The organism is Paenibacillus woosongensis, from assembly GCF_030122845.1.
GTDB classification, from domain to species: Bacteria; Bacillota; Bacilli; order Paenibacillales; family Paenibacillaceae; genus Fontibacillus; species Fontibacillus woosongensis_A.
Genome location: NZ_CP126084.1, coordinates 403,699 through 461,369, shown reverse-complemented (window position 1 = coordinate 461,369; position 57,671 = coordinate 403,699). Strand labels below are relative to the sequence as shown.

The 57,671-nt window shown below is 50.7% G+C and carries 48 protein-coding genes (2 of these 48 only partly in view); 12 read left to right on the top strand and 36 right to left on the bottom strand.

Annotated features, from left to right (window positions below; translation table 11 throughout):
• Positions 1-125: the end of a glycoside hydrolase family 43 protein gene (locus QNH46_RS02130; RefSeq protein ID WP_283926718.1), read on the top strand. The gene continues 1,483 nt to the left of window position 1, outside the view; only the last 125 of its 1,608 coding nucleotides appear in the window; its start codon lies off the left edge, out of view; the stop codon is at positions 123-125.
• Positions 126-663: 538 nt separating this feature from the next.
• On the opposite strand, the gene QNH46_RS02125 is transcribed toward QNH46_RS02130, so the two are convergent.
• The 8 genes from QNH46_RS02125 to QNH46_RS02090 all read right to left on the bottom strand — a co-directional run bounded on the left by QNH46_RS02125 (position 664) and on the right by QNH46_RS02090 (position 9,511).
• Entirely contained in the window at positions 664-1,548 is an 885-nt protein-coding gene (locus QNH46_RS02125; RefSeq protein WP_283926717.1) for a carbohydrate ABC transporter permease, read from the bottom strand.
• A gap of 13 nt (positions 1,549-1,561) precedes the next feature.
• On the bottom strand, positions 1,562-2,443 hold the full coding sequence (locus QNH46_RS02120; protein ID WP_283926716.1) for a carbohydrate ABC transporter permease: 882 nt from the start codon (positions 2,441-2,443) through the stop codon (positions 1,562-1,564).
• Positions 2,444-2,561: 118 nt separating this feature from the next.
• Entirely contained in the window at positions 2,562-3,887 is a 1,326-nt protein-coding gene (locus tag QNH46_RS02115) for an extracellular solute-binding protein (RefSeq protein WP_283926715.1), read from the bottom strand.
• Between the two features lie 109 nt (positions 3,888-3,996).
• A complete protein-coding gene (locus QNH46_RS02110; protein ID WP_283926714.1) occupies positions 3,997-4,785 on the bottom strand; it encodes a response regulator transcription factor in 789 nt (262 codons plus the stop codon).
• Positions 4,760-6,532 carry a cache domain-containing sensor histidine kinase gene (locus tag QNH46_RS02105; protein ID WP_283926713.1) on the bottom strand — a complete coding sequence of 591 codons (1,773 nt, stop codon included), beginning with the start codon at positions 6,530-6,532 and terminating at the stop codon, positions 4,760-4,762. Before QNH46_RS02105 ends, QNH46_RS02110 begins: the two co-directional genes overlap by 26 nt.
• 162 nt (positions 6,533-6,694) lie before the next feature.
• Positions 6,695-7,690 carry an RDD family protein gene (locus tag QNH46_RS02100; protein ID WP_283926712.1) on the bottom strand — a complete coding sequence of 332 codons (996 nt, stop codon included), beginning with the start codon at positions 7,688-7,690 and terminating at the stop codon, positions 6,695-6,697.
• A 147-nt stretch (positions 7,691-7,837) separates the two neighbouring features.
• Positions 7,838-8,050: an aspartyl-phosphate phosphatase Spo0E family protein gene (locus QNH46_RS02095; protein WP_283926711.1), complete on the bottom strand. Its 213-nt coding sequence runs from the start codon at positions 8,048-8,050 to the stop codon at positions 7,838-7,840.
• Between the two features lie 135 nt (positions 8,051-8,185).
• Positions 8,186-9,511, bottom strand: coding sequence for a helix-turn-helix domain-containing protein (locus QNH46_RS02090; protein ID WP_283926710.1), 1,326 nt, complete (start codon positions 9,509-9,511; stop codon positions 8,186-8,188).
• Positions 9,512-9,734: 223 nt separating this feature from the next.
• Between QNH46_RS02090 and QNH46_RS02085 the strand changes: the two genes are divergently transcribed.
• Positions 9,735-9,947 (top strand): helix-turn-helix transcriptional regulator, encoded by a 213-nt coding sequence (locus QNH46_RS02085; protein ID WP_155611605.1) that lies wholly within the window; start codon positions 9,735-9,737, stop codon positions 9,945-9,947.
• 57 nt (positions 9,948-10,004) lie between these two features.
• Here QNH46_RS02085 and QNH46_RS02080 read toward each other — a convergent pair whose 3' ends face one another.
• Entirely contained in the window at positions 10,005-10,454 is a 450-nt protein-coding gene (locus QNH46_RS02080) for an SRPBCC family protein (RefSeq protein WP_155611604.1), read from the bottom strand.
• Between the two features lie 148 nt (positions 10,455-10,602).
• Between QNH46_RS02080 and QNH46_RS02075 the strand changes: the two genes are divergently transcribed.
• Positions 10,603-11,379, top strand: coding sequence for a helix-turn-helix domain-containing protein (locus QNH46_RS02075; protein WP_283926709.1), 777 nt, complete (start codon positions 10,603-10,605; stop codon positions 11,377-11,379).
• Between the two features lie 14 nt (positions 11,380-11,393).
• Here QNH46_RS02075 and QNH46_RS02070 read toward each other — a convergent pair whose 3' ends face one another.
• From QNH46_RS02070 to QNH46_RS02060, 3 genes are all read right to left on the bottom strand, one after another.
• Positions 11,394-11,570 carry a hypothetical protein gene (locus QNH46_RS02070; RefSeq protein WP_283926708.1) on the bottom strand — a complete coding sequence of 59 codons (177 nt, stop codon included), beginning with the start codon at positions 11,568-11,570 and terminating at the stop codon, positions 11,394-11,396.
• A 149-nt stretch (positions 11,571-11,719) separates the two neighbouring features.
• Positions 11,720-12,838 carry an alanine dehydrogenase gene (gene ald, locus QNH46_RS02065; RefSeq protein ID WP_283926707.1) on the bottom strand — a complete coding sequence of 373 codons (1,119 nt, stop codon included), beginning with the start codon at positions 12,836-12,838 and terminating at the stop codon, positions 11,720-11,722.
• A gap of 159 nt (positions 12,839-12,997) precedes the next feature.
• Entirely contained in the window at positions 12,998-13,870 is an 873-nt protein-coding gene (locus QNH46_RS02060; RefSeq protein ID WP_283926706.1) for a LysR family transcriptional regulator, read from the bottom strand.
• Positions 13,871-14,027: 157 nt separating this feature from the next.
• On the opposite strand from QNH46_RS02060, the gene QNH46_RS02055 reads away from it, so the two are divergent.
• Positions 14,028-15,041: a DMT family transporter gene (locus QNH46_RS02055; RefSeq protein WP_283926705.1), complete on the top strand. Its 1,014-nt coding sequence runs from the start codon at positions 14,028-14,030 to the stop codon at positions 15,039-15,041.
• 80 nt (positions 15,042-15,121) lie between these two features.
• Here the strand turns inward: QNH46_RS02055 and QNH46_RS02050 are convergent, their stop codons facing one another.
• Positions 15,122-16,468, bottom strand: a complete 1,347-nt coding sequence (locus tag QNH46_RS02050; protein WP_283926704.1) for a sodium-dependent transporter — start codon at positions 16,466-16,468, stop codon at positions 15,122-15,124.
• 237 nt (positions 16,469-16,705) lie between these two features.
• Here QNH46_RS02050 and QNH46_RS02045 point away from each other — a divergent pair, with 237 nt between their 5' ends.
• The 4 genes from QNH46_RS02045 to QNH46_RS02030 all read left to right on the top strand — a co-directional run bounded on the left by QNH46_RS02045 (position 16,706) and on the right by QNH46_RS02030 (position 21,826).
• Positions 16,706-18,412 carry a molecular chaperone HscC gene (locus QNH46_RS02045; RefSeq protein ID WP_283926703.1) on the top strand — a complete coding sequence of 569 codons (1,707 nt, stop codon included), beginning with the start codon at positions 16,706-16,708 and terminating at the stop codon, positions 18,410-18,412.
• Complete coding sequence (locus tag QNH46_RS02040; protein ID WP_283926702.1) at positions 18,409-20,613, top strand: J domain-containing protein; 2,205 nt, start codon at positions 18,409-18,411, stop codon at positions 20,611-20,613. The genes QNH46_RS02045 and QNH46_RS02040 overlap by 4 nt, the downstream gene beginning before the upstream one ends.
• Before the next feature lie 21 nt (positions 20,614-20,634).
• Positions 20,635-21,276 carry a DUF1266 domain-containing protein gene (locus tag QNH46_RS02035; protein ID WP_283926701.1) on the top strand — a complete coding sequence of 214 codons (642 nt, stop codon included), beginning with the start codon at positions 20,635-20,637 and terminating at the stop codon, positions 21,274-21,276.
• Positions 21,277-21,412: 136 nt separating this feature from the next.
• Positions 21,413-21,826: an Hsp20/alpha crystallin family protein gene (locus QNH46_RS02030; RefSeq protein ID WP_283926700.1), complete on the top strand. Its 414-nt coding sequence runs from the start codon at positions 21,413-21,415 to the stop codon at positions 21,824-21,826.
• Between the two features lie 45 nt (positions 21,827-21,871).
• Here the strand turns inward: QNH46_RS02030 and QNH46_RS02025 are convergent, their stop codons facing one another.
• The 9 genes from QNH46_RS02025 to QNH46_RS01985 form a co-directional block, all read right to left on the bottom strand.
• Positions 21,872-22,852: a carbohydrate kinase family protein gene (locus QNH46_RS02025; RefSeq protein WP_283926699.1), complete on the bottom strand. Its 981-nt coding sequence runs from the start codon at positions 22,850-22,852 to the stop codon at positions 21,872-21,874.
• A gap of 27 nt (positions 22,853-22,879) precedes the next feature.
• Complete coding sequence (locus QNH46_RS02020) at positions 22,880-24,346, bottom strand: glycoside hydrolase family 32 protein (protein ID WP_283928320.1); 1,467 nt, start codon at positions 24,344-24,346, stop codon at positions 22,880-22,882.
• A 36-nt stretch (positions 24,347-24,382) separates the two neighbouring features.
• Complete coding sequence (locus QNH46_RS02015; RefSeq protein ID WP_283926698.1) at positions 24,383-25,216, bottom strand: carbohydrate ABC transporter permease; 834 nt, start codon at positions 25,214-25,216, stop codon at positions 24,383-24,385.
• Positions 25,216-26,100, bottom strand: coding sequence for a carbohydrate ABC transporter permease (locus QNH46_RS02010; protein WP_055106998.1), 885 nt, complete (start codon positions 26,098-26,100; stop codon positions 25,216-25,218). Before QNH46_RS02010 ends, QNH46_RS02015 begins: the two co-directional genes overlap by 1 nt.
• A gap of 100 nt (positions 26,101-26,200) precedes the next feature.
• Positions 26,201-27,535: an ABC transporter substrate-binding protein gene (locus QNH46_RS02005; protein ID WP_283926697.1), complete on the bottom strand. Its 1,335-nt coding sequence runs from the start codon at positions 27,533-27,535 to the stop codon at positions 26,201-26,203.
• Between the two features lie 266 nt (positions 27,536-27,801).
• On the bottom strand, positions 27,802-28,779 hold the full coding sequence (locus QNH46_RS02000) for a LacI family DNA-binding transcriptional regulator (RefSeq protein WP_283926696.1): 978 nt from the start codon (positions 28,777-28,779) through the stop codon (positions 27,802-27,804).
• A 161-nt stretch (positions 28,780-28,940) separates the two neighbouring features.
• On the bottom strand, positions 28,941-29,834 hold the full coding sequence (locus tag QNH46_RS01995) for a CPBP family intramembrane glutamic endopeptidase (protein ID WP_283926695.1): 894 nt from the start codon (positions 29,832-29,834) through the stop codon (positions 28,941-28,943).
• 86 nt (positions 29,835-29,920) lie between these two features.
• On the bottom strand, positions 29,921-30,712 hold the full coding sequence (locus tag QNH46_RS01990; protein WP_283926694.1) for an AraC family transcriptional regulator: 792 nt from the start codon (positions 30,710-30,712) through the stop codon (positions 29,921-29,923).
• 5 nt (positions 30,713-30,717) lie between these two features.
• Positions 30,718-31,314, bottom strand: a complete 597-nt coding sequence (locus tag QNH46_RS01985; protein ID WP_283926693.1) for a LysE family transporter — start codon at positions 31,312-31,314, stop codon at positions 30,718-30,720.
• Positions 31,315-31,495: 181 nt separating this feature from the next.
• Between QNH46_RS01985 and QNH46_RS01980 the strand changes: the two genes are divergently transcribed.
• On the top strand, positions 31,496-31,972 hold the full coding sequence (locus tag QNH46_RS01980) for a glutathione peroxidase (protein WP_283926692.1): 477 nt from the start codon (positions 31,496-31,498) through the stop codon (positions 31,970-31,972).
• Positions 31,973-32,009: 37 nt separating this feature from the next.
• Complete coding sequence (locus tag QNH46_RS01975) at positions 32,010-32,465, top strand: MarR family winged helix-turn-helix transcriptional regulator (RefSeq protein WP_283926691.1); 456 nt, start codon at positions 32,010-32,012, stop codon at positions 32,463-32,465.
• A 116-nt stretch (positions 32,466-32,581) separates the two neighbouring features.
• Here the strand turns inward: QNH46_RS01975 and QNH46_RS01970 are convergent, their stop codons facing one another.
• From QNH46_RS01970 to QNH46_RS01915, 12 genes are all read right to left on the bottom strand, one after another.
• Positions 32,582-34,858: a helix-turn-helix transcriptional regulator gene (locus tag QNH46_RS01970; RefSeq protein WP_283926690.1), complete on the bottom strand. Its 2,277-nt coding sequence runs from the start codon at positions 34,856-34,858 to the stop codon at positions 32,582-32,584.
• 12 nt (positions 34,859-34,870) lie between these two features.
• Entirely contained in the window at positions 34,871-35,881 is a 1,011-nt protein-coding gene (locus QNH46_RS01965; RefSeq protein ID WP_283926689.1) for a LacI family DNA-binding transcriptional regulator, read from the bottom strand.
• Positions 35,882-36,001: 120 nt separating this feature from the next.
• Positions 36,002-36,358, bottom strand: coding sequence for a hypothetical protein (locus QNH46_RS01960; RefSeq protein ID WP_283926688.1), 357 nt, complete (start codon positions 36,356-36,358; stop codon positions 36,002-36,004).
• 360 nt (positions 36,359-36,718) lie between these two features.
• Positions 36,719-42,406 (bottom strand): S-layer homology domain-containing protein, encoded by a 5,688-nt coding sequence (locus tag QNH46_RS01955; protein WP_283926687.1) that lies wholly within the window; start codon positions 42,404-42,406, stop codon positions 36,719-36,721.
• Positions 42,407-42,572: 166 nt separating this feature from the next.
• Positions 42,573-43,982 (bottom strand): glycoside hydrolase family 30 protein, encoded by a 1,410-nt coding sequence (locus QNH46_RS01950; RefSeq protein ID WP_283926686.1) that lies wholly within the window; start codon positions 43,980-43,982, stop codon positions 42,573-42,575.
• Positions 43,983-44,108: 126 nt separating this feature from the next.
• Complete coding sequence (locus QNH46_RS01945; RefSeq protein WP_283926685.1) at positions 44,109-45,671, bottom strand: extracellular solute-binding protein; 1,563 nt, start codon at positions 45,669-45,671, stop codon at positions 44,109-44,111.
• A gap of 73 nt (positions 45,672-45,744) precedes the next feature.
• Complete coding sequence (locus QNH46_RS01940; protein WP_373870966.1) at positions 45,745-46,683, bottom strand: carbohydrate ABC transporter permease; 939 nt, start codon at positions 46,681-46,683, stop codon at positions 45,745-45,747.
• Positions 46,684-46,698: 15 nt separating this feature from the next.
• Positions 46,699-47,619, bottom strand: a complete 921-nt coding sequence (locus tag QNH46_RS01935; protein ID WP_213590784.1) for an ABC transporter permease — start codon at positions 47,617-47,619, stop codon at positions 46,699-46,701.
• A 606-nt stretch (positions 47,620-48,225) separates the two neighbouring features.
• On the bottom strand, positions 48,226-49,746 hold the full coding sequence (locus QNH46_RS01930; RefSeq protein WP_283926684.1) for a glycoside hydrolase family 30 protein: 1,521 nt from the start codon (positions 49,744-49,746) through the stop codon (positions 48,226-48,228).
• 199 nt (positions 49,747-49,945) lie between these two features.
• A complete protein-coding gene (locus QNH46_RS01925) occupies positions 49,946-50,929 on the bottom strand; it encodes an aldo/keto reductase (protein WP_283926683.1) in 984 nt (327 codons plus the stop codon).
• Between the two features lie 125 nt (positions 50,930-51,054).
• Complete coding sequence (locus QNH46_RS01920; RefSeq protein ID WP_283926682.1) at positions 51,055-51,390, bottom strand: SunI/YnzG family protein; 336 nt, start codon at positions 51,388-51,390, stop codon at positions 51,055-51,057.
• A gap of 1,101 nt (positions 51,391-52,491) precedes the next feature.
• On the bottom strand, positions 52,492-53,691 hold the full coding sequence (locus tag QNH46_RS01915; RefSeq protein WP_283926681.1) for an ROK family transcriptional regulator: 1,200 nt from the start codon (positions 53,689-53,691) through the stop codon (positions 52,492-52,494).
• A 419-nt stretch (positions 53,692-54,110) separates the two neighbouring features.
• Between QNH46_RS01915 and QNH46_RS01910 the strand changes: the two genes are divergently transcribed.
• Complete coding sequence (locus tag QNH46_RS01910; protein WP_430691872.1) at positions 54,111-54,650, top strand: chromate transporter; 540 nt, start codon at positions 54,111-54,113, stop codon at positions 54,648-54,650.
• A gap of 49 nt (positions 54,651-54,699) precedes the next feature.
• Positions 54,700-55,206 carry a chromate transporter gene (locus QNH46_RS01905; protein ID WP_283926679.1) on the top strand — a complete coding sequence of 169 codons (507 nt, stop codon included), beginning with the start codon at positions 54,700-54,702 and terminating at the stop codon, positions 55,204-55,206.
• A gap of 29 nt (positions 55,207-55,235) precedes the next feature.
• Here QNH46_RS01905 and QNH46_RS01900 read toward each other — a convergent pair whose 3' ends face one another.
• Both QNH46_RS01900 and QNH46_RS01895 read right to left on the bottom strand, forming a co-directional pair.
• Entirely contained in the window at positions 55,236-56,492 is a 1,257-nt protein-coding gene (locus QNH46_RS01900) for an anaerobic sulfatase maturase (protein ID WP_283926678.1), read from the bottom strand.
• 109 nt (positions 56,493-56,601) lie between these two features.
• Positions 56,602-57,671, bottom strand: the 3' portion of a protein-coding gene (locus QNH46_RS01895) for a sulfatase (protein ID WP_283926677.1). The gene runs 409 nt beyond the window's last position; 1,070 of the gene's 1,479 nt are visible here — the last part of the coding sequence; its start codon lies off the right edge, out of view — the gene reads right to left on this strand; it ends in the stop codon at positions 56,602-56,604.

Here is a 57,671-nt window from a genome sequence, read left to right as displayed (position 1 = left end):
TGTCGGATGATTACATCCAAGGCGGAGGCTTCTTCACGGGAGCGTTCGTGGGCATGCAGTGCCAGGACACTTCCGGCCAGAACGCACCGGCCGACTTCGACTACTTTGTGTACAAGAACAATTAATGTATGAACAACAGGCCGTCCAAGGATATGCTTATCCTGGGACGGCCTGTTTTGCGGTTGATCGTTCCTCCTTCGCGGCTGGTCTGCGGTTTGCTCGTTGTCTGCGGTTTATCCGTGGTTACTCACAACTTTCAGTTGGCTGCCCGTTGTTACTCGTTGTCTATTTGTGGTTCGACTCCCCACTGAATCCTTACGGACACAAGAGACGCTATTCTCCCCAAAAAGATACTTTCCCAACCCTAACGGACACCAGGGACTCTATTTGCCTTTAATCGTCTTTTTTTACGTGACTTTTAGGCACAATAGGGGCTCCTGTGTCCGTTAGATCTGCAAATCCGCCAATTTTGGAGCTATAGCGGAACCAATGTCCTTTAGCACGCTGATCCTTGCCCCAAAAAGAATAAAGAACCCGGGATTCGCCCAGGTTCTTTATCACATACAGCTTAAGCTATAACATTATTTTGTTCACGGCTTCTTAACAGTCAGTTACTGCTATAACATTACTTTAATCACGGCTTCTTACTGTTTCGGTTTCAACTTAACCCTTAACCGAACCCGCGGCGATCCCTTCGACGATCTTGTCGCTAAGGAACAGGAAAGTGATCAGGATCGGCAGAATGCTGATCATCAGGGTAGCGCCGATCGCACCCCAGTCCGTCGTATATTGACCGATGAAGTTCTGTACACCGACCGTCAGGGTCTTGTAGATATCAGAGCTAATGAACGTATTTACGAAAATAAACTCGTTCCAGTTATAGATCATGTTGATGATCGCTGTTGTGGCCAGCACGGAGCTCGTCATAGGAAATACGATTTGCGCGAACATCCGGTTCACAGAGCAGCCGTCGATGACGGCGGCTTCCTCCACCTCGCGCGGCAGCGCGTAGTAGAAGCCCAGCAGAATCATAATCGTAATCGGCATATTGAACGCAACATAGGAGAATATGAGCGACAACGGATGATCCGTCAATCCGATTTTGTTATATACGCTAAACAAAGGAATGAGCGTCGAGTGGACAGGAATCATCATTGCGACCATAAACAGGCCAAGCACGAAGGAGCTTCCCTTCCACTTCATTCTCGTTACGGCATAGGTGACCAAGCTGCCCAGAATAACCGTCAGCGCGGTCGCCAATACGGTAACCCATACGCTGTTCAAGAAGTACACATTAATATTCCCCGCGTTCCATACCTTGCTATAGTTTGCCCATTTAGGGTCCATCGGGAGCGAGAACGGCGGAAGGTTGAACACTTCCTGATTGTTTTTAAGCGAGAAGAACAGCAGCCATACGAGCGGCAGCAATTGAAGAACAGCCACCAGAATCAGAATGATATACAACAGGCCATAGCCTATTTTGCGTCCAAGGGCTGCCCCCGAGCTAGCCGGTCCGCTCTGAAGCTGTCCTGCGGTTCCAGATATCATGAAGCGTCCCTCCTTAGGAATATTGAATGGTATCTTTCGTAGCGGTTAATTTGCGAATAACCCACGTAATGATGAGACAAATGACGAGCAGGAAGAATCCGATCGCGCTGCCGTAGCCGAAATCATAAGCCCGGAAAGCTACGCGATACATGTACGAGGCCATAACCTCACTGGCTCCGTTTGGTCCGCCGTCGGTCATAACGTAGATCAGGTCAAAATATTTCAGCGACCCGACAACGGCAAGAACGATCGTAACCTTGATCACTTCCATCGCAAGTGGAAGCTTGATTTTCCAAGCGATTTGCAGTGCGTTCGCACCGTCGATTTTCGCCGCTTCCTCCAGGGAAGCCGGAATATTCTTCAGAGCTGCGTAGTAGATCAGAATATAAAAACCCGCATATTGCCACAGAATCGGAATGAACAGTGCAGGCAGTACCAACGATGTGTCTGCAAGCCATGCAGGAGGATTAGCAATACCGATAGATTGCAAAAAGCTGTTTACGATCCCATTGGTCGGATGGTAAATTTTTAGCCACAATTGCGCAATCGCAACCGACGACAACAGCATCGGGATCAAATAGATTTTACGGAACAGGTTCGCTCCCTTGATGCGGGTAGCAAGAACCATAGCTACAGCCAAATAAATCACTAAGCTGAGCGTAGAGAACAAAGCCAGCAGAAGCGAGTGCCAGGCACTGCTCCAAAAAGCGCTATCCTTCGCTAGAGCCAGGTAGTTTTCAAAACCGATGTAACTCATGGCGCTGATGCCATTCCATTTATTCAAGCCGTAGTAGCCGGTAAGTATGATCGGAATGTACACGACGCCCAAAATGAGAAGCAGTGATGGCAGTACATAGAGTGCGATTATCTTTTTATTGGAGAGCACCTTATCCACGTTGTCCGACTCCTTTCCTCCATAGTCGTTTCTAAGTCGCTGCTAAGAAAAGTCTATCCGGCAATACTGCCGGATAGATTTCTTCATTCTGTTGCACAAGTGCCTTGAACCGTCAGCTTTATTGTCCTTTGGCGATTGCCGCGTCATGCTCTTCCGAGAATTTCTCCGGCGTTACCGCCTTGCCAAAGAGAGCCTGGATCATGTTAAGGTGCGTCTCTGCCGCATTCGCAGGCATTTGTACGTCTGCGAACAAAGTGACGCTGCTTGCTTGGTTCATTTCGTTGAACAGATCAATATACAGTTGAGGCAGCTCCAGGTTGGATGTATCTACCTTCGTAGCTGGAATAACGCCTGCGCCAGTTACGGATTGCTCGCCCCATTTCGTGACGAAGTACTCTACGAATTTCTTGGCTTCATCCTTCACTTTGGAGTTCTCACCCACGAACAAGCCTACGCCCGGACCGCCAACCCAGCTGTTGATGTCGCCTTCGCCGCCTTCCACCGTCGGGAATTTAAAGAAGCCAACGTTGTTGCGGAACTCCTGCGGAATTTCTTCATTCGTTGTAAAGTTCGGAAGATCCCAAGATCCCATCATGTACATCGCTGCTTTGTCGTTCAGGAACTCGGATTTCGCCTCTTCATTGGACAAGCCGTTGAAGCCTTTGACAAAAGCATTGCTGTCTACGAGCGCTTGAACTTCCGTTGCAGCCTTGATCAGCCCTTCTTCCTTGAAGGAAGCGGAGCCGCTGATCGCGTTAGCCAGCGTTTGCTGTCCCGCAATCCGGTCAGCCATGTACATGTACCATAGGGAACCGGTCCAGCGGTCTTTGTTGCCCAGTGCAATCGGTGCTACGCCGTTGTCGGACAGTGTTTTCACAACTTGCTTAAATTGCTCGTACGTTTGCGGAACCTCAAGATTGTATTTTGCAAAAATCGCTTTATTGTAATATACAGGCGCGATATTGAACTCTAGTGGAAGCGCATACGTTTTTCCGTCAATATTATATGCTTCGGTCGTGCCGGCAACGAATTTACCGTTCAGCTCGCCGTTCAGCAGATCGTCTACAGGAGCAAACAGATTGCCTTCAACATAAGGCTGCAGGAATCCCGCCGCCCAGGTTACACCTACATCCGGCAGTTCGTTGGATGCGGACAGTACTTTTAGTTTGTTTTTGTACTGCTCGTTATCCAATACCTCTTGTTTGATTTTAACGTTAGGGTTCTCGTTCTGATATTCGGTAATGATTTGGTTCACGATTTTGTTCTGTCCAGCAGATACGCCTTCAGGCCAGAGATGCATAAAGCTTACCGTGACTTGATTACCTGTGGCTTCGCCGCCGCCTTGAGATGCGCCGCCGTTATTGCCCTTCGAACCGCAGCCCCCCAAAACCAAAGCGAGACACAATGATGTCAATAGCAGCATCGTCCATTTTTTCTTGAACACGTTTACAACCCCTTTTCTACGAATGCTAGCGGTTTCATTCCGCTTAATTAAATTGTAACAATGGTACGATCATCCCGTAATGATAGAGGGATTGGGATTTATGCCACTATTATTGGATTGTGTCGTCCGGGTCCTTTACGTTGCTTCTATATTGCCCAGGGCTTACCTGCTCCATCTCGCGGAAGACTTTGACGAAATATCTGGCCGTCTGGTATCCGACCCTCTCCGCAATCTCGGCAATGGGAAGCGCTGTCGTCGTAAGCAGGACCTTCGCCCTCTGAATTCTCCGCTTAGTCAAATATTCGCTGAATGTAAGGCCCGTCTGTTCCTTGAACAGCACGCTGAAATAGCTGGCGTTCATATGAAGGTGATCCGCCAAGTCGCGCATGGATACCGATTCGTGCAAATGCTCGTCCAAATAACGGATCGCGTCGCGAACCGGGGTGCTGTATGCATTCTCATGCTCCATCGTCTCCATGAGCTTCGGATCGACCAACTTCTCCATCCGCTCGATCCGGTGCATTTTCTCCTCCCGCTGAAGAGCAAGCTCGACAGCCTGGATGAGTTTTAATTTATCCAGCGGCTTCAATAAATATTCGATTACGCCGAATTTTAACGCCTTTTGTGCATAGTCGAACTCCGGATGACCGGAAATGACGATGACAACGGGCGGATTCTTCATATTCTCCAACCGCTCAATAAGATCAAGGCCCCCGATTTCCGGCATTCGTATATCGGTCACGAGCAGATTGGCCTCGTGCTCCTGCAGCCACTCCAAAGCCGCCACGCCGCTGGATGCAATCTCGATCCGGTGTCGGCCGGAGGACCAGGCCTCCAATGTTTTGCGGATCCCTTCCCGTGTCCTTGGTTCATCATCCACGATAAGTATCGTCTTCATGACTCATGTCACTCCCATATTCATTCGGTATTTCAAAGGACACCGTTGTCCCCTGTCCCTTCTCGCTCTTAATTTCGAGCCCATCGGTGCTGGAGTCAAAGCTGAGCCGCAGCCTTCGCTCGACGTTAACCATGCCGATGCCATGTCCTTTTGTAGCGCTCACATGTCCTTTTCGCATGACGGCATACAAGGAACGAAGCTTCTCCTGATCCATTCCAGGGCCATCGTCCTGCACGGTCACCCGGGTAAATCCGGGGCGGCTGGCTTGCTCTACCCGCAAAATGACCGTGCCTGATCCAACCCGCTGCTCTACGCCGTGTAATATGGCGTTTTCGACGAGCGGCTGAATCAGCAGCTTTGGTACGGGTACCCGGCGGCAGTCCTCGTCCGCTTCAATCCGCCAAGACAGTCTGTCCATCATGCGCATGGCCATGATTTTCAAATATCTTTCCGCATGATCCAGCTCATCGCCAAGCGTTACCCATTCATCCTCATCCATTTTAGTAATGACGTAACGGAACAATCCGGACATCGCCACAACGATCTGGGCGAGTTCCTCTTCCCCTTTATCCTCCAGCTCCCAGTAGAACGCCTCAAGGGTGTTAAACAGAAAATGCGGATTAATCTGTGCCTGAAGCGCCTTCAGCTCCGTCCGGCTCTGGAGAATTTCCTTCTCATAGACGACTTCAATCAGCTCGTTCAGATCGACAACCATTTGATTGTAAGAGTTGTTGAGCTCATGAATTTCCATTGTCGTAGACGTAATCGGGCTAGTCTTCAGCGTCCCGAAGCGGGCGCCGCGCATCGCCTTGATCAGATTCAGGATAGGACGCGTGATCATCGTGGATAGAATAAGGGTAAAAATCAGAAAGAGCAAGCCGCCAACTACGCCCGATACAAGAATCGTAGTGCGAAGCACCGATATCCCCTCGGTGACGTAACCCATAGGAGTCAGAATCGCGAGCGTCCAGCCCGTGGCTTCGGACTGCTTCTGAATGGCGATATAGGATTTGCCGTCAATGGTAATGCTCTCCCCGACATGGCTGAGCAGCATCCTCGAATCCACCTCTTGGGGAAAATCAGAAAATATCGTTTTCCCGGATTGGTCGAACAGCCCCATCGATTCGCGCATTTCGCGCTCCGTCGCCTCGGCTAGCTCAAAATAGCTTTTCTCAATATGAACCATTAAATACCCGGCATGCGAGAACGACTGGTCGATCAACCGGATACTGCGGATGGCGATGACTCCGTCTGGATTCTGGGGATCGAGGCCGAACCACACCAGCCGACCCATTTGCTCATCGACCCGGTCAATCCACTCGCTGGACACCCGTTCAGTCAATCTGAAATCATCAAGCGGCAGCAGTCTTCGGTAATCGGCCGTGTACAACTCAAGCGAGCGTATGCCTGTCGCATAAGCCTCATATTGGCGCACCTCCTGCTGGAGCAGCTGGCGGTCTGTGAAGCTGATCGGCATCCCTGCCATCTCTTCGGAGAGAAGCCGCTGCGTCGTGGCGCTCATCGCCACTTGGGCGGTCAGCGTATTGATTTGCTGCAGGAGGGCATCCAGTTTGCCCGTGGCTTGAACCGCGGTTTGCTGAATATGCTTCTCCGCATTGTTGCTCAGCAGGACGGAGACTTGGCCAAACGTAAAAAAGCCGACAGAAGCCAGCACGATGATCATAACCAGCATGAAGCCGAGTAAAATTTGATTGCGCAGGGTATTAAACCGCAAAAACTTTGACAAGACTACACATCCTTCGTCATAGCGTTGTAGTATTTACTATACACAATTATCTAAAAGTGTAGATTCGAAAAGTCAAGTCAAGCTTACGAAAAACCAAAAAAATAGCTCCGTTCGTCCAACCTCAGGTTGAACGATGGAACTATGAAGCTTTGGGCGAGCTGCTTAAGTCGTGAAATTGTTAAAAGTACGAATTACGGAATGCAGCTCCTGCTGATATTCCTTATATTTAGCGGCATCCGTCCATACAGTAATCCAATGATAATACAGCTTCGTCTCGATTGTGGTCACAATATATGCGACCTTCACCCCGTTTACTTCCTGTTCAACGGCAAACTGATAAGCCGGATATCCGTTAATTACAGTAGCCCGCGGCTTATAAATTGGCGAATGGGCAAGGCCTGCGGCGAAGCTCTGCTCGGCGTATTCCTGATATTGCTCCAGCGTGCAGCCATCCTTGAAACGCTTCTTAGATTCGGAGAAAACGGCTAAATATTTATTCGAGAACCGATTGGAAATCGAGATATCCGCCTCATTGTCCAGATTGGGATCAAACAGCCAATCCGGGCTCGTCGTAATTTTGAACATGCCGTTATGGCTGATATGTATTTTCTCATCGGTATACGCTTCCTTAGACGCTCTCCCCTCCGGAAACGGATTGACCCGCACGATCATCGGGAGTATGGCTGCCAGTACAATGGGGGCAGCCGCAAAGGTTATGGCGATAACCTCCTTCCCGCGGTGCATCGTACAAGGAGGTGAATCGCACGCCTTCACCACAAAGGTGTGTGCAGCCGTATCCCCGAGCCGCTGTCCCCGAGCCGTCATGACTATGCCCAGAGCTGCCGGAAGACCTCCAAGCAACAGCGGATTGCAGTCGATCACGCGGAGTACGCTGCGAATGAGCGCCTTGTATAACCCTGGTGCCTCTCCATAGCGGTTGACCACGCGGATGCGCATAACACGCTTGCCGATCGTACAACCCGTCAAGCCTTCGAGCAGCACATAGTAAGACAATATCAGCAAAATAACCCCAAGTAGAACGAATAACATATGCGTATCCTGCATCATGAACAGCTGATCTATATTCATCGCCGAACGAACCAGTGCGGCGAACAGTATATAATCGATTAGGGTTGCCCCTGCGCGCCTCAGCAACATCGATACAGGCCGATAGGGCGGCACTGGCAATTCTTCAAGACCCTGCTTCAAGGATATCGACACTCCCTATTTCTTCTTCCGTATATTCCCATTTCAGAACATTCAAAGTATATGCCATCCCAACATTTTGTGCAAATTTGTTCGCTATCACGGAACGACCTGTATATCTTGTTCACAATTACTCGGCTTCACACTATCTCGGTATGTTATCCTGTTATATTTATTAATAAGTTCATCTAATAGTATGGATTGCTCTAGTACCTTAGGATGCTGCAATCCTCCGTACAGAAATTCTAATCGATGCAATTTTTGCCTTGCCTCTTCAATTCTTTTTTTAAGAATTATTACAGGTTGCGCCATAATCCACACCTCCTACTGTAATATTCTAGAATGTTATGTCGTATTTTACATATTGATCATCAACACATAGTTTATCGTTTTAGCATTTACTAGCGGAAAAAGATACAAACAACAAAGAAGGCAACCCTATTCTTTCTAGGAATTGCCTTCTAAACTACTTAACTTTTCATCGTTCTTTTGTAATAACCATTCTTTCAACAATTCCGTAATACATGCTAATGTATGACCTCTATTATTTATATTAAGAGACATTTCTAAACTACGTAGAATATTGTCAAGCCCCTCACTCTTTCCGCTATTTAACTGATAAAGGGCAAGCTGAAAATAAAAGTTTATATAGCGGTTAGTGTAATTTGCTTCATGGTAGTAACTATTCTTACATCCATCTATCAATCCAATTAGTTGGACTAGTATATCATCGATTCGAACACCATGCTTATTGGCGGCCATTAAAACAATAACCGAGCTTGGCAAAGCTTCATTGGGGTACCTCATTAAGAAAGTAACATAAGCAGGCAAACCCTCAAAGTTGCCCATTAGTAAGTTTATATTATGTAAATTAGCCTCAGCGAACAATTTAAACTTTTCAACTTCGTATAACCCCTCGTCATCTAACCCCTCAAACCAGCTAAGGTCAGCATAACCATCAATAAATTCTTTTGCTTCTTCGTAACGGCCCTGGTGTTCCAAAGCTGCGCTTTTAATTAAATAACCCTGACCATAGTAAACAACTAAATGCCGTTCAGATTTAAACGATGATTCTTCTTCTTTAAATTGCCTTCTAGAATACACAGAATAAGCAAGTAAACGGAGTTCGTCTCCAAGGTCCTCCATTTTCCTCCAATCCTGAACCGTATAGTATATATTAGCCAATTGTAATATTGCATCAAGCTTAAAATTCTCTGGAAGTCTATTTTTATACGGCTCGAACTGTATAGCTGCTCGAAGATTTATTGTTGTATCTGATCCTAGTGACAATTGAAACAACCTATACTGACTAATTGCCAATCGCTCTGCATGCTGATATTTTTCAGTCTCAACGACACAGGAGTAAAGAATCGCAGCGGCCTCTTTCCAGCCATTCTCATACATGATTTCCGCTGTAATAAATATATTAGGTATTTGCTTTAAGTCCTCCAATAAATGGGATAATATTTTTTGAATACAGCCATGCTTTTTTAGCTCTGCACAGCGAAGTAAAAATGGCCGCAACCGTCGCCAGTTCAGTGAATGGTGTACAAAGAATTCATCAACAAACAGATCATATAGGGTACCTTCTTCAAGACCCATACCTGATGTTAAGCGATCCAATTGTTCCATAGAAATCGGGCGGTTACCGTTTACAATACGGCTTAGTGTACCAACATTGATTCCCGATTGTTCAGAAAAATACTGTAACGTATAACCGTTTCTTTTCAGAAAATTATCCAATTCAATTTGAATTGTGGTTGCATCTTTCATATCAAACCCACCTATCAAATCATAAAAATACAAAATTAAGGAAATTTAACATCTTAAATGTAATAATAAGTATAAATTTTACAAAGGTCAATTGTTTATACGAATTTTAATTCGTGTAATATATTACGTCAATTATAATACGCGTTTTAAATTACGTGATATATTTTTCCTTTCTTAGGTATCATAAATTTTACAAAGCGATACTAATTAAGGAGCCACTGAATTGAAACTTAGAGATGCTAGAGAAGCAGCCGGTTATACTCAAGAATCATTGGTGCATAAAATCAATGAAAGCATGAGCTGTACGCTGCGGAATTATCAAAATATTGAATATGGCGTAGGTATTCCCTCCGTAACGTTGGCTTTGCTGATTTGCAGCATACTCCATATTGATGCTAGAGACGTAGATGAATGGAAATTGAAATCAAAAAACTAAGGGCGCCCCTCAAGGGACGCCCTTAGTTCATTAACGTTCTGCCGCTCCAGTCCAAACCTACCAGCCAAAATCAAGCGTGCTTCCTGTTTCCACATAGGTCTTAATGCCGCTGAGAATCATCCACCAGCTCTGTTCCGCCTTCTGCAGGCTAGGATGGTTCGGGGTAAAGCGGTCATTGACCAAAGTCAGCTTCGTGCATTGGCCCACAGCTTCGAGCGTAAAGGTAAACCGCGATTCCAGTTCAGCATGGTTATCGAAGTAGGCGGGGCCGGGATGCTCTATGCCGCTGAATACTTTATGCGGTTCGAAGGCTAGCACCTCTCCGTATAGATGGACGGTCTCATCCCCCTCAGCTCCAGGGCCTACGTAAGCAAAGGCAGCCCCCTCTTCGAAGGTAGAACGCAGAGTGCAGCCGAAAAAGGCCGCCTTGGTTCCTTCCGGCTGAATCAGCGCATCCCACACTTTCCCCGGCTCGGCGTTAATATAGAACTCATATTTCAATTCCAATGTAAATCACTCCTTTTTAGCTTGTAGCGCCATGGCTAACGTTATTATAATCATGGTATACAACCAGGTATTGTAAAAACGCGACACAGCACCCCAAAATGTCAGGAGTGATACGATGCGGCAGGCTTCCATACCGTCAAGACCAAGCATGGGGGTACTAAATCTGCCAGAAGGGGAGAAAAAGTTTCAGCTGACTCGCCATGCCCCGGCAGAAGCGCTCCGCTTCTTCGTGAAGCATTACTGGATCGTTGAATGGGATTTGAGCGGACAACCCTCCTACCAGCAGGACGTGCTCCCCAATCCATGCGTCAATATGGTGGTAGAGCAGCAGAAGACAGCGATTTTCGGCATCTCTACGGTAAAATACTCCCATCTGCTCGAAGGGAAGGGCAAGGTGTTCGGGGTTAAATTCAAACCGGGCGGTTTCTATCCCTTTATGAAAAGCCCTGTGTCCAAGCTAACCGGACAAGGCACCAGCACACTGGATATTCTCGGAGTGGCCCCGCAGCAATTGGAGGACAGCCTCCTGCAGCTTTCAGGCACCGCTGACATGATTGGCGTCATGGACGCTTTATTGCTGGAACGTCTACCGCAGCAGGATCCTTATGTTACACTGCTTAACGATCTGATTGATCACATTCACCGCCACCGCGAGCTTACAGCAGTGAAGCAGCTTTCCGAGTATGCGCAAATGAGCATCCGCACGCTGCAGCGGCTGTTCAACCAATACGTGGGCGTACATCCGAAATGGGTCATTCAGTTGTACCGTCTGCAGAATGCCGCCGAGCTGCTCGATTACGGCTATGCCTCGCCGCTCCCGGAGCTTGCTGCCGAGCTGGGTTATTTTGACCAATCGCATTTCATTCGGGGCTTCAAGGCGATCATCGGCATTACGCCTGAGGAATATATCCAAAGACGCAGCTAGAACCGGGAATCCCTCTAATTCGATTTGCGGGTCAGCAGGGCGCCGATCCCCATAACCAGGCCGAGACCCGTCGCAGACAGCAAGCTGATTAGCGAATCACCTGATTTTGTGGCCAAATAAATCATGCCGTTTACGAGAAATGAAACGATGCAAATATAAAAAATCCACTTCATGACCAAATGCTTCTTCATGGTATAAGTTCCTCCCCCATCACTTTTCCGCATTTATTGAGGCTGCCGCTTGCCGCATATACAGCAAACACCCCTCTTATGAACCATCATAAAGAGGGGTGTTCTCATTTTCCTTACGCATATCTTACATAAATCTTAAGTTGTGCGGCCTACGGATTCAGCAGGCTATATACGTCTGTATAAGACAGATTCTGCGCGTCGGCTACAGCTTTGTAGGTCACGTGGCCGCTTAGGACGTTAATGCCCTTCGCCAATGCAGGGTTGTCCAACGCTGCCTTGGCATAACCTTTATTGGCAATTTGCAGACCGTACGGCGTAGTCACGTTCGTCAATGCCAATGTCGAGGTGCGCGCTACCGCCCCGGGCATGTTCGCTACGGCATAATGGATGACCCCATGCTTGACGTAGGTCGGCTGATCATGGGTCGTAATCCGGTCGATCGTCTCAATGGAACCGCCCTGATCCACGGCCACATCGACAATGACAGAGCCCGGAGACATCGTCTTCACCATCTCTTCGCTAACGAGCCTTGGCGTACGCGCTCCCGGAATCAGAACGGCTCCGATCAGAAGGTCGGCCTGCTTGACGCTGTCGGCAATGCTGAACGGGTTGGAGACAAGCGTCTTGACCCGGCCCTGGAACTGATCATCCAACTGGCGCAGCCGGTCGAGATTCAAATCGATAATGCGAACGTCCGCACCGAGGCCAAGAGCAACCTTGGCCGCGTTAACGCCGACCATTCCCCCGCCGATAATCGTTACCTTGCCGGGTTCCACGCCAGGCACACCGCTGAGCAGAACACCTTTGCCGCCATTGGATTTCTCCAGGAAGTGAGAGCCGATCTGTATCGCCATCCGCCCCGCAACCTCACTCATCGGCGACAGGAGCGGCAATGCGCCCGTATCCAGCTGAATGGTCTCGTATGCAATAGCGGTAACACCGCGGTTGGTAAGCTCCTTGGTTAACGAAGGCTCAGGAGCCAGATGGAGGTAAGCGAACAAAATGAGGCCCTCGCGGAGGTACTGGAACTCCTCGGCTACCGGCTCCTTCACTTTGACGACCATCTCTGCCGACCAAGCGTCGGCGGCTGTGGGCACAATTTTGGCACCTGCTGCCTGATAATCCTCATCCGCGAACCCGACGCCAAGTCCGGCTCCGCTCTCGACCCATACCTCATGCCCAGCCTGAACATAGGACAATACCGAAGCAGGCGTCATGCCGACGCGATGCTCATTGTTCTTGATCTCTTTAGGCACCCCTACAATCATATATACACCATCCTTTATTTTCATATCAGCAAGCGCCGAATGTATAATTACTAAATTATAATGCATAATTACTGACTTTACCTAATTAAAGTTCACAAATGCGCTAAAAGTAGCAAATTCCATGTGTTTATTTGCAAAAAAACGCTGCCGAGTCCATGGCTATAAAGCCGTCGGCAGCGTGCTTCCCACCTTAATAATTTCATCGATAAAGGCCTGGATCGAGCTCGTAATATGGGAGTCCTTCCGGCGGATAAACACCGTAGTAACCTCCCGGTAGGGGTCCGGCACCCGATGGCAGTGGAGTGTTCCCTGTGCGGCCACGTATCCGACAGTGGATTGCGGCACGATCGTCAGCCCGATGCCAGCGGCCACGCTGCCGATAATCGTATCGAACGTGCCGAACTCCATGATTTTCTTTGGAACGATGCCCTCTTCCCTAAGCCAGCTCTCCAATCTCTCGCGATAACTGCAGCCTTTATTGTATAGCAGGAGTGGTTTGGCGGTAATTTCGTCGAGTGAAAACTCCGCTCCCTTGGAGACAATCACCAGCTCCTCCTGGAACACCTCGTACTGCTCAATCAGCGGATGCTGGATAGGCCCCGTCACAAACGCGCCGTCCAGCTTGAAGTCGATCACTTCCTGCAGCAGCTGCTCGGTGACGCCTGCCTTCAGGGACAGGTCGACGTTGGGATAATGCTGCAGGTAAGAGGATAACAGCTCCGGCAGCGCGATGACGGTCTCCACGATGCCGATCTCCAGGATGCCGGACGGCGTGGCCGAGCCCTGAAATACCTTCCTCATCTCATCGAACCTGGCCAGAATATCGTTCGCGTACTCTAACAACCGCTTCCCTTCCGTATTGAGAATCATGCCTCGCCTATGACGGTAAAATAGTTCAGTATGCAGCTCGCGCTCCAGCAGCTTGATTCTGGCCGTGACATTGGACTGCACATAGCTCAGCTCCTGCGCGGCCTTGCTGATGCTGCCATGCATGGCTACACACTGGAATATCCGCAAGTCATTCAAGTCCATTTCCGTTCTCCTCCATCTGACGCTTCCGTACTTATTCCGTCCTGATATCATTATAATTGATGGATAAATTGATTTACAATCATTTTACTGCTGTCTGTGATTAATTTATCATTTGATATGAAATATTCGTCCGGAAATTGTTAAGGAGAACGATGAAATGAATAAGAAGCAAGTCATCATGGGATCGGCCCTATGTCTTATCGCAAGTATGTCCTGGGGAGCGATGTTCCCCGTCGCGCATGTCGCTTTGCAGAAAATTGATCCGTTCTATTTCTCTTTTATCCGTTATGGCGTCGTTGCCGTTATTCTGTCAGCCCTCTTATGGATGAAGGAAGGGAAAGCAGCCTTTCGCCTGGAGGGAAAAGGAAAAGCTCTTCTTTTTTACGGCATAATGGCTTTTGTCGTCTATAATATGCTCGTGTTCACGGGGCAGCATCTCATGGGGGATTCGGGCACGATCACCGCCTCATTAATCGAAGTGCTCATGCCGATGATTTCGGTCCTGTTCGTCTGGATTACCGCGAAGGAGAAGCCGCCCGGGTATACCATCGTCAGTATGCTCCTATGTTTGGCAGGCGCCGTGCTCGTTATTACCAACGGCAAGCTTGCCTTCTTTGCGGAAGCTGGCAAATCACTGTTCCCGCTGCTGCTTATTCTGCTCGGGGTTACGGGCTGGGTACTGTATTCGATGGGAGGAAGCCGGTTCAAGGACTGGTCCGTTCTGCGGTATTCGACCTTAACCTGTATCTTAGGCAGCATGGCGTCGCTGGTTATCGTATTCCTGGCTACACTGCTTGGCCTGCTGCCCGCACCTTCTTTGCAGACACTGGAGGCCGTCAAATGGGAAATGTCCTTTATGATTCTTCTGCCGGGCATCGCGGCCCTCTTAAGCTGGAACGCAGGACTGAAAATGCTGACGCCGCTGAATGGGATTCTGTATATCAACTTTGTTCCAATTACCACCTTGGTCATTATGGCTTTCCAAGGCTACCAGGTCTCGATGTTTGAAATCTTTGGCACGCTGCTCGTCATTTTTGCCATCGTGCGCAACAATCTGGTTCAGCGCAAAATACAGAAGAAACACGGACAGGCCGCCGAGCTGAGGGCACCTGCCCGAGCTGTCGCGAGCCGGTCCGGCCGCCAGAAGGATTCAAACCTGAACGCTCTCTAACCTTTGTGAAACCTCGTTCTTGTCACAAAAAAAGCTCTCCCGAAACCATAAACGCATGGTTTGCAGGGAGAGCCTCTTTTTTATTTAAATTGGATAATACCCGAAGTATGCAGCAGCACCAGGAATACAAGAATCGGCGCGATGTAACGCAGCATGAACAGCCACACCCGGAACCAGCCAGCACGCAGGCCGGAAGCTTCCGCGGCTCCTTTCCAGAAGTACCCTGCGAAGATCGTAATCGCCAGCCCGCCGACCGGCAGCATGATGTTGGACGTGATGAAGTCCACCCAGTCAAAGAAGGCTTTTCCGCCAAACGTAAGCTCTGGAACCATGCCAAGGGATAACGAGGAAGGCACCCCCAGCAGGAAGAGCAGCAGGATGAGAATCCAGACGGACCGTTTGCGGCTCCAGCCGAAGCGCTCCATCGTATAGGATACAGGAACCTCCAGCAGGGATACCGCCGACGTCAAGGCAGCGATGGCCAGCAGGATGAAGAATAGTCCCCCGAAGAATGCTCCCCACGGCATAGCCGAGAACGCAGCCGGCAGCGCGATAAATACAAGCGACGGCCCCTGATCCGGAGCGATGCCAAACGAGAAGGTCGTCGGGAAAATGATCAGCCCTGCAATAAATGCGTAGATCAAATCGCCCGCGCCAATGGCCAGCGTCGCTGAGCCAAGGGACTGCTCCTTCCGCACATAGGAACCATACGTCAACAAAATACCCATCCCGAGCGACAGGGAGAAGAATGCATGTCCCAGCGCGACCAACGCCGACTCGGCGGTCAATTGGGAGAAATCCGGCTTAAGGAAGAAGGATACCCCGGCCTCCGCCCCCGGAAGGGTCACGGCCCGAATCATCAGGACGATCAACAGAACGACAAGACTCGGGATCAGAATTTTATTGAATTTCTCGATGCCGCCGGAAATCCCGAGAATGACCACGCCGCCTGTGATCAGCAGGGCAACGAATTGCCAGAAGATCGGCATATAGCCGGATACAAAATGGGAGAACTGCCCCGCAAAATCCGTATCGCTGAACAAATTCCCGCTAAAAGCCGTCACCGCATAATGCAGCGTCCAGCCTGCAACGATGATATAGAACGACAGAATCAAAAAGGGAGCAATAACCTGCAGAATGCCAAGCCCCTTCCAACCAGGCTTTCCGCCCACTCTTACGAATGCTGTTGCGGCGCTGCCCCGTCCGCTGCGGCCGATCGCCAGCTCAGCCAGAAGCACTGGCAGCCCTATAATCACTAGGCAGATAATAAAGAGCAGGAAAAATGCCGCCCCGCCGTTCTCACCGGTAATGTAAGGGAACTTCCACATATTCCCGAGGCCCACGGAGCTCCCGATCGCGGCCAATATAAACCCGGTAGAAGAAAATCGATCCTTCTTCTGTTCGTTAATATTTCTTTGAACACTCATCATATCGACTCCATCTATGCTTTAATTTCCAAATCATTATATATCATTCTTTCATTCAGGTCATATAATATATTTCTCCAATTTACATACTGAACCCGAATATTACCATATTTAGTGTGCCAGAAACATGATCCTAACGGCACAATTCTTTTATGGGCAATTTATGAAATTTAGGCTAAAATCTGTCGATATATACCTAAGTAGATTCAATACATATTCGAGAAAGAGGTTACCTGAATGACAATGATTGGGATCGATCTAGGGACCACCCATAGTCTGGTGGCTTATTGGACGGAGGAAGGTCCAAAACTAATACCGAACGTTCACGGAGAGCATCTGACTCCCTCTGTCGTCGGCGTAGACGACAACGGCGAGATCCTGATCGGACAAATCGCCAAGGAACGGCTTATGACCCACCCCGATCTGACCGCCTCGACTTTTAAACGCTATATGGGCACGGAGAAGCTGTACCGGCTGGGCAAATATACCTTTACTCCGGAAGAGCTCTCTTCGTTTGTCATCAAATCGCTCAAGGCCGATGCTGAAGCCTACTTTGGAGAAGAGGTGACCGAGGCCGTCATCAGCGTGCCGGCTTACTTCAACGATACCCAGCGGAAAGCGACGAAGCGCGCCGCTGAATTCGCTGGCTTGAAGGTGGAGCGGCTGATTAGCGAGCCAACGGCGGCGGCGATTGCTTACGGCTTGCATCAGGAAGAATCCGAGACCAAATTTCTGGTCTTCGACCTGGGGGGCGGCACCTTTGACGTGTCGATCCTTGAATTTTTTGAAGGCGTCATGGAGGTCAAATCGATTGCAGGAGACAACTATTTGGGCGGGGAAGATTTCACAGAGCTGCTCGTCTCTTATTTCGTGCAGAAGCATGGCCTCGACTATACCTCCCTGGATCTCAAGGCCCGTTCTGGGCTGTTCAAGCAGGCGGAGCTGTGCAAGCGGGCGCTTAGCCAAGATCCGACCGGAACCATGACTTTTACCATTGAGGACGCGACCTACGAAACTACAATCGATCGCAATGAATACGAGAAAATCGCCGCCCAGCTCATGCTGCGCCTGCGCCACCCTATCGAACGCGCGCTGCGGGACGCGGCGCTGTCTCCACGGGATATGGATGCGGTCATTCTGATCGGGGGCGCGACCCGGATGCCTGTCATCAAGTCGATCGTAACGAAAATGTTCGGGCGTCTCCCTTTTGCCGGCGTAAATCCCGACGAAACCGTAGCTCTTGGAGCGGCTATTCAAGTCGCGCTCAAGGAGCGGAACGAAAGCCTGAAGGAAGTCGTCCTGACGGACGTATGCCCTTATACGCTGGGAATCGAAACCTCAAAGCGAATGGGCGCGGGCAATCAATTCGAGCATGGTCATTTCTCGCCGATTATCGAGCGCAATACGCCGATCCCGGTTAGTAAAGTGGAATCCTACTATACCCTTTATGATCAGCAAAAAATCATTGCCGTAGATATCTATCAAGGAGAAAGCCGTCTAGTCTCCAACAACATCAAGCTGGGAGAGCTGGAAGTCGATATCCCGCCAGACAAGGCCGGAGAGCAATCGATCGATGTGCGGTTTACATACGACATTAACGGAATTTTGGAGGTCGAGGTAACAACGACGAGCACCGGGATGAAGAAGTCAATTATCATTGAGAAAAACCCGGGGCTCTTAACGCCAGAAGACATCGCCCGGCGATTGGATGAATTGAAGGATATTAAAATCCACCCGCGCGAGCGCAGCGAAAACCGGCTGCTGCTGGCCAGGGGCGAACGCCTGTATGAAGAAGCGCTTGGCGAGAAAAGAGAAGAAATCGCTTTTCTTCTTCTGGAGTTCGAGAGGGTGCTTACTTCCCAGAATGAACAAGAGGTGAAGAAGGCTGCTGCGAAGCTCCGAAAACAGCTTGATCATCTGGAGAAGTGGAGTGACTACTTTTGAGCATTTGGGAAATTCTCGGCGTTGAGCAAACCTATGACACTTCCGTCATTCGGCGAGCCTATGCCAAGCAGCTGAAAATTCATCATCCCGAAGATGATCCTCAAGGATACCAGAGGCTGAGGGAGGCCTATGATCGGGCCATGAAGCTGGCGAAGCAGCATCAGCAGGAACAGATCCTCTACGAAGAAAATGAAGATGAGGATGAGGAAAGAGCTGAGGAAGAAGTGGAGCAGGGTGCGGGTTTCTCCTCTTTGGAAAGACCGATTTTCAGCGAGATTCCCCATAACGCAGAGGACGAAGACACACCGGATGACTTAGAGTCCGAAGACGCTCCCGATGACTTGGAGGAAGAGATTCCTCCAGAAAGCATGGAAGAGCCCGATGCGGAGCCCCTCCGCATCCCACGCCTTCCGAAGTGGGATACCCTGAGCCGCAACGAGCAGCCTCAAGAGCATAACGAAGATAACGATCGGGATGACGGCGATGACGAGGATCCTGATGAGGATTTTGATGAGGATTTTGATGAGGACGATGATTATGATTTTGATGGATACGATGATTATGATTTTGATGACGAGTATGAAGAACCTGACCATCCGGTAGATGAATTCATGGCGCAGGTTCATGCATTATATTCGGATTTCGCTGCCCGAATGGACACCCGTCGCTGGCTGGAGCTCCTTGGTTCGGATACGCTGTGGAACATCGATTACCAGCGGGCGGTGGCCGAGAGAATGCTCGATTATTGCGAGCAAAATTACTTTTTGCCCAGAGACGTCTGGAGAATCCTTGAAGAGCACTTCCGCTGGCGCGAACGGAGCATGGAGGATGAGGATTTTGCCGAGGAATATCCCAAAATAGATACTTATGTCATCATGGGTATACCCGGATTACATATGGATTACTCGGCCATTCTGCAAGCGCAGGACATGACAGACGAGCGCCGCGAGGAGTTTCTTCGTTATCGCGAGGCCGTCGCCATCTCGCTTATCGAGGATGATAGGCGCACCGCCCATGTGAATCTCATTAAGGCGCTGGATATTTTTAAGGACGATAAGGATCTGCTCCGGCTGCAAACCGAGTTCTATCGCCGAACCGGAAATGGCGAGGAAGCTCTGGCTTCCTGCAACGATTATATCCGTCTATCCTCTGGGGATAGTGAAGCATTCCTGATGAGAGCTCATATGCTGCTGGGCATGAATAGATTCTCCGAGGCGTTAGAAGATGTGCAGCAGGTTCTGGCCCAAATTCCGGAGCATGCCGAGGCTCTCGCCTTGGCAGGACAATGTCAGATGAAGCTGGGGAACATGGATCAGGCCAAAGCGGACTTCAACCAGGCGCTGGCCATAGACGGGGAAGATATTGAGGCTGTTCTTGGACTGGCCGCAGTTCACCGCCATACCGAGAGTGCCCTTCCTTATTTGAAAGGTCCTGCCCGCAAGCAGGCGCGGCGGGAAATCAACATGGAGCTGGGTCGGCTGCCATTGCTTAGCCGGTTAAAAAGAGCCGTGGTTCTGCTTTTTTCCCGAAGATGGCCTGTCTTGACGATGATCGTTATTCTCCATCTCATCATTAACCAGTCCATCGTCAAGCATACCGGGCAATCGGCCTGGGCTTATGTGCAAACCTTGTTTGCCCCTCCGGAGATCATCACCGTTCATGATGCCGCTGCCATGGATCGTCTCCCACCGGGGACGCATGCCGTGCGAATAAAGCTAACAAATGCCTTATATACGGGGATTCTGGAAATCGAGGACAAGGATGCCAAAGGCTCCTCCACATATCGGTACCTGCACGCAGATAAAGCGAGGGAGCTCGGGCTAATGGACCGGATAAACGGGTATGTCTGCATCGGATATTCGGGTAATGCTTCCGTGATGATCATCAGCAATTACAAGCAGGCTATGGAAGTGTTCAATGACAAGACTGTGGAAATCTCGGGGGAAATGAGGTTATCTCCTCCGCAGGAGCTCCAGCAGGAGATGGACCAGTTAATACAGTTAAGAAGAATGTCGGACAATTATTTAAGCCATCACCCTCTGTCCGATTATTATATCGTCGCAGACGATACAATCAGGACAACCGTCCCGCCAGACAAGCTGCCGTCCACAGTCATGTACCTGACAGCCCTCCTGATCCTGTTTTACATTCCGTTCGTCCAGGAGGCACGCAGACAATGGAGATACATGCGCTACAACTGATTACAGGGGGGTTCAAAGCCAATGAACATAGATAAGCCGGAGGAACGCAAAGCCTGGATGCCTTACGTGAACGCCGTACTCTCCCTTTGCGCCATCGGCCAGGAGGTCGGCTACTTCGTTATGAACCCGAAGATGCAATATCGCATGTGGGGGCGCATGCGCGGCTTCCTGAAGCAGCAGGATATTCATGATAAAGAAAAGCTCGTCGCCACAATCGAGTGGTTCCTAGAGACGGGCCGCCGCAGCGAATATTATCGTGATTATTGCCAGCTCTCCACACTGTCCGCCGCCGAACGCAGCCGATATATCGAGGCTCTGACAGACGAACATAGGAAGCGCCAGTTCACAGTCGTCAACCGTTATTTATGGAGCCTCTCCACTGGAGGGATCGGAGCGTACGATTACTCATGGACGATGTTGAATTGCTTTGCCGGGAAAGAGGTAGGCTATTTATCGGAAAATGAAATGTGGACATATATCGGCCAAGTTATTTCTTTGATTAAAGCGGATTTCTCGGACTGGGAAACTTATGTTACCAGCTATGCCGTTGGCCAGCAGTATTTGCTGCAGAACAATCCCTTCAGCTTCGTCAGCAGAAACCGTAAAATTATCATGCAATTGATGAACAGCAACCAAAATCCAATGCTTCACCTTAAGCCGTAATTATTGCCATCGTATACCCTCGATCCATATTAAAGAGCGTCCCTACAACATAGGGACGCTCTCTTTATGTCTAACCAGCGTTAAGCGGATTATTGTGTAATTGTAAAATCAAGATTCCCCCTCCGCCGGCCGTCCAATGAGCCGATTCCGTCCGGAAGCCACGCCAAATATAAGTACAAGTACGGCTACCCCGATCAGGAAAAACATCGGCAGCCGGTTCGGTCCTCTGAATGTTGACGTCTACGAGACTGAGCGCGAGGTCGTCGCCACCTGCGACATCCCCGGCCTGGAGAAGAAGGAAGATGTGCATATCGACATCGACAACAACGTCCTGACGATTAGCGGGACGGTGAACAAGGTCCACGAGGTGAAGGAGGGGCAGATCCACCGTCAGGAGCGGTTCGCAGGCCGTTTTCAGCGCTCGATCGGCTTGCCGGCTGGCGTATCTACCGAAGGCGTTACTGCCACCTATAAGAACGGCGTCCTTGAACTTCGCATGCCGAAGTCATCCGGCGACGCAAGAAGGAAAATCGACGTGCATTTCCATTAAAAAAGATGAAGACCCTGCCGGATTGGCAGGGTCTTCATCGTCTAATTATCTCTTCGTGCTTGATCGAAACGTATCGACTTCCCGCAGCGATGGCAGCGCATCGATCGCTCCGGGACGGCTTGCCGTAAGGGCAGCGGCAGCGTTGGCGAACCTCAGCACTTCCCCGATGTGTTCACGGCTTAGCTGCCCCAACGCCTTCAGTGGGTGCGGTGCCGACTGCAATTGATACAGCACACCCCCGATGAAGGAATCGCCGGCTCCGGTCGTATCCGCGACTTCCACACGATTGCCGGGCTCGGACACCTCTAGGCCATTGCGCGAGAACCACGTTGCGCCAGCTGCACCACGCGTGTAGATGACATGCTGCACATCCCCGACGAACAGCGAGGTGATCGCCTCGTTCTCATCCTCATGCCCGGTGATGAAGGACAGCTCCTCGTCGCTGATCTTCACGATATGGCTTAACGGAAGAAACTCATGAATGGCCCGGCGGCATGATTCCGGATCAGGCCACAGGGGCAGCCTGACATTGGGGTCGAAGCTGATGACTGCACCCGCTTGCCTGGCCAGCTCAATCGCTTTTCGATGGGCATATTTCACCGGAGCCTCGATTAAATCGACGGAACAAAAGTGAAGGAGGTCTCCAGCCGTGAACCAGCCGCTGCCAATCTCGTTCTCATGCAGCAGCATATCGGCGCTTGGATTGCGATAGAAGGAGAAGTCCCGATCTCCGTCCTCCTTAAGGCTGACGAAGGCCAGCGCAGTATTTGCTTCGCTTGTACGCAGCACGCGCGATACATCCACACCGCTAGCGGCCAGCTTCTCGACGAGAAAGTCGCCGAAGGCGTCAGCTCCCAGCTTGCCGATAAACGCCGCATGGCCGCCAAGCTTAGCTACCGCGCACGCCACATTAGCCGGCGCTCCGCCCGCCGCCTTCGCGAAGCTCTCCACTTGCTTCAGCTCTACTCCCTTTCTGTCAGGAATGAAGTCGATTAAAGCTTCTCCAATCGTATACACTGTCGCCAATTCAAGCGCCCCCTTGTATGTCATACTCTAAACCGGATGAATATCCCATTTTCGCAGCATCGTTACTTTGCTGTCGCCAGTCGAGAACAGCTTAATGCCCCGGGAATCAGCACTTGGATAAATCCGTGCCGTCATCACCACTTCTCCATCCCCAGCGAATACCTCCACCGAGGATTTATCCACGAAAATTCGCAGCGACAGCTTACCCTCTTGAAGAGGCACAGCTGCTTTACGCTGGCCGCCCGGTCCGATGCCTGCCCGCTCCCGATCGAGCAGCAGCATTCCAACTTCCTGTTGATAAGCTATAACCGTCTCTTCTTGACCCGCTTCATCTGTTCGAAGCTTCAGGCCAAATTCCCCAGCGTTCCCGGCTTCGAACTCGACTTGCAGCTCGTAGCTGTCGCCGGAGATCGCTAATTCCCTCTCCCCGCTCAGTTCAATATTCGCCTGCTCATAAGCGTTGCTGCGCCTCGACTCAATCTCTTCCACGGGGCTGAACAAAATGCGGTCGCCATCCAGCTCCGCAACGCGCGGCAAGCTCATCGCGCCTGCCCAATGATGGCCTTGCTGGGTTGGCATGTCCTGCTCCCACATATCCATCCAGCCGATCACGATGCGTCTTCCCCGGTCATCAACCGTGGACTGAGGTGCATAGAAGTCGAAGCCATGATCGACCTGAGCGTAACGCTCGAACGCAAAGGCCCCGGCTTCGGAGTCGAATTCGCCCACCATATACATGTTGGAATGAAGATTGTTGTATTGCTCGCCCTGCGCCGGCATGCGCTGCGGCGACATCATCAGAATAGCCTTATCCCCCAGCAGGAACAAGTCCGGACATTCCCAGTTGTCGCCGAAGGTACCATCGCTTTTGGCCAATATGTTAACAAACGTCCAGTTCAGCAAGTCCTTGGAGCGGTACAGCAGTACAAGACCGTTGCCCTGTGCATCATTCGAGCCTAAAACCACATAGTACTGGTTATTGTACTCCATTACCTTAGGATCGCGGAAGTCCTTGCGGCTCACTCCTTCCGGGATTTGATCACGGCCGATGATCGGGTTGCCTTCGTATTTGCGGAAATTCACCCCATCCTCCGAGATCGCCAGTGCCTGAACCTGCTCATAGTCCTGATCCTGGTTCGGACCGGTCAGCACATGTCCCGTATACAGAAGAGCAAGCTTGCCCTCTTTGGCAATCGCGCTGCCGGAGAAACAACCGTCACGGTCGTATTCTTCATCCGGTGCTAACGCCACAGGGAGATACCTCCAGTTTACAAGATCCCGGCTGACGGCATGGCCCCAATGCATCGGTCCCCATACTGGTTTATAGGGATAGTGTTGATAGAACAGGTGGTATTCCCCATTATAATGAATAAATCCATTCGGATCATTCATCCAGCCGAACTCGGCCATCAGGTGGTAGTTCAACCGGTAATCGTTCTTCAGCAGATGCTTTGATTCCCTAATGAACTCGTTAGCATCATTCAGCGTATACATCCTCTGAGTAGTCATAGTTCCTCCCATACAAATCCTTTATTTAATAGAGCCCTGCATAACCCCTTGAATGATATATCTCTGAGCGAATAGATAGACGAGCATGACCGGTAGTATGGTAAGCACCAATCCGGCCATCAATGGCCCGTAATCCACGGAATACGTCCCATAGAAGCTGAACGTAGACAGCGGGAGCGTCCGATTATGCGGGGATACAAGAATAAGGGACGGCAGAAGAAAGTCATTCCAGATCCACAATACGTTCAGGATTGAAATGGTCGCGGTTGTCGGCGCCAGCACAGGGAACACGATCCGAAAAAATGTTTGCGTGCGCGTGCAGCCGTCGATCAAAGCCGCCTCCTCCAATTCGGCAGGTACGCCCTTTACGAATCCATGATAGATGAACACCGCCAGCGGGCTGCCAAATCCTAAATACATGTAGATGAGAGCCCACTTGTTGTCCAGCATGTTTAGCGTTCCATATATTTTGACCAGTGGAATCATAATCGCCTGGAAGGGAATAATCATCGCAGCAACCATCATCATAAAAGTATACTGATTAAATTTAGTCTGATTGCGCACGAAATAATGCGCCGTCATCGCGGCAAACAGCGAAATTAACGCTACGCCTAGAACCGTTACGGTCAACGAGTTTATGAACGAAGCGGTATAACTCATTTTCTCAAATGCGTTGCGATAGTTCGTCCAATCCAGGCTCGGCGGCAGGGATAGCGGATTTGAGGTAATCGCCGTATTGGCCTTGAACGAGTTAATTAGTAGAAAGATAAATGGAAAAATAAATAGTGCGAGCACTAGAGCTAGTCCAACCGTTTTCAACCATACCCCAGCGAATCCTTTACGAGCCGTGTCCATTAGGCCTCTACCTCCATCTTCTTCCCAAAATACACCTGAAGCAGCGTAATCACTGCGACCAGAAGGAAGAGCACTAGCGCCTCCGCTTGTCCTAGGCCGTAATCACGGGAGAGGAACGCTTTTTCATAGACATGCATCGACACCATTTCCGTGCTCTTGAAGGGGCCGCCCTTCGTCAGCGACAGGTTGACGTCATAGACCATAAAACCGCGCTGCAGCGTCAAAAATATACAAACGATAAACGAGGGAACCATCAGCGGCAAAGTCATCGTCCGCAGCTTCGTCCAGCCATTGGCGCCATCGATGCTCGCTGCCTCCAATATATCGTTAGGGACGCTCATGAGCCCAGCGATATAAATGACCATCATATACCCGGCGTACTGCCAAATGGTCACAATGATGAGAGCCCAGAAGGCTTTCTGCGGATCAGCCAGCCAGGATGTGCTGAATAGCGGAATTCCCGCCTTCTCTCCTATGAATACCAGAACATTTGAGAAAATAAACTGCCAGATCAGACCGAGCACGATGCCGCCGACCAGATTCGGTATGAAGAACCCGGCCCGGAATATATTCTGGCCTTTCAATCCTCTCGTTAGTCCAAAGGCTAATAGAAAGGCAACGGTGTTGACCAGGATGACGGTAAACAATACATATTTCAGCGTCAATCCGAAGGACTTCCAGAAGACCTCGTCTTGAAACACTTTTCCATAATTCTCGAACCCTACTAGCGTATGTGTCGTCGCGATACCGTCCCAATTCGTGAAGGTCAGATAAATACCATAAATAAATGGAACGATCATTACGGTAAGAAAAGCGAATAAGGTCGGGCCGGTAAACAGCAATCTCGTCCGAAGCCGTGGCCACCATTCCTTTTCTTTGATCATAACGATTCCTCTTTTCCTCTGTCATTGTGAAGAAAGCGATGGATAAGATACACGATGTGCTCTTACCCATCACTTCATCTTGTCATCTGATGTAAATAGATTACTTCACGCTTGTCCAATACTCTTCGATTTCTTTAATCAATGTAGCCCGATCGCCGGAATCGTTTAAATATTTCTGCATCGAAGCACCGACCTTGGCCCAGTGATCCGCGGGAAGAGTACTCATGGACTCTTGGGATTTGCCTCTGGCGATGTAGTCCTGAATGGACTGGCCGAGCGGATCAGCGGCCGGAATCGTGATATTCTTAAACGCCGGAATAATGCTTGCTTGGTTGACCAGGAAGTCCTGGCCTTTCTCCTCGTATACAATCCAATTCAGGAATTTCTTCGCCGCTTCCTGCTGTTCAGGCGTACTCTTCTCTTTATCTACAATGATCCGCTTGGAAACCGCTGATGAAATTTCCTGATTGCCGTAGTCTTCCGGGTTGTTGCTGATCGGTACTGGCAGGAAGCCGTAAGCTCCGTTTGCGGTGTCGAAATCTTGAATTTGCGGCCAGGCCCAGTTGCCTTGGAACCAAATGCCCACCTCGCCTTTGCCGAGCACTTCAGGGCCGCGCTCATATACACCCGCTAATGGAGACTTCTTGTCGATATTGTATTGTTTCATCATATCGAATGTATCCAACAGGCCATTCAGTACAGCATTACCCAATAAGTCTTCTGTGCCGGCCTTCAATGAATCCATGAATTTGTTCACTTCGGCCATGTCCTTGTTCTGTCCGGCATAAGCCAAGGGCAGGAAGTGGGCGCCTAGCGACCAATCCATTGGAGAGATGATCAGCGCCTTTTTGCCGGACGCTTCAATCTGCTTAAACAAATTTTCCAGATCATCTCTGGTCTTCACCGTAGACGGATCGAAGCTGCCGCCCGCCGCTTCATCAAGAACGGCTTTGTTGTAAATGAAGCCATAGCCTTCGATCGCTAGCGGGAAGCCATAATTCTTGCCATCGAATGTCGTCAGGTTCGTCGCATTCTCGACGGCATCCGCATTCCACTTCTCCTCGCTCAAATCAAGAATCCGATCCTTAAACTTCTCTACATCCCCTGTATCGAGCATCATCATCGTTGGCGGATTTCCCGAGGCATACAAAGTGGAAGCCCGCTCGAATGGAGAGGTGCCTGCCGGAGCAGCCATGATTTCCAGGGTGATATCCGGATTATCCTCGTGGAACGCCTTTGCTGCTTCTTCAAGCTGAGTCTGGATTTCACCTTTTGAGTTCAGTAGAGAGATTTTAACGGCTTTGCCCGACGCGTTAGCTCCGTTACTGCCCGTCTCACCACTGAGGGAATTGCCGCCGCTCCCTCCACAGGCCGACACAATCATTGCCAAAAGTACAAAAATTACTGTCACGCTCAACCCATTCAATCGTTTCATTGCTTTCCCCCCGTTAATTAAGTTACTGGAAACTAATGGTTCATGTTTGGTGTGGCAAGCGCTTGAATCACTTGCCGTAATGTAATCGCTTGCAGCATGCTTGCAATTAAGATTGTATGTCAAACCTTTAACATATGTCAATCGTTTGACATAAATTTTATAGAAATTGATCTGATTTTGTCGAATGTTTTATTCGTGATGATGATGCCACAAAAAAAACGCATCCATTTGATGGTGCCAAATGAACGCGTTTATTAAATCGAATATTATGCTGTTCCTCGCACAATTAATTCCACGGGCAGTGAATTGGCGATCTCCACTGGCTCTCCTTCTACCTGCCTGCTAAGAACTTCTACCGCCATCCTTCCGAACTCGTCAATCGGCTGACGGATGGTAGTCAGCTCCGGCGTGAACCAGCGTGCTGCGTTCACATCATCGTAGCCGATAATTTTGACATCCTCTGGCACCCGTTTGCCTGCAAATTCGCATTCTTTTATCGCGAATGCCCCGATAATGTCGCTTGTCGCGAAAATTCCATCAATCTCGGGATTGGCGGTTAACAGCTCCCGCAGCAGCTGCTCATATCTTGCTTGGTCAAATACGTTCATATCCGTCTGGATAATAAGATGCTCCACACCGTGCCGCTTAACAACATCCCTGAATGCATCCGTCCTGCGATTTGCCAGCAAATCGAGCTGTAAATTACCGCATATATGGGCAATCTTGCGGCAGCCCTGGCTGATGAGCCTTTCTGTCGCCAGCCTGCCTCCTTCATAGTTATCCGAGCTAATGTAAGGAATATCCTCCCCGATCTGGCGGTCAAACGTAACGATCGGCGAGCGGAGATTGCGGTATTCATCAACCTCCAGCGTATGGCTTCCCATAATGATTCCGTCCACCCGGTTGCGGCGCAGCATTTCAATATAGTCCCGTTCCTTGACGGGATCAAGCTGAGAATTGCACAGCAGCACTTTATAACCCTTCAGATAGGAGTAATACTCTATGCGATCCGCTAATTCGCTAAAGAACGGATGAGATACGCTGGGCACAATCAGGCCTAGAATATTCGACTGCTTGCGAAGCAAGGAGCGTGCGATCTCATTCGGCTGGTATCCCAGCTCGTCCATGGCTGCAAATACTTTGCTGCGGGTAGTTTCGCTAATATATCCCCTGTTATTCATTACGCGGGATACCGTCGTTACCGATACCCCCGCCCTTAGTGCTACATCATGAATCGTTGCCATGATCTTCCTCTTTCATCTAACCGTATTTGTCTATACTCCACTATAACCGAAGGGTTACGCGTGGACAAGAAATCCAGGCGTAAACCAGCCCTGTTTCTTAGAGAAACAGGGCTGGTTTACGATATGCCTTCTACACTTCCCTCCGCCAATATAAGCAGAACTTACTTCAATAACGAAGAAACGGAATCCGCGTCAAATTTCTTATTTTTGTTTCTATACATCATGTACACAGCTATGGTACCGAGAACCAATAGAACGATAGACAGCGCGCTCCCCTCTATGCCAAAGCCCCCTCCCGACAGCCAGGCCGGGCCTTGGTCAACCGTATGAAGCAAAGAGTAATCCCGCATCGTCCCCGAGACATTGAAGCCATATATATAGCCCTGAAAATAGTTCCAGGTCAAGTGCAGGCCGATCGGCCACCATAATCCTCCGGTGACCTCGCGAGCCACCGCCATAATGACGCCAGCCATAATCAAGTTGATGACCGGCAGCGGCGAGCTGAACATGCCCGGATTCAGGCTATGTAGAAGCGCAAACAGAATAGAGCTCACTACGATGGCAGTCGTGCTTCCGTAATGATGGCGCAGCAGTCCCTGAACATATCCGCGGGAGTATATTTCCTCGGATACCGCGACGCCCACGAACAGGAGAACTCCCTTAAGCATAGGAACCAGCATTTCCTGATCCCTTTCGGCCAATTGCCAGGAAACCCCGCCGAAAGCCCAAATCAAAACAGCAGAGGCTGAAATAAGAATGATGCCGGCCACGGCGCCATGCAGAGCATACACTGCTCCCCGCCGCTGCCTGAGCCCGATTGCCCATCCCTTCTTCCGTTCAAAGAACGCATACATCGCATAAGAGCTCGCTATAAACAAAATCAGTTGCAAATACTGGACCAGCAGGCTCTCCCCGATCGAAGCCTCCAGCTCAGCCAGGTTCATCCCTCTAGCCACGCCTATGGCTGCAAAAATAAAAGAGACGATAATCATAACAACCATGACCATAACGAAGCTTAATGCAATCTTGCCTGCTACAGAGGCATGAGTTTTCATAAGCACCTTCCTTAGCGCAGGCAATCCGGACGAATGCCTGCAAATTTTTTTTTCGTTATCACTATATCCTTGGATGCTTTATGCTGTCAATCCAAATTATGGGCAACCAAATGCGACATATACTCGAAGGCTGTCGTCCCGTAAATGTTCTTGAAGTGCCTGTTCAAATGGGCTAAATCCACAAATCCACACTCGCTTACCGCCAAGTAAATATCCTTGCTCTTCTCAATTAGCTGCTTGGCGCGCTCTACCTTGCAGTTCAAATAATACTGATACGGTGACGTTCCCGTATTCGCCTTGAATGCGCGGATGAACTGATATTTTGACATTCCAAACAACATGCTAACGTCATCCAGCTTCAATACCTGAGTCACATTGCCCTGAATCACTTCCTTAGCCTTTCGGGCAAACGCATGATCCTGACGGTCTGCCGTCCGCATCTCCACCTCGGAAAAATGACCTGCCAGCCCCAGCAGCAATTCATGGCAAAGCGCCTCCGGCCTGCCGCTAAAAATCGCGTTCGTCAAATTCAGAATGCTTTGGCGCAATCCGGCATGATAGACGATCGGTTTGTCGAACAGGACAAACTCCTTTTGTCCCAGCAAGTCCAGAAAAAGCTTGGGATGAATATAAACCATCACATAATCAATCCCCGATCTTTCCTGTGACCGCCCGTCATGATTCTGCTCCGGGTTGAACAGCATCACGCCGTTCCGGTGAGAGGATTGCAGGCTGCCGTCCAGATGGTATTCCTGAATGCCGCGCAAGGTGACGCCAAGGGCATACTCCTCATGGCTATGCTTCTTATATTGAAAATCGGCAATGCTGGCCGATAGTACGGTGATCCCCGCCGATTGCCTGTATATGAACCGTTCCACTTCCTTCACCCCTTTGCAAACTCAGCGATCCCGGACACCAGGAACGCGGAGTAAACTAGAAACAAAGCCGTTATAATGTTCGCTGTCTTCTGATATTTTTGCATAAATTTTCTGAAAAGAGTACCGAACATCGCCCAGGTCACATAAGCTGCTAAACCAATAAGCGATACGATCACGACAAATACGGACAACATCAGCCTCGACGTGTAATAAGGCATCACGTAAGCCGGAATCACGGTCAGCGTAAACAGGACGACCTTCGGGTTGGCGAACTGCATCCCGAAGCCGGAGGCAAATGTTATGGCCTGCCCGGCTGATTCCTTGGATACATCCATTCTATATATCTGGTAAGCGAGATAGAGCATAAATATGCTGCCGGCTACCCGCACCACGGACAAAAATGGTGGCAAGCTCGCTGCCAGCACATGGTTCAGTATAACAGACGCCACAACTAGCAGGAAAAAAGCGAGAGAGGCCCCGGCGATATATTTCATCGTTTTTCTCGTCCCATAGTGATTAACCGCAGCCAGGATAAGAATATTGGTTGGCCCGGGCGTAAACGTCACGATAACACAGTAAATCAGAAATGAGGTCATGTTCATTAAGCACTGCTCCTTAGCTCCTTCACAAGGGAAATTACCTTGCATTATAGAGCTGCATGTGACGTCAGGCATAGTATATTATTGCACCCCCGCTTCATGAATCACCGGGATATCCTGTTGCCAAACCGCGTTTAGTCGTGTACGATTGAATCGTGCACGACTAAATTAAGGAGGTTTCGCCGTGAATACCGTGTATGATTTCCAGGTTACAATGACGAATGGGGAGCAGAAATCGCTCCAAGATTATAAAGGACAGCCTTTAATCATCGTGAACACGGCCAGCAAATGCGGGTTTACCCCCCAATTCGGCGGACTCCAAGAGTTATATCGTAAATACAAGGACCAGGGATTGGTCATTCTGGGCTTCCCCAGCGATCAGTTCAACAACCAGGAGTACGATAACATTGAAGAAACCACGCAATTCTGCCAGATCAACTACGGTGTAACCTTTCCGATCTTTGCGAAGGTCGACGTCAACGGGAAGCATGAAGATGCGTTATTCACGTTTTTGAAGGAGCAGCAGAAGGGCCTGCTGTCCAGCAAGATCAAATGGAACTTCACCAAATTCCTCGTCGATCGCGAGGGGAATGTTGTGAAAAGATACGGCCCAACGACCCCGCCAAACAAAATCGAAGAGGATTTAATCCCTTTGCTGTAATTCATTTGAGACACTTCATGACCATACCAACCTACGGATGAACAAGGTGAACATTGTGGAAGATTTTTTGACGCTCAAGAAACAGCTCTGCTTCGCAGTATACGAGACCGCCAGTGAATTCAACAAGCTCTATGCCGGAGTGCTCCAGCCCTTCGGGCTGACCTACCCTCAGTATTTAGTGCTGCTCGCGCTATGGGAGAGGGACGGGATCACCGTCAAGGAGCTAGGGGAGAAGCTTGATCTGGGCACCGGCACATTAACTCCTATGCTTGCTCGAATGGAAGCCAACGGCTGGCTGCAGAAGCGGCGCTCCCAGGTGGATGAGAGGAAGGTATTTATCCATCTTCAGCCCAAAGCCTTCGAGGAGAAGGCGCATATTACACTGAGGATCAGTGAGGAAATTCGTGCCTGCCAAATCGGACGGGAGGAATATGAGCAGCTGCTGCAGCAGTTGAACGATCTGCACCAGAAGCTGCAAGAACGCAATTCATAAAATTGCGAGTGGAAATTGAAGAAGACGCCAACCCTGCGGTTAGCGTCTTTTTGCATACCATGAAAGTTCACAGGATTTACCCCGCTGCTATTACTAGCATTCGCAAATCACGGCCATTAAACGAGTTCCTGCTCCGCCTGCCAGCCGTTGATTCTGCGGTACTCAGCCGGTGTTACGCCGTTATGCTTCTTAAAGGCTTTATAAAAATACGGATTGTTGGAAAATCCGGCCTGTTCGGCAATTTCCCCGATTGGATCCTCGGTTTCGACGAGCAGCTCACGTACCTTGTTCATCCGAACCTCCTGAATATAGCCAAGGATCGTCTTCGATGTCGTCTGCTTGAAGATCCGGCCGATATAGTCGGCCGACAGCCCTAGCTCATCCGCAAGCATATCCAGTGACAGGCTCGAATCCATATACTTCTCGTCAATCAGCTTCATGATCCGTTCCGACACGTCCTCTTGCCTCGTTCTCCCCTTGTTCTCCTCCATGTGCTTCTCCAGACGGTCGAATAAATGCATATAGCGCCCCATGAACTCCTCCAGCGTCTCGTTCCATTCATGCTGATACAGCGGCATCGAAGGAATCGCCAGTTCACCCGCCACGGAGAGGCGACGTCCCATCGAACGAATGGCGTTCTGCAGCGCAAAGGACAAATGCGATACCGCAAGCTGGAACGACATGTAGGAGTAATTCTCCGTATCCCGGATAATTTCGCTGAACAGCTCCTTTACGGCCGGAATCCGTTCGAGATACAGCTCGTCAATCAGCTGCTTCTCCTTATCCAGGGGATATTCATATGGTTTTGCTTTCTTCAGCTCCACGGTCTCCGAGTCAATGATACTACCCGGGCCATGGAATACGCGGGAGAAGGAAGCCTCGATCGCCTGCAGGCACAGCCCGTGGACAGCCTGGATGTCCTCGCCGATCATGCTGGTTGAGACCGTGATCGACAGCTTTAAATATTGAGTCACCGCCGCTTGAATCCGACCGGCATGCTCAAGAATCGCTTCGCGCTCATACTCCGCTCCCTCGTCCCTGGCCTGCACGATTACAGCAATACGGTCATCGCCAAGCACGACGCCGGCAGCTGCAAACCCGGCCTCGTTCAGCATTTCCTGGGCGATGTTAAGCACCCCGAACCGCAGCAACTGCCGATCCTCCACCGTGTAAGCTTCGATAAAGGAGCGGTAATCATCCACCGTCATCAGCAGCACGCGTACCGGGGAGTAGGGGTCAAGCCCGACCCCATAACGGGCAAAGCCGGTCTGGACACGATCCGGGTTCCGGTCGGCATCCCCGTGCAGCAGCCTGCGCAAATATTCATATTTCATCGATTGCAGGCTGTTCCTCTGCTCCGCTTCCAAATTGCCCAGGCGGGACAGCTTCTTGCTGAGCCCGGAGAACAATCGCCGTGATACGAAATAGGATATGCCCAGCCCGGCCAGCAGAATGGAGACCGTGATGATAATCGTCTTCCCGCGCAGGATGTCGATCCGTTCAGAAATGACCGTGTACGGAAGAATCCGGACATACCGCCAGCCCAAGTAATCCGGCTCCGTGTAAGTAACCAAAGATTTCACGCCGTCCACTTCCTCCACGAAATAGCCCGAGGAGTCCGGGTCGGCCAAAATCCGGTTAATATACGAGGTCCCCTTCATATCGGTGAGCATAGGGTATTTCCAGCTGCTGGAGACGAGATAGCCGCCCTTATCCAGTAAAAAAGTGTTCGCTGGATCGCTCGTCAGGGAGCCGTCGATATGCTTATGTAATTGTGTTTCTTTAATGTTGACCACAATGGCGTTTCTGTTCGCCTTCGGCATCAGCGTATCGTACAACAGGAAGCTGTATACATCCCGCTGCTTCTCGGCAATATTTCCAGCGAGCCCTTCAATGCTGAGCTTGCGGGGGATTGGCATCAGGGAGTCATAGGCCTCCAAATTGCCAAGCATCTCCCGCATTTCATGATCGTAAAACTCCGACTCATCGAATACCGTAGCCACGCTCATATCCGTACTCACATAGAACGTATGCGCTTTGGCGTTATAGACATAAATCGAATCGATGAAAGGCGAAGTCTCCCGATAATTGGTCAGCTGCCGGACGGCTGTAGAAATCTCCATCGGATGGACATCGGCAAAGTTCAGCAGGTTGGCGATATGCTGGTCGCTATATATTTGTTTGGCGAATGTGGAAGCCGTGACCGCCATCACCGATGCCTCCTGAGTGGTCTGGGAGAGGCTGTTCATCGTCTGATCGTAGGACTGCTGAAGCGCAATTCGTTCAAAATTAATGTAGAGAATACCAGAAAGAACCGTGATGGTTAGTACGATCGACAGGGTCATCGCCAGAAAAATTTTCCCGTAATAGCGCGTATCTTTTCGACTAAGCAATCCTATCCCCCCTTATTCCGCTCCTTTGGAAGATTCCTTGACGACTAGCTTCGCATCGACTTTAAAACACCGCTTCTCCGCCCACACATTGTCGTTCATCTGATCGATCAGCTTCTCGGCCAGCACGGCCCCCATCGCATAAAGCGGCTGCTCTACCGAGCTGATTCTTGGCTTCACATAGTTAGTCAGCCTGATGTTATCCACCCCGGCGACCGCCAATTGATCGGGAATGGATATTCCCAGTTCATTGCAAGCCTTGTACACCCCAAGTGCCATCTCGTCGTTTGCGGCGAATACGGCCGTAAAGTCAGCCCCGCTGCTGCACAGTCGATGGAAGGCCTCGCAGCCTCCCTCCTCCGAGAAATCGCCGTTTTCGACCAGAGCGGGTTCAAATGGGATCCCGCATGTTTTAAGCGCTTTCACATAACCCTCAAATCGCTCAATACTGTCCGTCGCATCCGCATATCCGCTAAGAAATGCGATTTTTCGGTGCCCCTGCTCCGCAAGATGGAAGACCACCTCCTGGGCCAGCTTGATGTTATCCGTAAAAGAACAAGGAATGCGCGCGTGCTCAATTTTCCGTCCAATCAGGCCCACCATATAGCCGTTATCGGCATAGGCTGCAATCTCCTCATCCGATAAATTCGGCGTTACAAGGATTAGAGCGTCCACTGTCCGGTTCATGAGCAAGGAGAGGAACTCCCGTTCCTTCGCCTTCTCGTTCTGCGCATCGCAAATGAGGACGTTATAATGGAGCGAATTGGCCATGTTCTCGATGCCTTTGATGATTTCCGCATAATAAGATACGCGCACATCGGAGACGACGACCGCCAGATTCATCGTTTTGCGGGAACGAAGCTGCTTGCCCATATTATTAGGAATGTAATCCAGCTCCCGGATGGCCTGCAGCACCCTTTCCTCCGTCTTGGCATTTACGAGGTTGCTGCCGTTCAGCACGCGGGATACCGTAGCGGGCGACACATTGGCTCTCCTGGCAACATCGATGATTTTGCTCTCCTTCATAATCACGGACTACCACACTTTCAATCATTATTGCTTCTATTATAAAATTGAATGAAATCGATTTCAATTGTTTAATTGGCTTTTTTAATAAAGGCTATGTTAATCATTAATTGCTGATTACTATAAAATAGAAAACCGCTGAGCCTGTCGGTTTGGTTTTTTCATTTTCTTTTGCAATTTATCCTTTATACGGGCACATTTATTCAAATGTAAAAAATTATGTCTCGTTGCTGGCATTAGCACAAGTCCGGCAATTGTCTTCTTGCCCCAATAATTGGCAATGTCGCTTGCTTCTTGAAGAATGGCATTTTCATCAAACAACCTTTGGAGTCTACAATCTTGAACTTTATTTCTGAACTCGCCTGGTTGCAGTGACGAAACGATTTGCCGGGTTTGTTTTCCCACAGCTATTCTATATTCTAATAGTGAATCTATATTAATAACTGAACTTAGTTCTGCGATATCGTCATCACTCATGCTGTTTCCGCTATAGGTCCAGAACGAAATCCTCCAAAGTATGGATGCAGTCGTTACTCATTTTCGCTGAGTACAACAAAGCATGGTGATTGAGAAATAGCTCCATCGCTCGAGCATGTTCGTTTGGATTTAATATGACTTCAGTTAACTTCTTATGGTTTTCATTCCAAAGCCTTCTTTGCTCTAAATCCATTGAAACCAGCTCCAAAATTAAAGTACCAGACCTATTTTCTTATTCGACGCTGTGTTTTCATATTCCTTGCTGTAACAAAGCCTGATAAAAAAAGAAGCGGATGGATTTTCATCCACCCGCCCTTTTAGTGCAAATCATTCATTTCCAGACCGAACCTAGCTCCTGCCCTATTCGGTTATGAAGTTTAATCTCTGCAATACCTTGTGAAGCACCACAGCCGCTTCAGCCCGGGAAGCCTGCCGGTTGGGCTGCAGCAGTCCCTGGTTGTCCCCTGCAAGGATTCCCGTACCTGTCAGCCGGGACATGGCTTCTACAGCCCATGCAGAGACATCCTGCGCGTCCTTGAGGGTGGTCATGTTCAGCTGTGCTTGGCTGCCTGCAGCCTCATTTTGCGGCCCGTCTGCAAGCTCCATCGCTTTAAGCAGGGTAACGGCCATTTGCTCTCGGGTGACCGCCTCATTCGCCTTAAAGGTGCCGTCCGCGAAGCCTTGAATCAAGCCCGCCTCAACCGCGGTCTGAACGGAATCCTTGTACCATGCCGCCTCCGGTACATCGGTGAACGAATGCGTGCTTTGTGTTCCCCCTTGCGCCAGACCTAAAGCCCGAACAAGCATGGAAACCCATTCTGCGCGAGTCACCTGCTGCTGGGGATCAAATGTGCCGTTTGCCGTACCGTGAATAATGAATCTTGCCGAAAGCGCCTCAATACCAGTCTTCGCCCAATGCGCCTGAATGTCGGCAAAGGTCTTGGCCTGGACGGCAATGATGGCGATGATCCGGTCGTCCGCATTATTCGTCTTTAACACCGCATGCACCTGACCATCTTCCGTATGCAGCACGGTCAGCGGAACAAAACTCATTTGCCCCGTTGCAGGATCAATGGCGATCCCCGTGATTCCAGACGGATCGACCTTAGAGTCCAGCTTTAACGTCCGGGAGAGATAAGCCTTGCCAAAGCGGCTAATCTCGGTACTCATCCCGCCGGATTGCAGCTGGATATGAAACGCCGGGACAGCTGCGATCAGCGAGCTTCTGACGGCATCGCCCAGCAGATTGGCGATGTCTGCGGCTTCTCCGATTTCAATCCGCAGCACGGCCTGATCATCTGCCGGTTGAACGGCAGGCAGCATGGCGGACAAACTCGACTCGTATTCCGCATGTCTCGTCTGGAACGCCAGGGACAGATTGCTGGTTGCAGCGGCAATCTCATATAGTGCCTGCACCGGCAGCTCAATGACGAGCGGCTCGGATTCGGAAGCCTCGCTAAGATCCAACAGCAGTTTCGTTACCCCATCGCCAGAAGCCGCTTCCTTCAGCAGCTTTCCACTAACCTGGATCAATGCTGCCTGGCTAGGGAAATTGCCAATTACTCCAGTGCTGCCATTCCGTGTAACGGTCGGCTTGTTCTCCTTGTCCACAGACTGTTGAGCGGACTGGCCGGTGCTTCCCGAGCCGCTCCAGGACGACCCTGAACCCGGGCTTGGCGTCGGCTCAGGCTGAGGTGAAGTCGGTCCTGCAATCACCGTCACTCTTGCACTGGCCGAATAACCGCCATCCACCGTGGTCGCCGTCACTGTCGCCGCCCCGGGGCCTACCGCTGTGACTACCCCGCCGTTCACGACCGCGACCGACTCGTTATCGCTGCTCCACTCTACCTCCCGGTGGGTAGCGTTGTCCGGCGTGATGACGGCTGTTAAAGCCTGCGTCCGATGATTCGCAAGATTCAGCGTCAGCTCCGCAGGAACGAGAGAAATCCCGGTCACCGGGACGCTGTCCCCGTGATTGACCTGGATCAGCTGGAAGTCGTCGAACGCCGTCCAATTGCCGCCTTTGGCATCCGTGAACAAGCCGATTTCCACTTCCCCGCTCGTGATTTTAAATGGCTCACTGATGAACAGCGTCCAATCGGAAGAACTGGCTGAGCTTAAATCAATCTCCAGATCCGGGCCGCCGTATTTTTTGATTTCCATACGGAGGGCATTCAGATCAGCTCCGGTTCTCACCCAGATCGATGCTTGGTAGGTATCATCTGTCACGCTGGCCAAGCTGATCGTTCGATACGTATTCTGCATGTAGTCGGCTCCCGCCCAATGCGTGAGCTTATAATTCCCTGTACGCGGATTGTCGCTATCGACAAAATGGGCATCGCCGCCGGGGTTCCAGCTGCTCCAGCCCGTCGTGTCGCCATGCTCGAAGCCCGCGTTCTCCACCGGCACCGGGACGCGCGGTGTTACGGTGACGGACCGGGATGACAGCGACTCGTTCCCGTCCGTATCTACCGCCCGAACGGCGAAGGTGTAGAGCTGCTCGTTCGTCAGGCCCTCGATAACTACGGTAGGTGAAGTCACATTGCGCACCAGGCTTCCGTCCTGGTACACATTATAGGAAGCCATGTCGAATTCCGTGTTCCGCTGCCACTGCAGCGAGGCGCTTTGATCGCCGCCGATCGCTTTGATTCCTGTTGGCGCGGATGGCGCATAGCTGAACACTTGGAAATCGTCGATCGCGGCCCAATTGCCGGCTTTAGCGTCCGAATAGACGCCGATTTCCAGCTGGCCGTTCGTGACTTGGATGTTATCAAGGAAGAACGGCGTCCAGCTTCCGCCGTCGGCTTTACGCATATCTCTGGCCAGACTCTCTCCGCCGTAATTTTTAACCTCCAGCTGGAATTTGTTCTGGCCTCCGCCCGTCCGGGCCCACACTTGAACCTTGTATTTGCCGTTTGGCACCTCCAGCGTGCGGAACGTCGATTGAATATAATCCCCTGAGCCCCAATGCGTTAATTTGTATTGTCCTCTTGGGCTGTCGTTGTCGACGAACTGGGCGATTGGCTGCTGTTCCGGGTGCCACTCCGACCATCCGGCAAAAGTGCCGAGCTCGAAGTCCATATTCTCAAACGGAATCAAAGTGCCGGCAGACAACGGGATTACCGTAACCTCGGTAGACTTCGCCGACTCGTTGCCCGCCTGGTCAACCGCTGTTACCGCGAACCGGTATTCCGCGCCAGGCTGCAAGCCTTTTGCCACAAATCTCGATTCGGTGGCCGGCTCGACGGAAGCGATTCTGGCGTCATTTTGATATACATAATATCTCGCAAAATCACTGTCTAGGCTGTAATTCCACCTTAAAGCAGCCTGCTCTACTCCAGCTTCTGCCTTGAGGCCCGCAGGCACAGCAGGCGGAACGGTATCGGTACCCGAAGCTGTAGTGATGCTGACCTGCTGCGACACCCCGGATTCGCCATGGTCATTGAAAGCCGTCACCACATAATAATACGTTGTGTCTCCTCTTAAACCCTCATCCGTAAAAGTTAGGCTGGCTGCCCCTGTCATGCCGGCTTCCACGAAATCAACATACACGCCGTCGATGACCGTCGCGCCGGCAATATCCTTAACGGAACGGTAAATTTTATAGCCATTGACGTCGCTGCCTGCAGAATCCCACCGCAGCTCGGCATGGAATCCGCCCGTCACCGCGGCGCTAACCTGACCCGGTACCGCCGGAGCTCCGGCGCCCCCGCCCGCAGCAGGCGCATTCGTCGTCACAGGCGTCAATTCGAAGTCATCAAAGGTGGCCCATTCGCCCACCGTAGCTTTGGAATGGACGCCGATTTCCAACTGGCCGTTCGTGACCCGGATGTCGTCCAGCACATATTGCCTGTAGTCGCCGGTGAATCCTACATTCGCCGTCACGGAGCGGTCTGGTCCGCCGTAATTTTTGGCCTCCAGCTGAATTTCGATGTTGTCCCCTTTGCGAAGCCATACTGAGGCCTTATAAGTTCCATTCGGAACCTGTACCGTCCGGTAGGTTCTCTGCTCGTAGGCTTGACCCGCCCAGTGGGTCAGCTTGTATTCGCCGCTGCGGGCATCGCCCATTTCAGCCTTGTGCGCAGCTTCCTGACCGGCCGGCATCCATTCTTCCCAGTCCTCAAGCGTGCCTTCCTCAAAGCCGCCGTTGTAGGACAAGTAGTTCAGCGTATCGCGGTAGTGCTCGAACGAGAACTGGAACCAGTTCAAATGCACCTGTCCTTTGAGCACGACATACAGCGGATGCGTACCTGCCGCATGCTGGATCACAGTGCTCTTCGTCACCCACTGCTGCAATCCTCCGGTATTCGCCAGGCGCACTTCGCCCAGCAGCTGCCCTTGCGGCGAGCCTGTCCGGAATTCGATCGACGCGTCCTGCTCTGCGGCCGCCCGGACCTTCACGGTCGCCGTGCCGTCCACGAACTGCACGTTATCGAAGGCGATATATCCTTCATTGCCCGCAGGCGCTACGTAAGAGCCCCCTCCTGCATCGGCTGCCACTCCGGTCTGAATGCCGCTGGCATTCGCGTAGTCCTCGGCCTCAACCCGGCCGTAAGGATTCACGCCGGCATTTCCCGTCGGCGCTCCGTCCCAGGTAAAGGTAGCGACCGCCCCCGCAGGCAGAGTATATGTGAAGCTCTGGGCGCCCCACTGTACCTTAAACTCCCGCTGCGACTTGGCGGAATTGAGTACGATCAGCGCCTTGGAGCCGTCTTTGTTCTTGAAGGCCACATTCTCGATGCTTCCGCTGCCGAGCGTGTTCGATTTGATGCGAACCGCGCCTGGCCGCACAAATTTGCTGGCATGACCGAACGCATAATATTCTTCATTCAAGGAAGTAATCGATTTGGACGGCTTATCCGCCGTCACCACGCCGCGGCAGTCCGTACAGCCGCCCACCCGCGGGCCGTAATCCTCATCGAGAGCCAGGTTCCATTTCAGCACCGTCTTGGCCCAATTGCGGGTCGAACCGATGATCAGGTTCTGCACATCCCAAGCCAGGTTGTCGCCGAAGACGGGTGCAAAATCTCCGCCGGAGCTCTCCGTAAAATAAATGCCTTTATCGGGATGCAAATCATGCACCTGAGCCTGATTTTCTACTTTTCCCGCATATCCGTGAAAGGCCGAACCCGCAATGTACCGCTTCGCCTCCGGGTCGTTCAGCACCTCGATTGGATAATCCGGGTCGCTCCAGTTATGATCCCAAATTAATATTTTCGTATCGATATTCGCCGCCGCGAAGGCCGGGCCCAAATGATTCTTGATGAACTCGGCCTGCTCCGTCGCCTCCATGCGCATGCTGGCATAGTTGTCGGCTTCGTGATGCGGCTCGTTCTGAATCGTAACTGCGTCGATCTCAATGCCTTCCGCGGCATAAGCCTCGATGAACTTCACGAAGTACCGGGCGTAGGCATCGTAATACTCCGGCTTCAGCTTGCCTTTGGCCAGCGACTTGTTATCCTTCATCCAGGCGGGGGCGCTCCATGGAGAGCCCATGATCTTGATTTCGGGATTCATCGCCAGAGCCTGCTTCAACACGGGAATGATATACTGCCGGTCATGATCGATCGAAAACTGGCTTAACGAAAGATCCTCCGCATTTCCCGCCGTATCGTTGTACGTATAGTGCGAGCGGGCAAAGTCACTGGAGCCCATTGGCAACCGAATGTAGCTGAAGCCGATGCCCTGGTTGACATCGAACAACTGCTCCATCACTTCATCACGCGCTGCGTCGGTCAGCACTTCCCCCAGGAGCCAGGCTGATGAATCGGTCAACGCCGCTCCAAAGCCTTCGATTTCCTGATAAGTCGTATTCTCGTCCACATGAATCGTGTACGGGCTTGCCCCGCCCGCCGGACCAAACGCAATATCCGGCTCTTGGTGTAACAGCTTGGACTTATCCCCCGTCGTAACCCATACCTCAACCGGCTCGGATGCCGCGCCGACAGAACTGGCAAACAGTCCGGACAACATCGATAAGACGAGTGACGTGCTTAAAATGAGAGACAAGACGGACTTGCTCTGCTTCGTAATCCTCATGCCTTTCATGCGTATTCTCAGCTCCCCTCAAAATAATAACGCTTACATTTTTGGCAAGCCCTTGGCTGCCTTAGCTCATTATGGGACCCTGCCCAGCGCTTAGCTGCATTGCTAGCTCATGCGTCAGGTCCGGGGCAGCAGAAGCCGCCCCCTATCTCTCCACTCGCATTCTCGCTTAGCAATAAACTGTGCCCGCGCCGGCTCGCCAACGATAGGTTCCCACCGTCTTCGCTGGAAGCTTGGCCGTCCACTGCCGCCCTTCGCAGAGCACACAGAATTCCTGCTCCGATTCGCTCTGGTTAATCACGACGGCAATGAGTTCGCCGCCCGGATTGCGGAAAACGACGTTCGTCACGGTCTCCCTGGAGCCATAATCGCTGGCTACCCTGTACGCCCCCGGCTCCACGAACCGGGTGTACTGCCCCAGCAGGTAATATTCCGGGATGATCCAATAGTTGTCTGCATCCGCAGCATCCTGGATCATCATCGTAGGTCCCGGCGTTCCGAGCCATTGATGCGGGCTGATATTGCTGTCCAGCATCGTCACCCAGGCGTTGTAGCTGCAGGCGTAATTGCGGAAATACTGCGCCATCCGGTCTGCACCGGCCGTTCCCCACAAAGAACGCTCCGTCAAATAGATCGGCTTGTCCGGATAAGCGGCATGAATTTCGCTCATGACCTCTGGTGAGCCTTCGTAGTCATGCAGCGCAATCCCGTCAACGGCGCCGCATCCAGCTGCATCGTTCAGAATAGGCGTGACGTATGCCCAAGCATCGCTGAAATTATGATCAAAAATCCATATTTTCGTCTCCAGCCCATGCTGATCCAGCTCCTGCCGCAAGGCGACGGCCAGCTCTCTCTGCCTCTCAGGCGGCATATAGCAGCTCGGATAATCCGTCTCGAACAACGGCTCATTCTGCAGAGTCATCGCATAGATCGGAATCCCGTGCTCCTGGTAGGCCTGAATGGCTAGCCGGTAATATTTCGCCAAGGCCGCAGTGTACTCCGGCCCCTCCTTCAAGCTGCCCCGCTTCAGGCTGCCGCTCGTCTTCATCCAGGCTGGCGGACTCCAGGAGGAGGCAAATATCCTAACCTGCGGCGCCAGCGCGATCAGCTGCTGAATGGTTTCTACGATTCCGAGCCCAACATCCTTTTCTATCGAAAAATACCGCTGCTCAAAATCGGTTACCCCTTCGGGCATATCATTGTACGTATAAAAGGTCTGTCCGGTAAAATCCGAGGTTCCCAGTGTAATCCGGATTAGGTTCAGCCCGATGCCCGATTCCTCATCGACCAGAAGCCGTAGAACCTCCTCCCGGCGGGCGGGGCTCATCCTCGCCAGATTGCTGATCGTGGTCTCCTCCATCGAGGTGCCCATGCCCAATATCTGCTGACCGGCATGGCTTGGCGTGATCGTGATACGAGTCGTCTCCGTCGCCTGCGGCAACGTCAAAGCGATATCCGGCTGCCGGCTCAACCTGTAGGGAATGTCGCGCGGCCCTTCAAACCATTTCAATTTCCCCGGATCGGCCTCTGAACTCCACCATACTTCGACGGCATCGGAGAGTTGTTTTGTGCTATGCATTGCGGGCGTTCTCCTCTCTCTAACACATGTCTTATAACGCTGCCTTTCATCCTGCCTGAGCTCTCACACTACCGCTCCCGTTTAATAAAGAAGCGACGAATATTCGCCGCTTCCTCCATCCTTCAATTACTCAATGCCTCTTTCGTCAAAATACTTGTTCGCTTCCTCCTGGATATACTCCAGCAGCTTGTCGACGCCTGCGGTCTTCAGCTTCTCGCGGTATGTCTTCAGGGAAGCGTCAACATCCGAGGTCAATCCAAGCATAAGCGGTTTACCATATTGCTCGAACACTTGGTTTACGGCTGCGAGCTCAGCCTTAACAGGCGCATAATCGAGATAAATCGGTCCGAAAATATCCGGCTTGCTGATTGGCTTGAATTCTTCCTTCAGCACATCCAATCCGTCCCAGCCGCCTTTCTCTTTTTTCATGTTCGGCTCATAGCGCCAGCCCCAGCTGGCAATGTCGTAACGCGGCGTTTCATCCAAATTCACCCCCGGCGCAGGAATAACAATCGTCTTGTCGTCCTCGCCTTTCGCCCAGTGCGTGCCTTCGATGCCATAAGTCATCAGATTGAAATATTCCGGATCGTTGCGCAGCTTATCCAGCACCATCAGGGAACGCTCAGGGTTGACGGAACTCTTAGGAATTGCCATGGCATTCGAGCTCGGCAGCGTTGGAATGACATAGTTGTGGAAGCGGCTGAATGGGAAATAGCCGATTTCCATATCCAGATTTTTCGCTTTCACTTCATTGATAAATCCGCCCGCACTGGACGGGTTGCGCCAGTAAATCGCGCCTTGGCCGGTTTTAATGAAGTCGCCTGCCTCCTGGTTGGAAGAAAGCGCGTTTTTGTTCCAGTAGCCTTTTTGCTCCCATGTCTTCATTCTCTTCACCCAGGCCTCAAACTCCTCGGTGTACGGAAGAATCTGAATGTCGCGCGGATTGTCATAGGATGTTGCGCCAATGACGTCGCCGCCAATCAATTGGAAGTCATTCCAGAATTTATACAAGCTGTTTACATTCTCATAGGCTGCTCCGTTAATCGGAATGACCTTCTTCTGCGTCTTTACGGCATCCAGATAGGCTTCGATGGAATCCAGGTCCGTAAATTCAGGGAGACCGAATTCTTTACGCCAATCTTCACGGTAAACGTAGCCCAGCGGCGTATATTCCGGGTTCGTATTTGGCACCGCATAGATTCCTCCGCTGACCGTTACCGAGTCCCAATCCTCTTTCGGGACGTTCCCCCAAGTGACCGGCGCATACTGTGGCAAGAGGTCTTTCAGATCGAGGAATGCCCCTTGCTTCGAGAGCTTGTAGAAATCCGCCCAGCTGGAGGCGAAAATCATATCGATTTTCTCGCCGGACGTCAGCAGCAGGTTATACTTGGTCATCCAGTCGTTCCACGTCGTAAACTTGAGGTCAACTGTCGTATTCAGATCTCTTTCCAGCATCTTGTTCCATTCGGCAACGATTTTGCTCTGATCTTTATGCGCATCGCCGACGAGATACCAGGTCAGCTTCACCTTCTCCAGCTTCTCTCCGGCCGCTCCTTCCCCATTCGCCGCTTTTTCTGTACCTTCGTTTCCTGGCGAATTGGACGCTGTACCCCCGCCGCAGGCCGCCAGCAAAGTGATCATTAACGATAGCACCAGCAGCAGCGACAAGCGTTTCTTGGTTTTTAACATGTTGACTCCTCCTTTTGGTTACCTCATCTGTATTTCCTCCAAGCTGATATCTATGTTAGCCGGTATCCCGGTTCTAACCTTTGACGGCTCCAATCGTCAGACCCTTTACGAAGTATTTCTGGACGAATGGATAGAGCAGAATGATCGGTCCCGTGGCGACGACGGCCACTGCCATTTTGAGCGTCTCAGTCGGCGGAACGACATTGGCTGCCAGGTAGGCTCCCGTTTGAGTGCGCAGCACCGCGGCGCTGGACAATATTTTATAGAGCAAAAATTGCAGCGGATACTTGTGATCCGATGTAATAAACACGTTGGCGTTGAACCAGTCGTTCCAGTAACCGAGAGCCAGGAACAGCCCGATGGTGGCTAGGCCGGGTGTGGAAAGCGGAAGGATAATCTTCCGGTAGATCAGGAAATCTCCAGCACCGTCGATCTTCGCCGATTCAATGACCGAATCGGGAATCGATTTCATGAAGTTCCGCATCAGGATGATATTCCAAGCGCTGACCAAAGGCGGCAATATCAAGGCCCAGTAACTGTCCTTCAGCCCCAAATACTTGGTCATCATGATGTACCATGGAATCAGTCCCCCGCTGAACAGTGTCGTGAAATAAATGAAGAAGGACAAGCTGTTGCGGTAAATGAAATCCTTGCGGGACAGAACATATCCAGCCATCGATGTCAGCAGCAGGCCAAGGACCGACCCTGCTACCGTAACCCCGATGGTAACGCCATAGGCCCGGTAAATTTGTTCCGGTGTGGCGAACACCGACTTATAAGCCTCGAACGAGATCGTGTTCGGAAACAGCTTGAAGCCTTCGGCAATAATCTCCATCTCATCCGTAAACGAGCCGGCGACAATGAGCCAGAACGGAATAAGACAGACTATAGAAATCGCTGTAAGCAGCGTATATCCGATCACATTGAATGCAATGGTCGCTTTATCTGGCTTGATTTTGGTACCCTTGTTCGTCTTTCGAACCATCGGCAGCTCTTCTGCTTGAACGTGCATGCTACTCCCCCTCCTTTAGAACAATGCGTACTCCTCGCGGGTTTTCTTGATGATGTAGTTGACCGTCATGATCAGGACGAAGCCAAAGAAGGATTGGTACAATCCCGCTGCCGTTCCCATACCGATATCAAAATTGACGGTGAGTGACCGGAACACATACGTATCAATGATATCCGTCGCATCGTACAGTAAGCCGTTGTTACCGATAATTTGATAGAACAGGTCGAATTGGCCCTTCAGAATGCCGCCCAGGCTGAACAGAATCAGCAGGATGAACGTCGGCTTAAGCAGCGGCAGCGTGATGCTGCGGATTTGCTGAAAAATATTCGCCCCGTCGATCTTAGCTGCTTCGTACAGCTCGTCGCTGATGCCCATGATCGCCGCCAAATAAATAATCGTTCCGTATCCGATGCCTTTCCACACGTTAAAGAAGACAATAATGTACTTCCACGGTGCCGCATTCAGATAGAAATCGTACGGCTGCAGGCCGATTTGCTTCAGCAGCGTATTCACAACCCCCAGGTCGGAGAACATGTTGAATACGAATGCCCCGACGAGTACCCAGGACAGGAAGTACGGCAGGAACATTAGCGATTGCGCCGTCTTCTTGAACCATTTACTGGCTAGCTGAGCCAGGAAAATCGCGCTGATGATCTGCATGATGTTACCGATAATAAGAAACGCCAGGTTGTAAAGCACTGTATTCTTCGTCAGATTCCACAGGATGCCTGACTTATACAGAAACTCGAAGTTCTTGAAGCCGACGAATTCGCTTCCGAACAATCCGCCCTCAAAGTCGAAGTTCGTGAACGCGTAATACACGCCGATCATCGGAATATAGCTGAAGATAATAAAAAACAGCAGCGTAGGAGCAATCATCAGAAACAACGTCCTATTTTTGTTTAACTCTTTAAGAAAGCTGCGTTTTTCTGACATGGTAGCGGCCGCCTCCCTCATTTTGTTTATCGAGCCTGTGATCAGCTCGTCATGTAGATGTCGCCGTATATGTCGCCGTATATGTCGCCGCTGCATATCCGGCGCGCCGTGGTTGCATTGCCCATGTTAGGCCATCACCCTTATATTGACAACTAACTATCCCCGATATCGACTCACTTTTGCCTTCAAACGGGGACTATGCAATTCCGCACTAACTCTCCTTTTCCGTCACGGCCCAGTCATATCAAGGGTTTTGAGTAAACAAAACCATATAGTTATCCGGCTCTCATTCATTTTTTTTGTTGAACTTACTTAGCAAAATTAATGCAATTCATGTATCTATTTCATGGCAATTCTCTGATTTAGAGAGGAAAACTGCAAATCATGTATTTAAAACATACTTTTCCTTAGCGAGCCCTGTAACGGATTATTTTAATTCCCATAAATGCATTTAAACCGATTCCTCTCATGAATTTGCAATAATTAATGACTACAAATGTAGTTAATTCCTTATTTAATCCCATGGGATAAATAAAAATACCTCCGCAAATAGTCGCGGAGGTTTAACTGGATTAGTTATTAATATTGCTTTGATCGATACCTATCTTAGGATACCGTACCGTGCCATTTGAAGGTCATGACGGATTTACCCGGAATATTATAAGTGAAGGCTTGTTTGCCCCATTGGATTTTAATGTTCTGATTCGAGGACTGCGGGTTATAGACGACAACGACTTTGGAGCCGTCCGGATTTTTGAACGCTACGTTCTTCATGTCCCCATAGGTATTGGATTCGACCCGGTACGAGCCGGGAACCACGAATTTGCTGAAATGCCCCAGCAGATAGTACTGCTTCTTGTAAGTGACGCTATTCTCCGGCCGATCGTTGCGGTTATCCGAATTCTGAATCGTGATCATGCCGCGGTTGCTGTTGTTCGGCGCGAGCAGCGTTGGACCGCTTCGCTGATCCAGCGCAAGATTCCACGTAATGATCGATTTGGACCAGTTGCGGGTAATGTTGATGAATTCATTCGCCATGTTGTCGAAGCCGGAATGGGTGCCGTTCTCCGGATCATTCCACGTGCCAAAGCCGCCTTCGGTGAACCAGATGTCCTTATCCGGATGAGCATTATGGAGACTCGTCATTTGCGAGCCATCCCCGCTGTCGTAGTGGTGGAAAGCGCTTCCAGAAACGAAGTGGCCTTTTCCGGCGTTTTTCAAATCGGTAATCACTTTGTTCGGGTAGTTCCAGTCCAGGTAGTTATGGTCAAACGTAATGATCTTCGTGTTCAGTCCGGCATTGCGGAAGGTTGGCCCGATAAAATCGCCGATCGCACCGACTTGATCCTGCTCGCTCATTTTCATCGTCGGGTAGGTGTTTGTTTCATGCATTGGCTCGTTCTGAACCGTAATCGCGTAAATCGGAATGCCTTCATTCTGATAGGCCTGCACGAATTTTTTCAAATAGTCGGCGAAGGTCTGGTAATGCTCGGCCTTCAGCTTGCCGCCGTTTAAGGTATTGGAATATTTCATCCAGGCCGGCGCGCTCCATGTAGAGGCGAATACTTTGATGTTCGGGTTCTTGGCCAAAGCCTGCTTCACCATCGGGACGATGTACGGCTTGTCCCTGCCGATGGAGAAATTATTCAAATTGTTGTCGTTCGGGGTATCTGCGTAAGTGTAAGCTTCCCAGTTAAAATCGGAGGCCCCGATCGGCTGGCGGAGCAGGCTCAACCCGATGCCGGTTTGGCCGAACAATCTCTCCATGACCTCCGCGCGCTTGGAGGCATCCAGCTTGTAGTTCAGCAGCCAGGCAGAAGCGTCGGTAATCGACACGCCGAAGCCGTCCATTTGCTGTCTGGTCGCATTCTCGTCGATACGGATGCTGTACGTCACGCTGCCCGTATCGGCCCCAAAGGATACATCCCCCTTGCGGGTAAGTCTGGCGGAGGTGCTGAGGCCCGAATCCGCTTGCGAAGGATCGGACGTGGAGATCCATACTTCTACTGGTTCCCCGGCTGCATGCGCCTGCGTTGATGCAAACAGCGAAGATAATGCGAGTCCACCTGCCAAAGCCATGCCTAAGCTTCTCTTGACTACTTTCTTCGACAAAATTGCGATTGACATTTTACCAATTCCTCCCTTGAAATCGATTTCAATTGGATGATAGCATGTTTATTTCAGCATGAAAAGGAACAAAATTTCGGGTCAGCTAAATTGAGTCTAAATGACTAGCTTTTATTTTTGCGCAAAAAAAACGATACCCCTGGTCCGGAATGAACCAGAAGTATCGCTCTTGTTGCGCGCGCGTTCACTATTGAAACGATTAATACGCTCCGCGGATATGCTGCGCTACCTCGCTGCGGTAAAATGCTTGAAGGCGCTCCAGCTCCTCGGGTCCAAACGCCGGAACCTGCAGCGTTCCCAGGTTGTCCTCCACTTGACGGACATTCTTGAAGCCTGGAATGACGCAAGTGACTTCCGGGTGATCGAGAATCCAGCGCATTGAAGCCCTGGCCATATCCCCGCGTCCTTCCGCAATCCAGGACAGCTGGGAAGCCAGCTCCACACCTTTAGCGAAAGGCAGACCTGCAAATGTCTCGCCTACGTTGAATTGCTCCCCGTTCGCGTTGAAATTGCGGTGGTCGTCCTCGCTAAACTTCCAATCCTTCGTGAATTTACCTGTCAGGAGACCGCTCGCCAGCGGCAATCTCGCCAAAATTCCGACTCCCGCCGCCTTGGCCTCGACAAATAATTCCTCCGCCGGCTTCTGGCGGAATATATTAAAAATGACCTGCAGCGCTTTAACGCCAGGCACGCTCAGACAGAACAATCCTTCCTCCACCGTCTCTACACTAACGCCGTAGTGGCGGATTTTGCCTTCCGCCTTCAGCTTGTCCAGCACCTCGAACACCTTGCCATCCTTCAGCACCGCAAGCGGCGGACAGTGGATCTGATACAGGTCGATGCGCTCGCGCTGCAGCCGTTTCAGGCTGCCTTCGCAGTAGGCGCGAACGGATTCCTCGGAATACGTATTCAGATCGTGAATATCCCCCGCCCGGCAAAACTTGGTGGCGATGTGGATTTCGTCCTCTTTGCCTTTGGTCGCTTTGGCCAGCAGCTCTTCCGCATGCCCTGAGCCGTACACATCCGCTGTATCAAAAAAATTAACACCTTGCTCCATCGCCGTCGCCAGACCGCGCAGCGCCTCCTGGTCATCGGAATGCCCCCAGCTACCGCCGATCGCCCATGTTCCGAAGCTCAGCTCGCTGACGCGTAATTCTGTATCTCCTAATTGCCGATAGTTCATATCCCATCCTCCTTAATACATACCACTCTCAATATGAGAATAGTCAAAAAAGCGCTTTCCCGCAACCTGTACGGCAAAAAAGCGCTGGATATTAAACGATTTTGTTATTTTATCCCCTGTGGTTCCTACTTGGCTACGGCAAATTGCTCATACTTTTCCATAAACGCTTCAATGCTCTGGACGGGGACCAGGTATCGCTGGCCTCTTGTATGGATGATAACCTTATCCATCGAGCGGTTAAAGCCGATTGGTGTGATATTGGCGGGTGAATTGTGACATTTGTCCGTCAAATATTGATCCGCAACCTCTATATGGCTAATCTCCTGTTTGCTGAGAACAAGCTTATTAAATAGATGCCGGATGACCAAATGCTCCCCTTGGAAAGAAACACTTACGCTGAATAACCAGGCGAAAATAAAAAGGATGGCGGCCACAATTCCTATAGAAAGAACGATATACATTTGGCATCTCCCTCTTTTTTTCAATAATATTACATAAGTCGGGGCAAAGCCAGAGCCTTTGCGAAAATCGCGCTTGTGGGAAGCAGTACAAATACCGCATCACAGGCACCATCCAAGCTCCCGTTAAGCCGGAATAATAAAAGGGCAACTGCTCATTGAATTTGGCCCTGCCAAAAATGCAGGATGTTCTGGTTAAGGAATTTTAGGATGGGCTCATGTACTGCTTAAGGCTACGGGTTCCACAGTCACGCACAAAGAAAAGGAAAAGGAAGCGATGGAGGGATTACTGCAAAAGTGGCTCGTTCCTTTGGATAAATATTAAGAGTAATTCCTGAATTGCAACGGCCAACAGGAGTATAAACATTCTGTTTAAACGATCATGCACCGCCGAGTGTCATTAAAAGTTCATGTACCCATCTTACGGATGCATAAGCCGGGTAGGTCTCTTCCGTTGTTTATACTCCTGTTTATACTTCATTTACAATATATGCATTCATATTTTGATGTTTGGTGTCGGGAGGTCTTCGTCTGGTTTGGCGTTTGTCCCAGCTCCCACAAATCACTGATTAAATAAATTTACTCACTAATTGAGGGTTTCGCTTTCCAAAAGGTCAAAGAACGGTTCTTGGATAACTTAAATGTATTTTATACAGCTAGTTAAGCTGGTTTTATCCTAAATACATGCGCTAAATGGGAATCATGCAGTTAGTTTTCCTGAATAGCGCTTATTCGTCGCAAAAACCTAAAACTAAATTTATGTAAAAACCTAGCTTTGTCCCCATATGAGAGAAAATCCTGCACATTTGCATCAATGTAGCTAAAAAGTAGAGTGTCGCATGATGATTCTTGTACAATTGCATCATTCTTACAACGGTAATCCCAGCTCCCTGCCCGGTGTTTGGCGTTGCATGACGATGGTCGGTCGCATTGATGGTCGCAATACCACGAAGGTGGCAAGTCATACGATAGCAGTCAGTCACACCAGGGCAACCCAATCATACGATAGCGGTCAGTCAACAGAGCCGATGATCACACGATTGTGGTTTATCACACCATGGCCGCCGATCGCACCTTGGGAACTCCTTCACCCGGCAATCCCGCTCACAACGGGAGCTGCTTGAACATCATGACCGCCGCGCCCGTAGATACGGCATGTTCCTGAAGGACACCCTTCGAGAAAATAGGCTGATACTCCGGATAATAATAGATGTTCTTCTGCGCGACGGAAATGGCGGTATCGTAATACAGCCCGTGAGCGTTGATGAGCGCTCCCCCCAGGATTACCGTCTCCGGATGGAGGATGTTGATCAGATTAGCCAGACCGATCCCCATGTAAACGGCGGATTGGGTAAACAGCTCGCGGATAAAAGGATCTCCCTCGTTCAGCGCCTCTACCAGCATATCGAAGTGAATGCCGTCCGGCTGAAAGTTCTCCGCTCCGGCCAGCTGGCTCCGACCCATTTTTCGCTGCTCTCTAACCTGCTTCTCCAAAGCCTGCACCGAAGCAAAAGCCTCCAGCGCTCCGTAATTCCCCTCATTGTGCAGTCTCGGCCCATCCGTCTGGATGATCATTTGGCCAATGGAGCCCTCCATATCCATCGCTCCATGAACGAGGGAACCGCCTGACATCATGGCGGACCGCAGCCCCGATCCGGCGTGGATGTACAGCATGTGCTGAACCTTCTCGCCGCGCAAAGCCCAATGCTCGCCGATCAGCGCCGTATTCGCTCCATTCTCCAAGGCTGCAGGGATCCCCGTCTCCTTCTCCAGCTGCTCGCAAATCGGAACATGGGCCCAGCCCGCAGCGGCAAAGTACCGCGGCTCCAAAATAACCCCGCGATGCCTGTCCAGCGGCCCTACAGCCCCGACTCCAATACCCGCCACCTTATCTTTGTCCAAGCCGTTCTCCTGCAGCATAACATCGATCTTCGCGCTGACATGGCGCACCAGCTTCTCCGGCGTCATCGTCTCATCCATCGTCCAGCGGCAATAGGAAAGGGCCTTCATATTCAAATCAAACAGGCCCAGCGCAGAGTAAAGCCGGGATATTTCCAATCCGAAAATCACTTTATGTCTGGGATTGACCTGATACAGAATCGGCTTTCTGCCGCCTGTGGACTCCCCGAAGCCTGCTTCTGCCAGCCATCCCTCACTCGTTAGCTCATCTAACAATCTCGTCAGGCTGCTGCTGGTCAAACCGAATTCGTCCAACAGCTCGGCTTTGGAAACGTGTTCCTGCCCGGCGATGCGCTCAAATACCGATTTTTTTGCGCTTAAGGCTGCTTGGCTTACTTTATTCATCAAGGTTCGCCTCGTTTTATTCATATTATTCTTATCGGATATCTATTCATCATTATATCTACTTGCCCGTAAATTTTCCAGTTCCATACTTTTATCCAGCTAGACAAAAAGTGTTTAATACCCTATAGGATTACTGTGAAAAAATTGTCGATTTTTCAGTTATCACTATTATATTACATCGGTGCCGAACATTTTTTAAATAAATCTTAAATAATCCCAAAAACTTAATTCCATTTTGATAAAAAGTTGTTATAATTGAATTAGTTACAACGGATTTATCACAAGTATGCTGTGACATCAAGCAATTAGGGAGAGAATGAAGCATGCTAACCGGATTTATAAGCAAGTTGATCATACTGCGGGATTTGTTTTGGACATTTTTTAAAATCGGGCCTTCTACCTTTGGTGGGGGCTATGCGATGATTTCTACAATTGAACATGAAGTGGTGGAGAAGCGGCAGTGGATGGATGAACGGGAAATCAGTGATATTTTCTCCATTGCGGGATCAGCTCCCGGCGGGGTCGGCGTCAATTCCTCGGCCTTTATCGGCTACCGGCTGGGCAAAATTCCCGGAGCGGTAGCGGCAGTTCTGGGCATCACGCTGCCTACCTTTCTGATCTTGATCGGCTTAAGCGCGGGATATGCCCTGCTGCAAAATGAGCCGAAAATGATTGCCGCCTTCAAAGGCATCAACGGCGCCGTCATCGGCTTGATTGCTGTCGCTGCCTACAGAATGGGCAAAACCTCCTTGTTCGACCTTTCTACCAAGCTGGTGACCATCGCCTCGCTTCTGCTATTGTTGTTTACCGGCCTGAACCCGATTTTCCTCATCTTGATCGGTCTCGCAGCAGGCAACGTCATCATGGGCGTGAAAAAAGCGCTGGGATTGCCGCTTCATACAGAAAAAGAATCCCAGGCCGCAGGCTCTGGGACGGAATTCATAGAGTATTACATTTAATTGATAAGAGGTGGATGGCGTGCTGCTGTGGAAGCTGTTTCTTATTTTCATGAAAATTGGTTTTGCGTCTTTTGGAGGCGGCTATGCCGTCATCTCTATGATCCATTATGAAATAAGCCAGTACGGCTGGATTACTCCGGAACGCTTTCAGCATATTGTTGCTCTGGCCGGCATGTCCCCCGGCTCCATTGCCGTCAATGCCGCGATGCTGATCGGCCTGGACACGGCTGGAATGCCGGGGGCGATTGCCGCTATTGCGGGGATTACTTTGCCGTCGCTGATCATTATCGTGCTGGCAGCCCGTTTTTTTTACAAGATTCATACCAAACCCTGGGTGCAATATTCGCTCTACGGCTTGCGTCCGATTATTATCGGGCTCATTATCTACGCCGCAATTCACCTTGGCTTCCCCAGCCTGACGAGCAGCCTGCTCAATTGGGCGACCTTGGCAACCCTGCTCATCGGAGGCGCCGCCTTCGTATCGATCGTACGATACAAAGTTCACCCGCTTATGGTGATCGGCTTGTCCGCCTGTGCAGGCATTGTGTTGTTTTGACATCTGTACGGTGTTAGACTCAGTTTCGGCTATATCGCGTTTTCTGCACAGCAGTGCTTGTATTTTCTGGTGCTGCCGCAGGCGCAGAGATCGTTTCGTCCCGGCAGTTTTCCTTTGAAGTAGAGCTTCAGATTCCGTTCAAAAAGCTGCTGTCTTAATTCGGCCCCAAGCTTCTTCATCCGCTCTTCCGCATACCCGTAAATTTGCTTGTAGCTCGCACAGAAATAATCAACCTCCGATGCGCTTAAATCCTCTGTCCATTTTCGGTTGCGAGGGCAGCCCCCATGACACAGCCGCTGATATTCGCAGGTGCGGCACATTTCGGGAAGCGTAGGCTTCATGCCGAGAAACTTATCGCGCAAAGGATGGGCCAGCAATTCTTCAATGCTATGCGTGGCCGCATTCCCCAGCTTCCAGTCCTCGTGAATATAGAAATCGCAAGGATATACGTCCCCGTTCTGCTCGAGTACAAGCATCGTGCTGCATCCGGCACTGAGAATGCAAAGCTCCGGGTCCCGGTACAGATAGGAGCTCAACATATTATCGAAGAAGCGGATGGATGTGCGCGGCTTCCCTTCGTTATACCAATAGTCAAATGCCTCGCACAAAAAGTTGCCGTACTCTTCAGGGGTAATTTCATAGACACCCGGCATACCGATCTGCTGGGAGCGGAAAGACATGCAGGGAATGAACTGGATATACGCAAAGCCCTGCTCCTCGTAAAAGCGCATCAGCTCCTGCGCCTTGCCGACATTTCCTTGATGCACAACCGTAAGAATATTGAAATCGACATCATGGCCGCGCAAAACTTCAATCCCCTTCATCACGCGATCGAAGCTGCCTGCTCCCCGGGAATCTACTCTTCTCGCATCATGAATCGATTGTGGACCGTCCAGGCTGACGCCGATCAGGAACTGGTACGTCTTAAAAAAGGCAGCCCACTTCTCGTTGATCATCGTCCCGTTCGTTTGCAGAGAATTGCTGATCGAAGTGCGCGGGGGCGCATGCTTGACCTGCAGCTCCACCACCTCTTCAAAAAAGGACAGGCCTGCCAGCAATGGCTCGCCGCCCTGCCAAGTAAATGAAGCCCTCCCCTTGCTGATGCTCATATACTCCTGAATGAATTTCTCCAGAATGGAAGAATCTATTCTATTGATTTTTGGGCCCGGCTTACCGGCGCAAGTACTATAGTAGCAATAGTCGCAGGCGAGGTTGCAGTCCTCCGAAACCGTCTTCCACATCACGCCGACATCGCCATAGGCTGCCGCTGCACAAGATTGATTCATCATGTCCTCCTTCACGGATATCCCGTTTCCATAGCAGTTATGCTAAGACCAGCAAATAAAAAATAGGCCTGGAAGCCGGCGGAATCGCCGATCTCCAAGCGAAATCATATTAATCGTCTTCTCTTTTCTCCAGCCCTAGCCGAAGGTATTGCTCTTCTGGCGCATCAACCCGCTTCATCTCCGCCCGGAGCAAATCAATCATATGCTCTTCCACCGCCTCATCCTGCAAAGGATGCTGCTGAGCATAATCCTCTTCAAGACTGAATAGCTGCGATTGCATCACCCGCCGATTGCCCGTATAAGGCCTGCCTTCCGCCGTCAGCGGAATTTTGAATAACGGATAATCCGTACGCTCTAAGTAACGGCCGCATTCGATCTCTTTCTCCATACCACCGCCAAGAAACGAACGGAATGTCGTCGGCATCGCCGTATAAATATGACACGGATGATTGTCCGCCGACTTTGGAGAGCGCATGTAAGTATGGCGGCCATCGGTCACGTTCACTGCCATGCCATGATATCCATAGATCGCCGCTTCGCGCACTTGATTCTCTCGTCCTTCCAGCAGCCCCCGAAGGGAGTAGCCCTTCACCTCATCGGGTATCTGGACGCCCATATAATCCAGAATCGTCGGCATCAAATCGATGTTTTGCGATAAAGCATGGATTCGCCTGCCTTCTCCCTGACCGCCCGGCGGGCGGATCATCAGCGGGATATGGGCTAATTCATTGTAGACGTGCATCTGGTTCTTCCCGAGCAGCTCATGCTCCCCGAGCAAAAAGCCGTGATCGGTCGTAAAGATGAACAAGGTATCCTCCCATAAATGGAGACGATCCATCGTGTCGAGCAGCTTGCCGAACCAATGATCGATCATCGTCAGATTGGCGGCATATCTTGCATTTAAATGACGAAGGGCATCCTCAGGAACATCGGCATCCCCATAAATCGGCCAATCAAACCTCGGTCCGTTATATGTGTCCTTATACTGCTCTAAATAATGCGGCGGGCAATCAAACGGCTCATGAGGATCGAAGGCCTCCACCCACAGGAAGTAGTTATCCTCGTCCTTGTTGCGCTCCAGCCAATCGCATGCCGCTGACAATGTCCGCGGTCCCGGATAATCTTCCTCTTTCTCAAAGCGGCTGCGGTTATGCTCATACTGATCCTCGATTCGGCCGT

Bases quoted from the DNA above. Each gene is read 5' to 3' on its own strand.
- QNH46_RS01945 (WP_283926685.1), bottom strand. From the start codon at position 45,671: ATGTTAAAAACCAAGAAACGCTTGTCGCTGCTGCTGGTGCTATCGTTA.
- QNH46_RS01950 (WP_283926686.1), bottom strand. From the start codon at position 43,982: ATGCATAGCACAAAACAACTCTCCGATGCCGTCGAAGTATGGTGGAGT.
- QNH46_RS01905 (WP_283926679.1), top strand. From the start codon at position 54,700: ATGAAAATTGGTTTTGCGTCTTTTGGAGGCGGCTATGCCGTCATCTCT.
- QNH46_RS02100 (WP_283926712.1), bottom strand. From the start codon at position 7,690: ATGTTGCTGAGGCGCGCAGGGGCAACCCTAATCGATTATATACTGTTC.
- QNH46_RS02060 (WP_283926706.1), bottom strand. From the start codon at position 13,870: ATGGACTTGAATGACTTGCGGATATTCCAGTGTGTAGCCATGCATGGC.
- QNH46_RS02055 (WP_283926705.1), top strand. From the start codon at position 14,028: ATGAATAAGAAGCAAGTCATCATGGGATCGGCCCTATGTCTTATCGCA.
- QNH46_RS02015 (WP_283926698.1), bottom strand. From the start codon at position 25,216: ATGGACACGGCTCGTAAAGGATTCGCTGGGGTATGGTTGAAAACGGTT.
- QNH46_RS01925 (WP_283926683.1), bottom strand. From the start codon at position 50,929: ATGAACTATCGGCAATTAGGAGATACAGAATTACGCGTCAGCGAGCTG.
- QNH46_RS01935 (WP_213590784.1), bottom strand. From the start codon at position 47,619: ATGTCAGAAAAACGCAGCTTTCTTAAAGAGTTAAACAAAAATAGGACG.
- QNH46_RS02110 (WP_283926714.1), bottom strand. From the start codon at position 4,785: ATGAAGACGATACTTATCGTGGATGATGAACCAAGGACACGGGAAGGG.
- QNH46_RS01930 (WP_283926684.1), bottom strand. From the start codon at position 49,746: ATGTCAATCGCAATTTTGTCGAAGAAAGTAGTCAAGAGAAGCTTAGGC.
- QNH46_RS01985 (WP_283926693.1), bottom strand. From the start codon at position 31,314: ATGAACATGACCTCATTTCTGATTTACTGTGTTATCGTGACGTTTACG.
- ald (WP_283926707.1), bottom strand. From the start codon at position 12,838: ATGATTGTAGGGGTGCCTAAAGAGATCAAGAACAATGAGCATCGCGTC.
- QNH46_RS02045 (WP_283926703.1), top strand. From the start codon at position 16,706: ATGACAATGATTGGGATCGATCTAGGGACCACCCATAGTCTGGTGGCT.
- QNH46_RS02000 (WP_283926696.1), bottom strand. From the start codon at position 28,779: ATGGCAACGATTCATGATGTAGCACTAAGGGCGGGGGTATCGGTAACG.
- QNH46_RS02030 (WP_283926700.1), top strand. From the start codon at position 21,413: ATGAGCCGATTCCGTCCGGAAGCCACGCCAAATATAAGTACAAGTACG.
- QNH46_RS01960 (WP_283926688.1), bottom strand. From the start codon at position 36,358: ATGAGTGATGACGATATCGCAGAACTAAGTTCAGTTATTAATATAGAT.
- QNH46_RS02020 (WP_283928320.1), bottom strand. From the start codon at position 24,346: ATGTATACGCTGAATGATGCTAACGAGTTCATTAGGGAATCAAAGCAT.
- QNH46_RS01900 (WP_283926678.1), bottom strand. From the start codon at position 56,492: ATGAATCAATCTTGTGCAGCGGCAGCCTATGGCGATGTCGGCGTGATG.
- QNH46_RS02005 (WP_283926697.1), bottom strand. From the start codon at position 27,535: ATGAAACGATTGAATGGGTTGAGCGTGACAGTAATTTTTGTACTTTTG.
- QNH46_RS02010 (WP_055106998.1), bottom strand. From the start codon at position 26,100: ATGATCAAAGAAAAGGAATGGTGGCCACGGCTTCGGACGAGATTGCTG.
- QNH46_RS01995 (WP_283926695.1), bottom strand. From the start codon at position 29,834: ATGAAAACTCATGCCTCTGTAGCAGGCAAGATTGCATTAAGCTTCGTT.
- QNH46_RS01975 (WP_283926691.1), top strand. From the start codon at position 32,010: ATGAACAAGGTGAACATTGTGGAAGATTTTTTGACGCTCAAGAAACAG.
- QNH46_RS02050 (WP_283926704.1), bottom strand. From the start codon at position 16,468: ATGAGTGTTCAAAGAAATATTAACGAACAGAAGAAGGATCGATTTTCT.
- QNH46_RS01965 (WP_283926689.1), bottom strand. From the start codon at position 35,881: ATGAAGGAGAGCAAAATCATCGATGTTGCCAGGAGAGCCAATGTGTCG.
- QNH46_RS01955 (WP_283926687.1), bottom strand. From the start codon at position 42,406: ATGAAAGGCATGAGGATTACGAAGCAGAGCAAGTCCGTCTTGTCTCTC.
- QNH46_RS02075 (WP_283926709.1), top strand. From the start codon at position 10,603: ATGGGGGTACTAAATCTGCCAGAAGGGGAGAAAAAGTTTCAGCTGACT.
- QNH46_RS01910 (WP_430691872.1), top strand. From the start codon at position 54,111: ATGATTTCTACAATTGAACATGAAGTGGTGGAGAAGCGGCAGTGGATG.
- QNH46_RS01915 (WP_283926681.1), bottom strand. From the start codon at position 53,691: ATGAATAAAGTAAGCCAAGCAGCCTTAAGCGCAAAAAAATCGGTATTT.
- QNH46_RS02070 (WP_283926708.1), bottom strand. From the start codon at position 11,570: ATGAAGAAGCATTTGGTCATGAAGTGGATTTTTTATATTTGCATCGTT.
- QNH46_RS01940 (WP_373870966.1), bottom strand. From the start codon at position 46,683: ATGCACGTTCAAGCAGAAGAGCTGCCGATGGTTCGAAAGACGAACAAG.
- QNH46_RS01920 (WP_283926682.1), bottom strand. From the start codon at position 51,390: ATGTATATCGTTCTTTCTATAGGAATTGTGGCCGCCATCCTTTTTATT.
- QNH46_RS02035 (WP_283926701.1), top strand. From the start codon at position 20,635: ATGAACATAGATAAGCCGGAGGAACGCAAAGCCTGGATGCCTTACGTG.
- QNH46_RS02095 (WP_283926711.1), bottom strand. From the start codon at position 8,050: ATGGCGCAACCTGTAATAATTCTTAAAAAAAGAATTGAAGAGGCAAGG.
- QNH46_RS02090 (WP_283926710.1), bottom strand. From the start codon at position 9,511: ATGAAAGATGCAACCACAATTCAAATTGAATTGGATAATTTTCTGAAA.
- QNH46_RS02125 (WP_283926717.1), bottom strand. From the start codon at position 1,548: ATGATATCTGGAACCGCAGGACAGCTTCAGAGCGGACCGGCTAGCTCG.